This is a genomic window from Actinomadura sp. DC4, from assembly GCF_030406325.1.
Taxonomy (GTDB): Bacteria; Actinomycetota; Actinomycetes; order Streptosporangiales; family Streptosporangiaceae; genus Actinoallomurus.
Genome location: NZ_JAUEQY010000027.1, coordinates 57,672 through 112,951, shown reverse-complemented (window position 1 = coordinate 112,951; position 55,280 = coordinate 57,672). Strand labels below are relative to the sequence as shown.

Annotated in this window: 55 protein-coding genes (2 of these 55 cut by a window edge); 22 read left to right on the top strand and 33 right to left on the bottom strand. The window is 70.9% G+C overall.

Annotation, left to right across the window (positions count from 1 at the left end; all coding sequences use genetic code 11):
- The 5 genes from QWU11_RS35425 to QWU11_RS35405 all read right to left on the bottom strand — a co-directional run.
- Positions 1-531 carry the 5' portion of a cyclase family protein gene (locus QWU11_RS35425; protein ID WP_290118870.1) on the bottom strand. Its footprint begins 408 nt before the window's first position, so the window shows 531 of its 939 coding nt (coding positions 1-531); it begins with the start codon at positions 529-531; its stop codon lies off the left edge, out of view.
- Positions 532-624: 93 nt separating this feature from the next.
- Positions 625-2,055, bottom strand: coding sequence for a pyruvate, phosphate dikinase (locus QWU11_RS35420; RefSeq protein WP_290118869.1), 1,431 nt, complete (start codon positions 2,053-2,055; stop codon positions 625-627).
- A complete protein-coding gene (locus tag QWU11_RS35415) occupies positions 2,052-2,681 on the bottom strand; it encodes a transcriptional regulator (protein WP_290118868.1) in 630 nt (209 codons plus the stop codon). The genes QWU11_RS35420 and QWU11_RS35415 overlap by 4 nt, the downstream gene beginning before the upstream one ends.
- A gap of 87 nt (positions 2,682-2,768) precedes the next feature.
- Positions 2,769-3,227, bottom strand: coding sequence for a GNAT family N-acetyltransferase (locus tag QWU11_RS35410; RefSeq protein ID WP_290118867.1), 459 nt, complete (start codon positions 3,225-3,227; stop codon positions 2,769-2,771).
- Positions 3,228-3,272: 45 nt separating this feature from the next.
- Positions 3,273-3,842 (bottom strand): dihydrofolate reductase family protein, encoded by a 570-nt coding sequence (locus QWU11_RS35405; protein WP_290118866.1) that lies wholly within the window; start codon positions 3,840-3,842, stop codon positions 3,273-3,275.
- Positions 3,843-3,988: 146 nt separating this feature from the next.
- Here QWU11_RS35405 and QWU11_RS35400 point away from each other — a divergent pair, with 146 nt between their 5' ends.
- Positions 3,989-4,384, top strand: coding sequence for a VOC family protein (locus QWU11_RS35400; RefSeq protein WP_290118865.1), 396 nt, complete (start codon positions 3,989-3,991; stop codon positions 4,382-4,384).
- A 6-nt stretch (positions 4,385-4,390) separates the two neighbouring features.
- On the opposite strand, the gene QWU11_RS35395 is transcribed toward QWU11_RS35400, so the two are convergent.
- From QWU11_RS35395 to QWU11_RS35380, 3 genes are all read right to left on the bottom strand, one after another.
- The gene (locus QWU11_RS35395) at positions 4,391-4,762 is read right to left on the bottom strand and encodes a DUF6220 domain-containing protein (protein WP_290118864.1); all 372 of its coding nucleotides are present in this window, start codon (positions 4,760-4,762) and stop codon (positions 4,391-4,393) included.
- A gap of 84 nt (positions 4,763-4,846) precedes the next feature.
- On the bottom strand, positions 4,847-5,212 hold the full coding sequence (locus QWU11_RS47510) for a helix-turn-helix domain-containing protein (RefSeq protein ID WP_354670926.1): 366 nt from the start codon (positions 5,210-5,212) through the stop codon (positions 4,847-4,849).
- On the bottom strand, positions 5,209-5,589 hold the full coding sequence (locus tag QWU11_RS35380; RefSeq protein WP_290118898.1) for an ATP-binding protein: 381 nt from the start codon (positions 5,587-5,589) through the stop codon (positions 5,209-5,211). The genes QWU11_RS47510 and QWU11_RS35380 overlap by 4 nt, the downstream gene beginning before the upstream one ends.
- 160 nt (positions 5,590-5,749) lie before the next feature.
- Here QWU11_RS35380 and QWU11_RS35375 point away from each other — a divergent pair, with 160 nt between their 5' ends.
- Both QWU11_RS35375 and QWU11_RS35370 read left to right on the top strand, forming a co-directional pair.
- A complete protein-coding gene (locus QWU11_RS35375) occupies positions 5,750-6,529 on the top strand; it encodes a helix-turn-helix transcriptional regulator (protein WP_290118863.1) in 780 nt (259 codons plus the stop codon).
- Complete coding sequence (locus tag QWU11_RS35370) at positions 6,520-6,672, top strand: DUF397 domain-containing protein (protein WP_290118862.1); 153 nt, start codon at positions 6,520-6,522, stop codon at positions 6,670-6,672. The genes QWU11_RS35375 and QWU11_RS35370 overlap by 10 nt, the downstream gene beginning before the upstream one ends.
- 114 nt (positions 6,673-6,786) lie before the next feature.
- Here the strand turns inward: QWU11_RS35370 and QWU11_RS35365 are convergent, their stop codons facing one another.
- Positions 6,787-9,816 (bottom strand): S8 family peptidase, encoded by a 3,030-nt coding sequence (locus QWU11_RS35365; protein ID WP_290118861.1) that lies wholly within the window; start codon positions 9,814-9,816, stop codon positions 6,787-6,789.
- 108 nt (positions 9,817-9,924) lie between these two features.
- Here QWU11_RS35365 and QWU11_RS35360 point away from each other — a divergent pair, with 108 nt between their 5' ends.
- Positions 9,925-10,911, top strand: coding sequence for a helix-turn-helix domain-containing protein (locus QWU11_RS35360; protein WP_290118860.1), 987 nt, complete (start codon positions 9,925-9,927; stop codon positions 10,909-10,911).
- A gap of 35 nt (positions 10,912-10,946) precedes the next feature.
- On the opposite strand, the gene QWU11_RS35355 is transcribed toward QWU11_RS35360, so the two are convergent.
- From QWU11_RS35355 to QWU11_RS35335, 5 genes are all read right to left on the bottom strand, one after another.
- Positions 10,947-11,303 carry a GntR family transcriptional regulator gene (locus QWU11_RS35355; protein ID WP_290118859.1) on the bottom strand — a complete coding sequence of 119 codons (357 nt, stop codon included), beginning with the start codon at positions 11,301-11,303 and terminating at the stop codon, positions 10,947-10,949.
- Positions 11,290-12,153 (bottom strand): hypothetical protein, encoded by an 864-nt coding sequence (locus tag QWU11_RS35350; protein WP_290118858.1) that lies wholly within the window; start codon positions 12,151-12,153, stop codon positions 11,290-11,292. Before QWU11_RS35350 ends, QWU11_RS35355 begins: the two co-directional genes overlap by 14 nt.
- Positions 12,154-12,583: 430 nt before the next feature.
- Positions 12,584-14,116, bottom strand: a complete 1,533-nt coding sequence (locus QWU11_RS35345; RefSeq protein ID WP_290118857.1) for a tryptophan halogenase family protein — start codon at positions 14,114-14,116, stop codon at positions 12,584-12,586.
- Positions 14,117-14,134: 18 nt separating this feature from the next.
- Entirely contained in the window at positions 14,135-15,211 is a 1,077-nt protein-coding gene (locus tag QWU11_RS35340; RefSeq protein ID WP_290118856.1) for a tryptophan dimethylallyltransferase family protein, read from the bottom strand.
- Positions 15,212-15,369: 158 nt separating this feature from the next.
- Positions 15,370-16,341: a winged helix-turn-helix domain-containing protein gene (locus QWU11_RS35335; protein ID WP_290118855.1), complete on the bottom strand. Its 972-nt coding sequence runs from the start codon at positions 16,339-16,341 to the stop codon at positions 15,370-15,372.
- Positions 16,342-16,561: 220 nt separating this feature from the next.
- On the opposite strand from QWU11_RS35335, the gene QWU11_RS35330 reads away from it, so the two are divergent.
- Positions 16,562-16,927 carry a hypothetical protein gene (locus QWU11_RS35330; protein WP_290118854.1) on the top strand — a complete coding sequence of 122 codons (366 nt, stop codon included), beginning with the start codon at positions 16,562-16,564 and terminating at the stop codon, positions 16,925-16,927.
- Positions 16,928-17,082: 155 nt separating this feature from the next.
- Positions 17,083-18,387, top strand: a complete 1,305-nt coding sequence (locus QWU11_RS35325; RefSeq protein ID WP_290118853.1) for a PP2C family protein-serine/threonine phosphatase — start codon at positions 17,083-17,085, stop codon at positions 18,385-18,387.
- A gap of 15 nt (positions 18,388-18,402) precedes the next feature.
- On the opposite strand, the gene QWU11_RS35320 is transcribed toward QWU11_RS35325, so the two are convergent.
- Together QWU11_RS35320 and QWU11_RS35315 are read right to left on the bottom strand one after the other, a co-directional pair.
- Complete coding sequence (locus tag QWU11_RS35320; RefSeq protein WP_290118852.1) at positions 18,403-18,873, bottom strand: hypothetical protein; 471 nt, start codon at positions 18,871-18,873, stop codon at positions 18,403-18,405.
- 50 nt (positions 18,874-18,923) lie between these two features.
- Positions 18,924-19,943: an oxygenase MpaB family protein gene (locus QWU11_RS35315; RefSeq protein ID WP_290118851.1), complete on the bottom strand. Its 1,020-nt coding sequence runs from the start codon at positions 19,941-19,943 to the stop codon at positions 18,924-18,926.
- Between the two features lie 81 nt (positions 19,944-20,024).
- Here QWU11_RS35315 and QWU11_RS35310 point away from each other — a divergent pair, with 81 nt between their 5' ends.
- The 5 genes from QWU11_RS35310 (at position 20,025) to QWU11_RS35290 (ending at position 24,778) form a co-directional block, all read left to right on the top strand.
- Entirely contained in the window at positions 20,025-20,678 is a 654-nt protein-coding gene (locus QWU11_RS35310; RefSeq protein ID WP_290118850.1) for a hypothetical protein, read from the top strand.
- 136 nt (positions 20,679-20,814) lie between these two features.
- Positions 20,815-21,867: an iron-siderophore ABC transporter substrate-binding protein gene (locus QWU11_RS35305; protein WP_290118849.1), complete on the top strand. Its 1,053-nt coding sequence runs from the start codon at positions 20,815-20,817 to the stop codon at positions 21,865-21,867.
- A gap of 1 nt (position 21,868) precedes the next feature.
- On the top strand, positions 21,869-22,897 hold the full coding sequence (locus tag QWU11_RS35300) for an iron chelate uptake ABC transporter family permease subunit (RefSeq protein WP_290118848.1): 1,029 nt from the start codon (positions 21,869-21,871) through the stop codon (positions 22,895-22,897).
- A 3-nt stretch (positions 22,898-22,900) separates the two neighbouring features.
- Positions 22,901-23,953 carry an iron chelate uptake ABC transporter family permease subunit gene (locus QWU11_RS35295; protein WP_290118847.1) on the top strand — a complete coding sequence of 351 codons (1,053 nt, stop codon included), beginning with the start codon at positions 22,901-22,903 and terminating at the stop codon, positions 23,951-23,953.
- 6 nt (positions 23,954-23,959) lie between these two features.
- A complete protein-coding gene (locus QWU11_RS35290; RefSeq protein ID WP_290118846.1) occupies positions 23,960-24,778 on the top strand; it encodes an ABC transporter ATP-binding protein in 819 nt (272 codons plus the stop codon).
- Here the strand turns inward: QWU11_RS35290 and QWU11_RS35285 are convergent.
- A complete protein-coding gene (locus tag QWU11_RS35285; protein WP_290118845.1) occupies positions 24,764-26,509 on the bottom strand; it encodes an ABC transporter ATP-binding protein in 1,746 nt (581 codons plus the stop codon). The genes QWU11_RS35290 and QWU11_RS35285 overlap by 15 nt on opposite strands.
- Positions 26,506-28,179, bottom strand: coding sequence for an ABC transporter ATP-binding protein (locus QWU11_RS35280; protein ID WP_290118844.1), 1,674 nt, complete (start codon positions 28,177-28,179; stop codon positions 26,506-26,508). Before QWU11_RS35280 ends, QWU11_RS35285 begins: the two co-directional genes overlap by 4 nt.
- 321 nt (positions 28,180-28,500) lie before the next feature.
- Between QWU11_RS35280 and QWU11_RS35275 the strand changes: the two genes are divergently transcribed.
- The 4 genes from QWU11_RS35275 to fumC all read left to right on the top strand — a co-directional run bounded on the left by QWU11_RS35275 (position 28,501) and on the right by fumC (position 33,727).
- Positions 28,501-29,574, top strand: coding sequence for an NAD(P)-dependent alcohol dehydrogenase (locus tag QWU11_RS35275; RefSeq protein ID WP_290118843.1), 1,074 nt, complete (start codon positions 28,501-28,503; stop codon positions 29,572-29,574).
- A 169-nt stretch (positions 29,575-29,743) separates the two neighbouring features.
- On the top strand, positions 29,744-30,592 hold the full coding sequence (locus tag QWU11_RS35270; RefSeq protein WP_290118842.1) for an SDR family oxidoreductase: 849 nt from the start codon (positions 29,744-29,746) through the stop codon (positions 30,590-30,592).
- Between the two features lie 25 nt (positions 30,593-30,617).
- The gene (locus QWU11_RS35265; RefSeq protein ID WP_290118841.1) at positions 30,618-32,279 is read left to right on the top strand and encodes an NAD-dependent malic enzyme; all 1,662 of its coding nucleotides are present in this window, start codon (positions 30,618-30,620) and stop codon (positions 32,277-32,279) included.
- A 17-nt stretch (positions 32,280-32,296) separates the two neighbouring features.
- Positions 32,297-33,727: a class II fumarate hydratase gene (fumC, locus tag QWU11_RS35260; protein ID WP_290118840.1), complete on the top strand. Its 1,431-nt coding sequence runs from the start codon at positions 32,297-32,299 to the stop codon at positions 33,725-33,727.
- A gap of 21 nt (positions 33,728-33,748) precedes the next feature.
- Here fumC and QWU11_RS35255 read toward each other — a convergent pair whose 3' ends face one another.
- From QWU11_RS35255 to QWU11_RS35240, 4 genes are all read right to left on the bottom strand, one after another.
- A complete protein-coding gene (locus QWU11_RS35255) occupies positions 33,749-34,732 on the bottom strand; it encodes a tetratricopeptide repeat protein (RefSeq protein WP_290118839.1) in 984 nt (327 codons plus the stop codon).
- A 68-nt stretch (positions 34,733-34,800) separates the two neighbouring features.
- Positions 34,801-37,731 (bottom strand): M48 family metalloprotease, encoded by a 2,931-nt coding sequence (locus tag QWU11_RS35250; protein WP_290118897.1) that lies wholly within the window; start codon positions 37,729-37,731, stop codon positions 34,801-34,803.
- Positions 37,732-37,736: 5 nt separating this feature from the next.
- Complete coding sequence (locus QWU11_RS35245) at positions 37,737-38,204, bottom strand: hypothetical protein (protein WP_290118838.1); 468 nt, start codon at positions 38,202-38,204, stop codon at positions 37,737-37,739.
- Between the two features lie 192 nt (positions 38,205-38,396).
- Positions 38,397-39,290: a helix-turn-helix transcriptional regulator gene (locus QWU11_RS35240; protein WP_290118837.1), complete on the bottom strand. Its 894-nt coding sequence runs from the start codon at positions 39,288-39,290 to the stop codon at positions 38,397-38,399.
- Positions 39,291-39,477: 187 nt separating this feature from the next.
- On the opposite strand from QWU11_RS35240, the gene QWU11_RS35235 reads away from it, so the two are divergent.
- Positions 39,478-40,455, top strand: coding sequence for an aldo/keto reductase (locus QWU11_RS35235; protein ID WP_290118836.1), 978 nt, complete (start codon positions 39,478-39,480; stop codon positions 40,453-40,455).
- A gap of 4 nt (positions 40,456-40,459) precedes the next feature.
- Here the strand turns inward: QWU11_RS35235 and QWU11_RS35230 are convergent, their stop codons facing one another.
- Positions 40,460-41,974, bottom strand: coding sequence for an alpha/beta fold hydrolase (locus QWU11_RS35230; RefSeq protein WP_290118835.1), 1,515 nt, complete (start codon positions 41,972-41,974; stop codon positions 40,460-40,462).
- Positions 41,975-41,989: 15 nt separating this feature from the next.
- A complete protein-coding gene (locus tag QWU11_RS35225; RefSeq protein ID WP_290118834.1) occupies positions 41,990-43,123 on the bottom strand; it encodes a serine hydrolase domain-containing protein in 1,134 nt (377 codons plus the stop codon).
- Positions 43,124-43,236: 113 nt separating this feature from the next.
- On the opposite strand from QWU11_RS35225, the gene QWU11_RS35220 reads away from it, so the two are divergent.
- A complete protein-coding gene (locus QWU11_RS35220) occupies positions 43,237-44,487 on the top strand; it encodes a sensor histidine kinase (RefSeq protein WP_290118833.1) in 1,251 nt (416 codons plus the stop codon).
- On the opposite strand, the gene QWU11_RS35215 is transcribed toward QWU11_RS35220, so the two are convergent.
- Both QWU11_RS35215 and QWU11_RS35210 read right to left on the bottom strand, forming a co-directional pair.
- Positions 44,466-45,143, bottom strand: a complete 678-nt coding sequence (locus tag QWU11_RS35215) for a response regulator transcription factor (RefSeq protein ID WP_290118832.1) — start codon at positions 45,141-45,143, stop codon at positions 44,466-44,468. The genes QWU11_RS35220 and QWU11_RS35215 overlap by 22 nt on opposite strands.
- A gap of 63 nt (positions 45,144-45,206) precedes the next feature.
- Positions 45,207-45,725 carry a hypothetical protein gene (locus QWU11_RS35210; protein ID WP_290118831.1) on the bottom strand — a complete coding sequence of 173 codons (519 nt, stop codon included), beginning with the start codon at positions 45,723-45,725 and terminating at the stop codon, positions 45,207-45,209.
- Positions 45,726-46,165: 440 nt separating this feature from the next.
- Here QWU11_RS35210 and QWU11_RS35205 point away from each other — a divergent pair, with 440 nt between their 5' ends.
- A complete protein-coding gene (locus QWU11_RS35205) occupies positions 46,166-46,912 on the top strand; it encodes an aminoglycoside phosphotransferase family protein (RefSeq protein WP_290118830.1) in 747 nt (248 codons plus the stop codon).
- Positions 46,913-47,134: 222 nt separating this feature from the next.
- On the opposite strand, the gene QWU11_RS35200 is transcribed toward QWU11_RS35205, so the two are convergent.
- From QWU11_RS35200 to QWU11_RS35190, 3 genes are read right to left on the bottom strand one after another with little or no spacing between them, the layout of a single operon-like run.
- Positions 47,135-47,581, bottom strand: a complete 447-nt coding sequence (locus QWU11_RS35200; protein WP_290118829.1) for a helix-turn-helix transcriptional regulator — start codon at positions 47,579-47,581, stop codon at positions 47,135-47,137.
- A gap of 24 nt (positions 47,582-47,605) precedes the next feature.
- Positions 47,606-48,208 carry a glyoxalase gene (locus QWU11_RS35195; RefSeq protein WP_290118828.1) on the bottom strand — a complete coding sequence of 201 codons (603 nt, stop codon included), beginning with the start codon at positions 48,206-48,208 and terminating at the stop codon, positions 47,606-47,608.
- Between the two features lie 52 nt (positions 48,209-48,260).
- On the bottom strand, positions 48,261-49,247 hold the full coding sequence (locus QWU11_RS35190; RefSeq protein ID WP_290118827.1) for a sulfotransferase: 987 nt from the start codon (positions 49,245-49,247) through the stop codon (positions 48,261-48,263).
- Between the two features lie 151 nt (positions 49,248-49,398).
- Here QWU11_RS35190 and QWU11_RS35185 point away from each other — a divergent pair, with 151 nt between their 5' ends.
- The gene (locus QWU11_RS35185) at positions 49,399-50,178 is read left to right on the top strand and encodes a class I SAM-dependent methyltransferase (protein ID WP_290118826.1); all 780 of its coding nucleotides are present in this window, start codon (positions 49,399-49,401) and stop codon (positions 50,176-50,178) included.
- A 133-nt stretch (positions 50,179-50,311) separates the two neighbouring features.
- Here QWU11_RS35185 and QWU11_RS35180 read toward each other — a convergent pair whose 3' ends face one another.
- Positions 50,312-50,857, bottom strand: a complete 546-nt coding sequence (locus QWU11_RS35180) for a ricin-type beta-trefoil lectin domain protein (protein WP_290118825.1) — start codon at positions 50,855-50,857, stop codon at positions 50,312-50,314.
- A 157-nt stretch (positions 50,858-51,014) separates the two neighbouring features.
- On the opposite strand from QWU11_RS35180, the gene QWU11_RS35175 reads away from it, so the two are divergent.
- The gene (locus tag QWU11_RS35175) at positions 51,015-51,596 is read left to right on the top strand and encodes an isoprenylcysteine carboxylmethyltransferase family protein (protein WP_290118896.1); all 582 of its coding nucleotides are present in this window, start codon (positions 51,015-51,017) and stop codon (positions 51,594-51,596) included.
- Positions 51,597-51,650: 54 nt separating this feature from the next.
- On the opposite strand, the gene QWU11_RS35170 is transcribed toward QWU11_RS35175, so the two are convergent.
- Positions 51,651-52,748 (bottom strand): acyltransferase family protein, encoded by a 1,098-nt coding sequence (locus QWU11_RS35170; protein WP_290118824.1) that lies wholly within the window; start codon positions 52,746-52,748, stop codon positions 51,651-51,653.
- On the bottom strand, positions 52,732-52,998 hold the full coding sequence (locus tag QWU11_RS35165; protein WP_290118823.1) for a GlsB/YeaQ/YmgE family stress response membrane protein: 267 nt from the start codon (positions 52,996-52,998) through the stop codon (positions 52,732-52,734). The genes QWU11_RS35170 and QWU11_RS35165 overlap by 17 nt, the downstream gene beginning before the upstream one ends.
- A gap of 153 nt (positions 52,999-53,151) precedes the next feature.
- Between QWU11_RS35165 and QWU11_RS35160 the strand changes: the two genes are divergently transcribed.
- Positions 53,152-54,060 carry an NAD-dependent epimerase/dehydratase family protein gene (locus QWU11_RS35160; protein ID WP_290118822.1) on the top strand — a complete coding sequence of 303 codons (909 nt, stop codon included), beginning with the start codon at positions 53,152-53,154 and terminating at the stop codon, positions 54,058-54,060.
- Complete coding sequence (locus tag QWU11_RS35155) at positions 54,057-54,815, top strand: glycosyltransferase family 2 protein (protein ID WP_290118821.1); 759 nt, start codon at positions 54,057-54,059, stop codon at positions 54,813-54,815. The genes QWU11_RS35160 and QWU11_RS35155 overlap by 4 nt, the downstream gene beginning before the upstream one ends.
- Before the next feature lie 456 nt (positions 54,816-55,271).
- Here the strand turns inward: QWU11_RS35155 and QWU11_RS35150 are convergent, their stop codons facing one another.
- On the bottom strand, positions 55,272-55,280 hold the end of the coding sequence (locus QWU11_RS35150; RefSeq protein ID WP_290118820.1) for a helix-turn-helix transcriptional regulator. It continues 864 nt past the right edge of the window; 9 of the gene's 873 nt are visible here — the last part of the coding sequence; the start codon falls outside the window, past its right edge; it ends in the stop codon at positions 55,272-55,274.

Sequence of the window (55,280 nt, the reverse complement as noted above, 5' to 3'; positions counted from 1 at the left end):
GTCGGGAGTCACGCCCTGCCCAGGTTCCAGCCACGGCACGTCGCGGACCCTCGCGACGTCCAGCAGGACGCCGCGGGTGATGATCCCGTTCGCCGCCGCCGTGACGGCCGCCCACGCCGAGCCCGTCGCGGCGTCGACCAGCGAGTGCGACCGCCCGTTGTACATCGTGCCGTCCCAGAAGATGTGGCACGGCGAGTCGACGTGGGTGAGCGTGTTGCCGTGGAAGGTGATGCCGAGCCGCTCGGACGAGAACCCCCAGCGCCGGTCGTCGTGGAACGCCGGCACCGGCATGTTCTCGGCGCCCGGCATGTCGGCGGCGCACGGGCACGTCGTCGTCGACCGCTCCATGTCTCCCGGTACCGCGACCTCCCACGCGCACGACACGCTCCTGCCGTGGCGCACGGCCCGCGCCGCTGCCAGCCGGACGTCGTCGGTGATGAGGTTCAGAGTGCCGAGCTCGTCGTCGTCGCCCCAGCGTCCCCAGTTCGACAGCGTGTCGAAGTAACCGAGCACGTCGTCCTGTGCAGGCATCGGCCGCTCCGCCGTCATCTCGGCATCGACTCCTCCGGTCACGTGGTTCGAGGCACCGCGGGCAGGGTATCCCGCCCTCTCCGCGCGGTGCGGCTACAGGGCGTCGGCCCATTCGAGCAGGCGGCGCAGGTGCGGGCCTTCCGGGTCCGTGACGACGCGCGGGCGGCCGACGACGACCTCCCCGCCAGTGCCGTCGATCGTGATCAGGGCGCCTTCCGGCAGCACGCGCCCCGCGGCCCGTACGCCCCCGGCTTCGACGGTGAGGCCCGCGGCTCCCACGACGGCGGGTCTGCCCAGGGAACGCGCGACGACGGCGGCGTGGCTGGCCGGGCCGCCACGGGCGGTGACCACACCCGCGGCGGCGGCCAGCCCGTGCATGTCGAGCGGGGAGGTGTGCGGGCGCACGAGGATGACCGGCCCGCCGGCCGCCATCCGTACCGCCCGGTCGGCGGTGGTCGCCACCCGGCCGGACGCCACTCCCGGGCAGGCGCCCGTGCCCCGGGTCAGGATGTCGAGCGGGCCGGCGGTCGCGATGCGGGGCGTACGGGCGCGGTGCCGGGCGGACGCCCGTTCCAGGGCCGAGCGGCGGCTGATCACGCCCTCGTCGGCCAGGTCGACCGCGACGCGTACGGCGGCGGGCCCGGCGAGGCCCCCGGGGCGTACCTGCAAGAGCCACAGCCTCCCCGACTCCACGGTGAACTCGACCTGGCACACGTCGCCGAAGTGCCGCTCGATCCGCCCCAGGGCCGCCCGGAGCGCCGCCCACGCCGCCGGCTCGCGTTCGCCCAGCTCGGCCAGCGGCCGGGTGTCCGACGTCCCGGAGACCACGTCCTCGCCCTGACGCCCGAACAGGACCTCGCCGTACGGCGTGTTCTCGCCGGTGTTCGGGTCGCGGCTGAAGGCCACGCCGGTGCCGCTGTGGTCGTCGCGGTTCCCGAAGACCATCGCCTGTACGGTGACGGCCGTGCCGAGGTCGTGCGGGATGCCGTGCAGCTCGCGGTACGTACGGGCGCGCGGGGTGTCCCATGAGGAGAACACGGCCCTGACGGCCGCTTCGAGCTGGCCCGCGGCGTCGTCCGGGACCGGCTCTCCGGTACGTACCGCGGCCGCGAAACCGGACAGGAACCGCCGCCGGGAGTCCGACGCGAACGACGGGTCGCCCGTCTCGGCGGCGAGTCCCGCCGTGGTCTCGGCGGTGAGCCCGAGGTTGAGGATCGTGTTCATCATGCCGGGCATGGACACGCCGGCCCCCGAGCGGACGGACACGGTCAACGGCCGTCCGGGGTCGCCGAGCCGCCGTCCCGTGGCGGCCTCGAGAGCGCGTACGGCATCGGCCGTCTCTGCCGCGAGGCCGCCGGGCGGCCGCCCGTCGCGGAGGTGGGCGCGGCACGCGCGGGTGCCGATGACGAACCCGGGGGGCACCGGAAGCCCGAGACGCCGCAGCGCGACGAGGCCGTGTCCCTTGGCGCCGAGGACGCTCGCCGGCTCCGTGACCTCGGCCGAGAGCGGGTGGACCCAGGTCATCGATGCCGTGGCAGGCCGAGCGTGACCAGCAGATCCTCGTGGAGCTGGAACCACACGCCGTGGTAGGACTCGAGCCCGTCCGCCACACAGTCCAGCTCGCCGGCCCTGGCCCGCGTGAGCGCGCCGGTGAGCCGGTCCCGGTACCTCCGGAACCGCAGCAGCGCCGCGCCCAGAGCGGCGCAGACGCCGTCGGCGCGCCGGTCGAAGTCGGTGAACAGCTCCAGGACCCGGGCGTCGTAGGTGGGGTCGGCGTGGTCGTTCGGCGTCGGAACGCCGTCGCCGGGGCGGAGCTGCCAGGCCGTACAGAGGTCGAGGAGCTCGGGGTTGAGCACGAGGAAGTCCTCGTACGCGCGGGTGACGGCGGCCCGCGCGCCGGCCGCGTCGAGCTCGGCGCCGATCCGCTCGGCGTCCGCGGCGCGACCGGCCTCGGTGAGCCCCCATCCGCCGAACTCCCCCGGCACGCGCGTGACGAGCCCCGCCACCGCGAGGTCGATCAGCTCCGATTCGACGTCGGGCGCGGTGAGCCCCGCGGCCCGGGACACGCGGGCGAGGTGGGCGAACCCGACGCAGCGGAGCGAGTGCAGGACCAGCAGATCGGTGCCGGTGCGATGGGGCGGGTTCGTCATGTGACGTCCCGTACGACCGTGGGACCCGGGCTCATCCCTGAAGGATACCCATGCCATCCGGATGCCGAGAACATCCGGATGGCTCGCTCATCCCAGGACCTTGGTCATGTACGTGCTGTGCGGGTCGAGCGTGTAGTCCGCGAAGGGATCGGTGTAGACGAAGCCGAACTTCTCGTACAGCCGGCGCGCGGGGAGGAACGGCTCGGCCGTGCCGGTCTCCAGGCTCAGGCGGGCGAACCCCATCCGCCGCGCCTCGGCGATCATGTGCTCCAGCAGGAGGGACGCGACTCCGCCGCGCTTGCGCGCCGACGCCGTGCGCATCGCCTTCACCTCGGCGTGGTCGGCGGACAGGCGCTTGATCGCACCGCAGCCGACCAGCGCGTCGTCGTCGTACACCGACCAGAACGTGATCTCCGGCCTGCGCAGCCCGTCGAGGTCCAGGGCGTGCTTGCTCTCCAGCGGAGTGAGCTCCCGCATGTCCCGCACGTGGTCGTCGATGAACGCGGCGATCTCCGGGCCGCTCAGGTCGTCGACGATGATCTTCATGGGCACATCCTACGATCGCGCCCCGGGAGGCGGACCCGTGACGGCTCAGGCCGGCCGCGAGTAGCGGAGGAGGACGGTCTTGGAGTCGAAGACGCGTGAGTCGACCAGTTCCAGGCCGATGCGGTCCTTCGGCTCCATGAACAGCTTCGGGCCGCCGCCGAGGACCACCGGGTGGATGACGACGCGGTAGTCGTCCAGCAGGCCGAGTTCGGTCAGCGACGCCGCGGCCTCCGCGCCGCCGGTCAGCAGGATGTCCCTGCCGGGGCCCGCCTTGAGCGCCGCGATCTCCTCGGCGACGTTCTCTCCGATCACGCGGGTGCCCCAGCCCGCCTCCGTCAGCGTACGGGAGAGGACGATCTTCGCGGTCTCGCGCCAGTACGGGGCGAACACGCGTGAGTGGTCATCGGTGGTGTCCGGATCCGCGTCGGCCGTCGGCCAGTACGCGGCCATGCCCTCCCACACCTTGCGGCCGTACAGCAGAGTGTCCACCCGCTCGTTCATCTTCTCCGAGTACGCGAACAGCTCCGGGCCCACGGACGGCCAGTCGAACTCCCCGTTCGGCCCCGCGACGTACCCGTCGACCGACGCGTGGACCCAGTAAATGATCTTTCGCATGGCGCGCTCCCCTGTGCCGGCGGCGCCCCTCTCGGGCGCCTTCGTGAGGGTAGTCGGAGCCGCGACCGCGGCCTCGACATGCGACGGGAGGATTCTTCCGACCGGCACGTATCCTCGTCGTCCCCGCCTGATCGAGGAGAATCATCATGTCCGTACGCGAGCTGCGCCTCGTCGTGACCACCGACGACTACGACGAGGCGGTGCGCTTCTACCGCGACGTGCTCGGCATGCCGCAGCGCGACGCGATCGCCGGTCCCGGAGGACGGGTCGCGATCCTGGAGGCCGGGCGGGCCACGCTGGAGATCGCCGACCCGGTCCAGGCGGAGTACATCGACGAGATGGAGGTCGGCCGCCGCGTGGCCGGGCACATCCGCGTCGCGCTGGAGGTCGACGACACCGAGAAGGTCACCGGCGAGCTGACCGGCGCCGGCGGGGAGCTGATCGCCGCGCCGAAACTCGGCCCGTTCAAGGCGGTGACCTCCCGGATGTCCGCGCCGGCCGGGCTCCAGCTCTCGCTCTGGTCACTCACCGACGAGGCGTGACCCCGGTCAGGTCCTGCGGCCCAGGCGGATCAGGGTGCCGGAGAAGCCGAGGATCAGGGCGCCGACCAGGCCGTGCAGTGCGCCGAACACCTCGCTGTGGTCCGTGCCCGCCTTGGCCAGCAGGACCTGGACGGGGCCGGCGAGGACGAACAGGAAGGCGACCATGCCGACCGCCCGGCCGCCGAGCCGGGCCAGGAGGGCGGCCACCAGCAGGACGATGCTCAGGCCCGCGATGACGTAGCCGACCGTCTCGTGCGCGCCGAAGCGGTTCGTCTCACCCGTGCGCACGTCGTGGAACGCGCCCAGGCCCGCGAGGAAGAACTGGACGACGATCACTAAGGTCGTCACGATCGCCAGGACCCGGTAGACGGTCGTCATTCCCGTTGCGGTTCCAGCGGCCTTGGGGGTCGTCGTCTCGACCGTTGAGCGCCCTTTCCGGGGGGAATTTCCAGGTGATCATTATTACGGCGCTCCGCCGCCGGCTGGAAGGCCTCGCGGGCTTCCGCCTCGGTTGCGCAGCCGGACCTGCGTTCGCAGGATTCTTCGCATGACGCCGTAACTACAGCCGAAGCGAGCGGCGACCTGGCGAATGGTCCAGCCCTGGTCGTACAGGCGGGCGGCGTCCCCGGCGATCCGCTGCTCGAAGGTGTCCGTCTCCGGCCCCTCGTCCAGCATCGCGCGGATGTGGCGGTGGAGGTAACGGCGGTGGCCGCCCGGCGTGTACAGCGGGGTGAGCCTGCCCTCGCGCGCCCACCGGGCGATCGTCGTCGGGCGGACGCCGAAGATCTCGGCGACCTCTCTCGGCCGCAGGAGCTCGTCGTCGTTCACCGCGCGACCTTCGCCCATACGGTCTTGCCGCCGTCGGCCTCCGCGCGTACGCCCCACTCCTTGCTGAGCGCGTCCACGAGGAACATGCCGCGCCCGTTGACGGCCAGCCCGTCCGGCAAGCCGACGTAGGGCATGCCGTCCGCGCCGTCCCACACCTCGATCAGGATCTGGTCCGGCCGTAGGTGCAGTGACAGCCGGAAGACCTCCAGTGAGTGGGTCAGCGCGTTCGTCACCATCTCCGAAAGCACCACGCGTGTGTTGTCGGCCGCCTCGCCGCCCACTCGCCAATCCCGCAGCGCCCATTCGAGGACCCGATGCGCCTGCCGCGACGCAATCTTGTGCGGGGGAAGTGGGAGCCGATAACTGCATGGCGGCATCGCCTCTGCTCGATCCATCGCCTCTCTCCAGACTATTTCGTTGACGTCTGACAAGGCTGACCGCACGGCGATACGCTCGCCAGCAGAGGCACCCCATTCGGAGAGATTTCCATGCGCCCCGCAACGCAACGAGAAATTTCAAGAATCTGACAGAAAGGACATGATGGGCAATCCCCCAAGTCCCGCGTTGAAGAAACTCGCGGCGGCCGTCCGCCGCTACCGCAAGCTTCGCGGACACACCCAGGCCCAGCTAGCCGCCTTGATCCCCTGCTCGGACAAGACCATCAGCGCCATCGAGACCGGGCGCGAACGCCCCTCCCGAGAAATGATCGTCGCGGTCGAGGCCGCACTGACACTCCCCCCGGAGGCATTAGTCGACATCTACGACCTACTCGACATCGAAAGCCTGCCAAGCTGGATGCGCGACTGGCTCATCGAAGAGCGCCGCGCGTCCTCTCTGCGGAATTTCGAGATGGCCATCATCCCCGGCCTGCTGCAGACTGAGGACTACGCCCGCTCACTCCTCAAGGGCGACGAAGCCGCCGTACAAGCGCGAATGGAACGTCAGGCCATCCTCACCGGCGAGACTCCACCCACATTGCGGTGCGTCCTGGACGAAGCAGTTCTGTACCGCAACAAGGGCGGACCGGAGGTCATGCACAATCAATTGAAGCGCCTAGTCGAGAGCGTGTCCGAAAGGCTCACCATCCAGATCATCCGATCAGACGTGAGCCCGCGATTGTCAGGTGCTTTCGCGATCGGTAACGTCGACGGCAGGGAGGTGGCATACGTCGAGACGGCCGTTCGCGGAATCGTCACGGGAAGCCACGACGATATCGCCAGACTCGAAGACGTCTGGGAAACCATCCGCACGTACGCCCTACCTCAACAAGAGTCGCTGGACTTCATCCAGAGAACAGCAGAGGAAAGATGGACCTGAAGAACGCCGAGTGGCGCAAGTCGAAGCGCAGCAGCGACAACGGCGGCAACTGCGTCGAGATCGCCGTCCAGTGGCGCAAGTCGCGGCGCAGCAGCAACAACGGCGGCGCCTGCGTCGAGATCGCCGTAGTCGACGTCAAGTAGTCCCCCCACGTGCCAGCCCCTCCGCCCGTTCGGGCAGAGGGGGCCGACGCCGTCCGGACGTACGGCGTGGTCCGCCGGCTCGTGCGAGCCGGCGGACCACGTCGCGGTGGCGGATCAGTTGACGCTGACCACCGTGCCGGTTCCGTGGGGGTATTCCACGTAACCGGTGGCGGGCACGTCCGCGTCCGCGCCGGTCCACTTGGCCGTGGCGGTGAACGCCTGGCCGCGCGGCGCGGTCGCGGTGGCAGGCGACACCGACAGCGTGTGGCCCGCGTCGGAGGCGTCGACGATGTTCGCCCGGTAGGTGAACGGCGTCGACGTGGTCCCCGGCGCGTTGCTCAGCGCGACGACGTACGCCGTGTAGTGGCCCGGTTCGAGACCACTCTCGGTGATCTGGGAACGGCTCGCGACGTCGCCGAACGCCAGGATGGAGCCGCCGGTGGCGTAGTCGCCCTGCACGAGGATGACCGCGGCGGCCGCGTTCGGGTCCTCGGTCTGCGACGTGACCTGGACCGCCTTCGTCGTGGCCGTGACGGTGAAGGGGTACGCGGCCTGGTTGTTCGGGTCGCTGCCGTCCACCGCGCCCTTCTGCGCCGGGCCGGAGACGAGCCCGTACGCCCTCAGCGACAGGCGGTCGCTGCCCGGCGTCACCTGGTAGGACACCGAGCCCGACTTACCAGAACCCGATACCTGGGCCGGCGCGTCCGCGCCGACCGGCGTGACCACGATCGGGCTGCGCGCCGCCGTCCCGGCCCCGCTCCAGGTCAGCGAGCCCGACGTCGCCCTCCCGGAGGGCGCGGTGGTCTGGGTGAGGGTGACGGTGAAGGTGTGAGTGTCGCCCGCCTGGCCGAAGTTCAGGATGCCGGGGCTGACCTTCGCCTGCATGCCGGGGACCGAGATCGTCGCGTGGTAGAGGCCCGGTGTCTCGGCCGTGAGCGTCCGGGTGAACGTCTCGGTGCCGAGCAGGTGACCCGAGGCGATCGACGGCGAGTTGAGCTGCGAGGTGCTGATGCCGGGGACGCCGGTGTTCACGCCGCGGCCGGTCAGGTACGCGAGCCAGTCGTTGTCGGAGGAGTCATAGACCACCCCGGGGTCGAGCATCGACCGCGGGGTGACCTCGCCCGCGCCCTGGGCGAAGACGTCCTCGTTGACGCTTCCGTCCGCGTTCTTCGTGGGCTTGGCCGTCGTCATCAGCGCGGACTTGATCGCCATCGGTGACATCGTCGGGTGCAGCCCCAGGTAGATGGCGGCCAGGCCGGCGATGTGCGGGGTGGCCATCGACGTCCCGGACTCGAAGGCGAAGCCGTCGCCGGAGTTGGTCGGGGGCGCGACGGCGGCCAGGATCGACACTCCGGGCGCCGCGATGTCGGGCTTGAGCAGGTCACCGCTGTTCGACCGCGACGGACCGCGCGAGGAGAACCCGGCGATCTGCGGGTACGGGACGGACGCGCCGCTCGTGTTGCCCGGCACCAGGGTCGCGGTGGCCCCGGACGTCGCCGCGTAGTCCCGTACGGCGGTCGCGTCCGGGGTGTTCAGGTGGACCGTGGGCACGCTGTGCGCGTCGGCGTCGGTGTCCAGGTCGGTGAGGTTCACCAGGACCATGCCGGCGCCGCCCGCCCGCTGGACCTCGGCGGACTTGGCCACGCGGTCGTTGACGCCGCGGTCACAGACCACGATCTTGTCCTTGGCCTTGTCCGGGTCGAGCGTGGACGGCTGGCACAGGGCGGCGTCGGAGGCCGCGGCACCGGGCGCGGCGATGTCGCCGGACCGTACGAGCGGCTTCGGCCCGACCGTCGCGGTCACGCTCACACTCGCGCCGGCGTAGGCGTGGCCGTTGCCCAGCTTCACCGTCGCGAGGTACGGCGCGATCGTGCTGGCGGCCACGGTGGTGGTCCAGGGCGCGGTGTTGTCCAGCGAGGAGGCGTCCGGGCCGGCGTTGCCGCCGGCGGTGGCCACGAAGATCCCGGCCGAGGCCGCGGACAGGAAGGCCAGCTGCACCGGGTCGTTCACGTCGGACTCGAAGATGCTGCCCACCGAGTAGTTGATGACGTCCACGCCGTCACTGACGGCCTGGTCGATGGCGGCCACGATGTCGGAGGTCGTACCGCCCGAGGTGGTCTTTCCGGTCCACAGCGCCTTGTAGACGGCGATGGACGCCGCCGGCGCCACTCCGGAGATGTCGCCGAAGTCGCGGCCGTGGATCGAGGCCTCGACGCCGGCGTCCCCGGCCGCGGTGGAGGCCGTGTGAGTACCGTGGCCCTCGCCGTCGCGCGCCGACTGGTAGTCGTTCAGCCCGGAGGCGCCGCCGACCACGTCGAGGAATCCGGCGTCGAAGTAGCGGGCGCTGATCAGCTTGGTGTTGCACGCGGTGGCGGTGAACTGCTCGCCGGTCTGGCAGGCGCCGGTGAACGTCGAGCCGTCGGCCTTGTGCTGGACGATGGCCGCTCCGTCGCGGTACGCGCGGAAGGGCGCGGACGCCACCGGCTCGGCCCCGAGAGCGGGCCCGGCGAACGACGTGGCCTCCGGCCAGATACCGGTGTCGATGTCGCCGACGACGATGCCCTTGCCGGCCTTCTTGGTCCCTCCTGCGGCCTTCCACAAGCCGGACTTGCCCGACAGGCCGAGGAAGTCGGTCGAGCGCTTGTCGTCCTGAATCGTGTGGATCTTGTCCGGGACGACGGAGGTGACGCCGGCACTGTGGGAAAGCGCCGTGGCCTGCGCGGCCGTCAGCTTCGCGGAGAACCCGTTGAGCGCGACGGTGAAGTGCTGGTCGGCGACCGCGTGCACGCTGCCGGCGGCGGAGTCCTGCTGGCGCCTGAGGTAGCCGCCGAGCGCGCGGGCGTCCGACGAGGCGGCGTTGACCTTCGCGCCCTTGGCAGGCCTGGTCCTGGCGATGCCCGCCACGCCGCCCTCGTAGGTGGCGACGGGCTTGGTCGCGAGCGTGACGATGTAGCGCCCGGGGGCGAACGCCGACCTGATCGGCGGCCTGGCCGTCGTGTCGGTCGTGTCACCGGATCGGGCGGGTGGAGCCGGCGTACGCGTCGTGGCCGCGGTGGCCGGGCCCACGATCGCGCACGAGGCGGCGACCACCGCCGCGGCCGTCAGGTACAGGCCGCGGATGGACGGGAGGGGCTTCGATCTCATGGTCACCTAACTCTCGGCACACGGCCACGGGGGCATCGGGCCGCCGAGCAGAGCCTTCCATTTGTCTGAAATATGGCGCAAGGTAGCCGTGTGACCAGAAATCGCCGAATGGCGGTAACACGCCACGACGCCTCATCGCTCGAGGCGCTCGGGATCGACCGGGTGCAGAGTGAGGTGTTCTTCGCGGTGCTCACCACGCCGGACAGCGACGTCGCCGACCTGTCCGTGCACAGCGGCCACGCCGAGAGCGTGGTCGGCTCCGCGGCCCACCAGCTCATGGCCGACGGGCTGATCGTGCGGATCGCCGGGGAACCGGCGAGGTTCCGCGCGGTCTCGCCGAAGGCCGCCCTCCGTTCTCGCCTGGCGCATGCCGAGAACGCCGTCTCCGAGGCACAGAGCGTGGTCGGCGACCTGGAGCGTCTCTTCGGCCGGATGGGCCACTCCGGTCACCCGGCGGGTCGCCTGGAGGTCATCGCCGGAACCGACAACGTCGCCTCGGCCGTACGACGGCTGCAGGACACCGCCGTACGGGAGATCCGGACCTTCGACACCCCGCCGTACGTCAGCGATCCGATCAGCTTCGTCGCCCCGACCGAGCAGGCGGCCCGTGCGGGCGTGACCGTCCGGGGTCTCTACGACCGTGCCGCCGTGGCGATCCCCGGGCGCCTGGAGGGGGACATCGCGGCGTGCCTGGCGGGCGGTGAGATCGCCCGCGTGGTGACGGCGCTGCCGCTCAAGATGGTCCTCATCGACGACCAGGCCGCGCTCCTACCGCAGACCATCAGTGGGGACATCGTCGACTCGGCCTACCTCGTGCACCCGTGCTCGCTGCTCGACGGTCTCATCGCGCTGTTCGAGGCCCTGTGGGCGACCGGCCTGCCGCTGGCCGCGCGTACGGGCGGCGACGTGCCGGATGAGGAGACCCGGCGCCTTCTCACTCTGCTGATGGCCGGCCACACGGACCTGACCATCGCGCGAGCGTTCGGGATCAGCCCTCGTACGGCCCAGCGCCGCGTCCAGTCCCTGATGCGGACGCTGAACGCCGAGACCCGCTTCCAGGCGGGTGTCACCGCCGCCAAGCGCGGCTGGCTGTGAGCGGCGAACCGGCCGCCGTCCGGTGGCTCAGGGCGTCAGGAGATGTCGAGGGCCCGTTCGACGAACCGCAGGGCGTCGCTGGAGGCGATCCGGAGCCGTTTGACCCGCTGGGCGTACTCCATCGCGGCCTCCTGGGCGAGCCGCGTCGCCCGGTCGAGGGACCCGGACACGAAGGTGCCCTGCCTGCCGCGGGTCTCGATGACGCCGTCGTGCTCCAGCTCGCGGTAGGCGCGCGCCACGGTGTTGGGCGCGAGCCCGAGGTCGTCGGCCAGCCGGCGGATCGTCGGAAGCTTGGTACCGGCCGGCAGCCGCTGGTCCTGCACCTGCTCGGCGATCTGCACCCGGACCTGCTCGTACGGCGGGACCGTCGAGCTCGCGTCAAGCGTGATCACGCTCGGCCCAGATCTTCCGGTGGAAGCGATACCCCAGACGATTCTGGAGCAACACCACCGAGCCGACGGAGACGACGAAGAAGACGAAGGGCACCGAACCCAGCCCGGCGGCGGCCGGCCGATCTCCTATCAGCGACCAGCCCGCGCACGAGGCCATGACGCCGAACGCCGCAGGGGCCGCGGCCATCGACTGCAACGTCTCCGCGCGCAGAGCATCCTCCAGGATCAGTTCTTCCTCCGTGCCGGCCCGCTGCGGCTGGATGGCCAGCCAGCGCTGGACCGTCTCCATCACGACCATATAGCCCGCCAGCAGTAAGGACACCACGAGAAGCGTCAGCAAGCCGGCCGACTGGCCGCGCCCCGGCAGAAACGTCGCCACTCCCACGAGCACGAGCGGAGACAGCGCGAGGCCACGCGTCAACGTCGCCATCACCGGACTGACGTAGTCGGCGACGCCGACCGACCGAGCGTGCGCGACCCGGACCGGCTCCTGGTTCCTCCGGACCCACCGGATGTCCCCGATGTTCGTACCGACCAACCACCCACACCACAGGATCGCGAACAGCAGGAAGGAGTACCGGCCGGGCAGGCCGAGATAGTGGGCGCACGCGTCGCCTTCAAAAAGCGCGAGCATGCCCAGACCCGTACCCCAGCCGCTGTAGAGGTTCCGCCGACGCACCCGCCGACGCGCTCGCGACTCCTGCTCGGCGTTGAGAACCACCCCGGTCCGCTTACGGAACGACTCCAGCCAACGGTCCGCCGCCGAGCGAAGAGTCCACAGCACGATCAGGGTGATGACGAGCACTCCGAGCGGGATGAACACGGCGTACAGCAGTAATGACGTACCCATCGCGACTCCAATGTCCCGAACTTTCGTAGCAATACATAACTTGCTACAAAATTTGCCGCCGCGCAAGTCATCTCGGTGATCATCCGGTTTGTCGGCTACCGGACCCCCGCGGCGGAAGAAGGGAACCTGACGCGACTCGCGTCGGCCGCCAAGGCGCCGGCACCGGCGTTCGCCCGGACGACGGCCGATCTCGCCGCGACCCTGAGGCGGCTGGTCATCCCGAAGCCCCGCGAAGCCCTTCCGGTTGAGATCCCCACCCCGGCACCGCGCGCTTACTTCGGGACCAGTGGACTAGCAGTGGTTCCCGTGTACGGGCCGACCGGGGTGGCGCTGTCGGCGGACGCGTCCCCGGTCGGATACCGGAACCCGACAGTGATCTCCGGGCCGCCGAAATGTCCGACCCCCGAGGAGAATCCGGCCGGCCGCCGGCTCAGTGCATATGGGCCAGGTACTCCCAATGGCCGGGCAACCGCTTGACCAGTTCCTGAGCCTCGTCCTTGATCGCCGCGAACTCCTTGACGGCCCGGGTGCCGTCCATCAGGCTCAGCGCGCCCGGGGGCTTGAGCGGGACTCCTCCCAGGCCCAGGAGCATGGCCAGGTAGGAGTAGGACTCGAAGCCGTGGTAGTGCGGGTAGGCGGTCTCCTCCGTGGGCGGCTTCGACTTCCAGCGTTCGATCCGCTCGGCCAGGCCGTCGGGCAGGGACCGCGTTTTCGCGTCCCGCCAGTACGCGTTGTCCGACCGGGCCGCCCCCCGGTAATGCAGGACCAGGAACTCGCGTACGCCGTCGATGGCGTTCGCCACCGTGCGGTTGTAGGACTCGCGCAGGCCCGGATCCCAGCCGGCGTCGGGGAAGTGCTTGACGAGTTCCTCGATGCCCTGCTGGATGAAGAAGATGCCGGTGGATTCGAGCGGTTCGACGAAACCGCTGGCCAGCCCGATCGCCACGCAGTTGCCGACCCAGGAGTTGCGGCTGCGCCCGATGCGCATGCGAATGTGGTTGGCCTCCAGGTCCGCCGCGCGCGGCCCGGCGAATTCACGCAGGGCGCGCTCGGCCTCTTCCGGGGTCGTGTAGTCGCTCGCGTACACGTATCCCGTCCCGACTCGGCCGTACAGCGGAATGGTCCAGATCCATCCGGCGTCCTGCGCGGTGGCCGTGGTGCACGGCCGTATCCCGCCTCGCTCCATGTCGGCGGGTACGCGCAGCGCGACCGCGCTGTCGTTGGGCAGGGTCTCCTGGAAGGAGACGAACGGCTCGCCGAGCGTCTTGTTCAGCAGCAGACCACGGAAACCCGTGCAGTCGACGAACAGGTCGCCGTCGATCGCGCCGTGCTCGCGCGTGACCAGGTGGTCGATCCACCCCCGGGCGTCCCGCGCGACGTCGACCACATCGTCTCGGACATGCCGGGCGCCGCGCCCCGTGGCGTACCGCGCCAGGAAGTCCGCGAGCAGGGAGGCGTCGAAGTGGTACGCGTACGGGAACTGGGTGTTCTGTTCCGAGAGCGTGGTGCGTTCTCCTCCTGCGGGCTCCCGCTCGAAGAGAGTGCCGTCCAGATGGCGGGGCGAGCGCTTGGCGTCGCAGATCGACGACATCAGGAACACGTCCTGGTCGAACCGGTCGCTGGGCCTTTGGTGCAGCCACCAGTCGGTCAGCGGGAATCCGTCGACCACGCGAAGCCGCTCGAACGGGTGGTAGAAGGTGTGTCCCTTCTCCCGCCAGTTCTCGAACCGGATGCCCAGTTTGTAGGTGGCGTTACAGGACGGCATCCACTCGTGCTCGGCGAGCCCCAGGTAGTCGAAGAAGTGCCGGATGGTGCTGAACGTCGCCTCTCCGACGCCGATCGTCGTTATCCGCCTGGATTCCACCACGGTCACGGAGATCCGGTCGCCGAAGGCGGCCCGCAGGTACGCGGCCGACATCCAGCCGGCGGTGCCACCGCCGACGATGACGATCTTCTTGAGCATTGGGCTCCTTGCCGTGTGTCAGGGGTACCTCGGGGGCTGGACTCCGTACGCCTCGCAGGAGAGGTAGGCGGTCACGCGCGGCGGCCGGGCCTTCTCGTGCACCAGCGCGAGGTAGGCGATGAGGCCGGATCCGTCCTCCGGCCGGCGTGCGGTGAGAGCGGCCAGCGACCTGGTGAGCGGTTCGGGGTCCATTCCGTGACGTTCGAGTACGGACACCGTCCGGGCGTACGCCTCCCCGTCGTGCCGGACACAGGTCCGGATCGGGAGGTGCAGGGTGAACCCGCTCGGCCGGGCCGTGGTCATCTCGGTGAAGGAGTGACAGCCCACGACCCCCAGTACGCCGGTGCCGTGCCCGGCCGCGACGCGGAGGAACTCCGTCAGCGTCTCGCGCGGAGGACCGGGTTCCATTCGCGGGAGACCGCCCGCCTCACCGGCGGTGAGGTCGTCGTGCTTGATGTAGACCTTCACCCGGGATGAGGGCCCGTGGCCCAGGTCGAGGGCGAGGAACGGGTAGGCGTCCCCCGCCGGCAGGGTGGCGAACGCCTCGTGACGGCCGAGCGCGCCGAGTGCCTCACGCACCGTCTCGGCGGCACGGTCCGCGCCGTTCGCCGACGGGTTCAGGTACACCTTCAGCTTGGGGGCGCCGCCCGGGCCCAGCTCCAGCGCGCACCACAGAGCGAAGGGGCCCCGCGGATCGGCGGGTAAGAACAGGTCCTCCAGGGCGTCGAGCCGGTCGCAGGCATGACCCCAGCGCCGGGCCATCGCGCGTACGGCACGCCATCCATGGCGCCCGTTCTCGGCCAGGTCGCCGAAGGCGGACCCCGGCTCCAGCAGCACCCGAAGCACCGGGTCCGCGCCGGACCTGAACGACAGCGAGAACTCCACCGGCGTGTGGTCGTCGGCCACGAAGCTGGGCGAGGCCGGCGGCAGGGAGAGCGGACGCCGAGCCGCAGAGCCCAGTGACCCGACCAGATCGTCCGCGTACCGGCCCGCGACGGCAGGGTCGAGACGGAGGACGTGGCAGAGCCGGAGTAGCTGACGGGCGGTGAATCCGCCGAGGGTCCCCTCGGCGATGTGGTCACTGGAGCAGTCCATAGGATCCCCTGGCCTGAGCAGGGACGACGTGTGGGGAGGCGAAAAGGACCACGAATCGGACCGTGAACGGTTAACCGCACATAAGAGGCATAGGCATTATCACATGACGATATTGCCGTGTGAATCACTGATCAGGCCGTCATCGGGCAGACGGACGGTCACATCGAGTTGCCGTGCAGCAGGGCCGCCCCGAGCGGAGTCAGCGTGTGCTCGACGACGAGGCCGCGTCTGATCGTGGAGATGAGTCCGGCGTTGCGAAGTGCCGTGGTGTGCTGGCTCGCGGAGGACACGGAGACGCCGGCGCGGCCGGCCAGCGACGTCGTGGTGGCCGGCATGCGGAGAGAGGCCAGGACGGCCGCCCGGGTACGGCCGAGCAGAGGGCCGAGGGCGTCCGTCCCGTCGTCCGGCCGGCCTCCCAGGTACATCGGGTAGACCAGGACCGGGGGCCAGTTCGGAGAGTCCATTCCCACCGACGCGATCGTGAAGTACGACGACAGCAACAGCAGCCCACGTCCCTCCAGGTGGATGTCGGCTGTGAACGGGGCTGGAATGTGCAGAGTCGGCGGCTCCCAGCGCACTCCGAAACCGAGCGTGCCGAACAGGGCGTCGATTCCGCCCTGTAAGAGAATCTCCGAGCGAAGCGCGCGGTCGGTGACCGTGGTGGCCCGGATCTGGGACCAGGAAGACGCCAGCGACGAGTCGAAGTAAGTGCACAGATCGTCGGCGAGGGCCTTCCTGGATCCGGCCGCACCGCTCGCCAGTGCCTGGACCCGCCGGCTGGACCTCTGGAACGGCGCCAACCGGCTCACGTCGGCGGCGACCTGGGCGGCAGGCGCCTGGCCGACCAGTTCGACGGCCTCGGCCAGATCGCTGATGCTCGGCTCGAAGAGAAAACACGGCATCCAGTCGCCTGGCCTGCGCGGTATCAGGTCGAAGAGGACGCCCGCGCGTTCTTCCAGGCTGCTTCCCAGCTCACGATGCCACCGCAGAGTCCCCCGGCGCGGCTGGGCCCCACCGGCGCGCCAGCGATGGAGCCGGTGAACACTCAACGCGATCTCCACCAGCGCGTTCAAGTCCGCCGCGAAGGTGATCTTCCTTAGGTCGGCGGCGGTGAAGTAGAGGCGAATCATGGATCCGATCTTCACCGCGGACTCCCGTATTTATCTATCGCCGTTTCGAGAGGCTTTTATTCACGGATACATGGCTTGAGGCCGAAAACCCCCATAGGGAGACTTCAGATGGCCCGACGCACAGCGAACAGGAATCTCCACGGAGGGGAAAGGCGAGAGACATCCGCAATTTCACAAGGGCCTCAGACCAGCGGTGACGGAGTGTAGAAAGGATCAGATCATGCGAGTAACACGCGGGGTGACGCTGGCGGTGGCGGCGCTCACCGCTTCGACCGGGCTGGTGGCCGGCACCGCGGGGACGGCGTCGGCGAGCGCCTCCTGCGGCCGTGCCGCCCCCGCTGACATCGACGCCAGCGGCTGGCCGAGGATGCCGGCGGGCGTCAGCGCGAACGAGCGTTCCGGCTCCAGTACGGGCTGCGGCGTCAGAGGCTGGGCCGACAACCAGGACGAGCTGGACTACCACTGCTTCACAAGCGGCGAGAACGGAACCTGGACCTACGTCCGGAACAACTCCGATGGTTCGGCCGGCTGGGTGAAGGACTCCCTGCTGCCCGGCTACGGCTCCAACCTCTATTGCGGCTTCTGACCCGCTCCGGCACAGTGAGGCCCGCGCCGACCGACGGCGCGGGCCTCACACGTGCGCGCAGCCTGCCGCAGCGGGTAGGCCTTACAACCAGCGACGTGCTTCCGCTGGGGAGGAAACACGCCAAGACACCCCAGAATGGGGAGGCCGAGTTAGCGGTGACCGGCGACACCTCTTCGGATGACGCCCTGCTCGGCAGATGCCTGACGGCTCTGCTCGCGCGGGCGCACCTCATGCGCCCGGACGACCTGACGACGGCGCTGGAGGAGGAGTCTCGCGCCCTGGGGATCGAGCAGGTCCGGATCTACCTGGCCGACCTGCAACAACGCCATCTCTACCCGGTACCCGGCGGCGGATCCGATCCCGGGCAGGCGCTGGCGATCGAGTCGACCCTGGCCGGACGCGCGTTCCAGACGGTCGCCGTTCACCAGGCGGACGGCACCGTCGGCGAAACGTCCTCCCACCGGCTGTGGGTGCCGTTGACGGACGGGACCGAGCGCCTCGGTGTGATGGAGCTCATCGTCGATGAGATCACCGAGGTGACGCTGGCCCGCTGCCGGGCGCTGGCCTCGCTCACCGGCGTACTGGTGATCAGCAAGAGCCGCTACAGCGACACCTTCGCGCAGGTACGGCGTGACCGGCCGTTGACGCTGCCGGCGGAGATGGTCTGGGCGTTCATGGGCCCCACCACGTTCGCCACGCCACAGGTCGTCATCTGCGCCGCTCTCGAACCGGCCTATGACGTCGGCGGCGACGCGTTCGACTACGCGCTGCTCGGCGATCACCTTCACCTGTCGCTCCTGGACGCGACCGGCCACGACCTCGCCGCCGGGCTGATCGCGAGCGTCGCCATCGCGGCCTGCCGCAACACCCGCCGCGCCGGCGGCGACCTGGCCGACATCGTCGCCGCCGCCGACAGCGCCGTCGCGGACCAGTTCGACGACTCGCGGTTCGCCACCGCGCTCGTGTGCGACCTGGACGTCGGCACCGGCGAGCTGCGCTGGATCACCTGCGGCCACCCGTCGCCGCTGCTGATCCGGGAGAACAAGGTGGTCAAGGAGCTGCCCCGTGACCCCTGCCTGCCGCTCGGCCTGGCCGGTCACGACCGCGCCGCCGTCCCCGGCACGCGGCCGCCCACCCACACCGAACAGCTCCAGCCCGGCGATCGGGTCCTCCTCTACACCGACGGCGTCGTCGAAGGCCGCTCCGCCGTCGGGGGCCCGTTCGGCCAGCGGCGTCTCAGCGACTTCATCATCCGCCACAGCTCCGCCGGCCTGTCCGCGTCCGAGACACTGCGCCGCCTCAACCGCGCCATCGTCGGCTTCCAGGACGACCGCCTGTCCGACGACGCCACCACCGTCCTGCTCGAATGGATGCCCGACGACCCACAGAACCGTTTCACCTGCTACAAGCCGTTCGACTCCGGGCGCCACGCGCCGCGCGGGCCCGATCAGCCCGGGTGAGCACCCGCCGGGCGGTCAGTACGGTCCCGGGCCGCGTGTCGCCGCGTGCGTCGCCGGCGCCCCGCCGCCGTTCGGCGCAGGGTGCCCGCGGCCGGCGTCCAGCGCGAGGTCGTGGGCCAGTTCCGCCCACGCCGCCATGGCCGCGTCGCGTCCGGGGAAGGCCGATGCCAGTGCGCCGAACCCGGCGCCACGTGCCGCCAGGTGCACGCGGTGAGCGTCGGGGACGACCGCGGCCTCGACGGCGGCGATGCGCAAGGTCGCCAGCCGCCCCTGCGCGGACAGGATCCGGGTGGCCAGGTGGTCGAAGTACCACTCTTCCGCCGCGTTCGGGTCCGCGTGGTCGCCGAGGAGGTCCACGCCGTGCGTGCTGATGCGCACCACCTCGACGCGCACGGCCTCCGCGCCCGGGATTCGCGTCTCCTCCGTCTGCCGCACCAGATAGCGGTCGCCCTGCCAGTCGTACTCCAGCCGGATTCCGTCGATCACCCTGTGCTCCCTGTTCTGTGTCCTGCGCTTCCGCGGCTGCGGCGCGCGGCTCAGGTCGTGGCCTCGACCTCGGCGCGCGTGCGGACGGGGTCGGAGCCGGGCCGGTAGGCGGGGGTGACGGGTGCCGTGGTGGTGCCGGCGGCGACCCTGGCCTGCGCCTGGCGGAACTCCTCGATCGGGCCGGTGATGGCGTGCGGGGTGCTCAGGGCCAGCCGGAGGGCGGCGCGGCGGGCCCGGCGGCGTACGGGGCCCGGCGGCCGGTACATGACCATGCGCGCGGCCCACTCGGGGAGGGTGTCGCGGATGGCCCAGTCCATGGAGCGCCCGGTCAGGAGGGTGGTGGGGGTGCCCCGGAGGTTCGGGCCGGTGCGGTCGGCCTTGCCGGGGGTGACGGCCAGGCGAGGCAGATAGGCGCGCAGGCAGTCGAGGGTCTCGGCCTTGGTGGTGGGCAGGTCGGTGCCGCCGAGGGCGTGGCCGACGCGGACGAACTCGCGGTAGTAGCCGTCCAGCGCCGCCCCGCGAAGCGGGCGGGGGTGATAGCGCTCGTGCGCGGTGGCCAGTCCCCAGACGACGGTGGCGTAGTTCCAGCGGAGCCAGCCGGGATCGTCGGCGTCGTAGGCCAGGCCGTCGGGGCGGGTGCCCTTGACGGTGTGGTGCATGGCGCGGACCGTACGGGCGAGGCGCTCGGCGGTCTCGGTGGAGCCATAGGCGGTGCCGATGAAGAACGACAGGGAGTGCCCGAAGCGTACGGCCGCTCCCTCCATGTCGAGCTCCCCCGTCGGGCGGCCGGCGGAATCCCTGGCGGTCAGCCGCGAGTGGTCGGCGGCCATCCAGTGGATGCTGGGGTCCAGGCCCTCCAGGTAGGCGGCGCAGGCCAGCCCGAACGACAGTGTCGGCAGGTGGGAGTGGACGTACCAGACCGCGCTGTCCGGGCCGAACCAGCCGGGGTCGCCCGCGGGACCGGCGAACTCCAGTCTCTTGAAGAAACGGGACCGCACCTCGATGTCGAAGTACCGGTCGATCCGGTCGGCGAGGGGACGGGTGAGCGTTCGGCGCGGCGGCAGGGACATGTCGGCTCCCTTTCTGGCTACGAGTGTAGCCAGACTACTTTGGCTACAGGCGTGACCACAACCCGCCGATAGGCTGAGCCGGTGGCCAACGACGCGCGAACGACGGCGACCGAGTGGGCGGGTGTGCCGCTGGCCGACCGCCGCAGCGAGCGCCGCAACCGGCTGGTCGAGGCGGCGTTCGTGCTGTTCGGGTCCGAGGGCGAGGCCGGAGTGTCGCTTCGCGCCGTGTGCCGGGCCGGCCGGCTGCACGCCCGTTACTTCCACGAGAGCTTCGCCGACACCGACGAGCTGCTCGGCGCGGTGTACGACAGGGTCGCGTCCGAACTGACCGAGCAGCTCCGGGTGGCACTGGACACCGCAGGCGACGACCTGGCCGTACGGCTCCGGGCCGGCATCCGCGGCGTGCTCTCCTTCAGCTCGGCCGACCCTCGCCGGGGGCGGGTGCTGTTCACCGAGGCGCGCGCCAACCGGGTGCTGGCCGAACGCCGCCTGGCCACCCAGGCGACGTTGACCGACGCGGTCCTGCAGCAGGAGGTCCAGGCCCGCCCGGCCGTCGATCCGTACCTGGCACGGGTGGGTGCCGCCATGTTCACGGGCGCCATGGTCGAACTGGCCCAGCAATGGCTGGCCGGCGCCCTGGGCGACGACCTGGACATGGTCGTCGAGCATGCCGCCGCCCTGCTGCTGTCGGAGGCTCGGCCACGAGGGAGCCGCCGCCAACCGGACACTCCGTGACAAGCGGCGCATATTTCCGGCTGAGCGATCATTAGGTTAGGCTTCCCTAAGTTAGGTAGACCTTCCTGGCTGCGGCACGCCTCGCGTCGGCTCGGCCGGAGGTCTCGTGCGAGGTACTGAACGAAGGAAGTCCCCCATGCCCGTAGTTCCCCGGGGCGCGCGTCTGGCCGCGGCGTTCGCTTCACTTCTGCTCGTCGTCGGCCTGGTGTCCGCGTGCGGATCCGGCAAGGACTCCGCGCCCGCCGCCAAGGCCGCCGCCGGTGCCGCGTTCCCCGTCACGATCGCGCACAAGTACGGCTCGACGACCATCAAGGCGGAGCCGAAGCGGATCGTGACGGTCGGGCTCACCGACCAGGACGCCGTTCTCGCGCTGGGCAAGGTGCCGGTCGGCACCACCGAGTGGTTCGGCGGCTACCCCGGCGCGATCGGCCCCTGGGCCCGGAGCGCTCTCCACGGCGCTCCGCTGCCGACCGTCCTCAAGGACACCGGGACCGGCCCCCAGGTCGAGAAGATCGCGGCGCTGCGGCCGGACCTGATCCTCTCGCTGTACGGAGGGCTGACGAAGAAGCAGTACGAGACACTGTCGAAGTTCGCGCCGGTCGTGGCACAGCCGAAGCAGTACAACGACTTCGGCATCCCGTGGGAGGACCAGACCAGGACGATCGGCAAGGCGCTCGGCCAGGAGGCCGCGGCGGAGAAGCTGGTCAGCGGCGTCGAGCAGCGGTTCGCCAAGATCAAGTCCGAGAACCCGGAGTTCACGGGCAAGAGCGCCGTCACCGCCACGCCGTACGAGGGCTACTTCGTCTACGGCAGCCAGGACCCGCGGTCGCGGACGCTGTCCTCGCTCGGGTTCGCGCTGCCCGCCGGCCTGGACAAGCTGATCGGCGACAAGTACGGCGCCAGCATCAGCAAGGAGCGTACGGACCTGCTCGACCAGCAGGTCATCGTCTGGACGGTCGCCAACCTGGCCAAGGACCTGCCCAAACTGCACGCCGACAAGCTCTACACCGACCTGAACGTGGTCAAGCAGGGCCGCGAGGTCGCCGTCGGCGAGGACACTCCGTACGGAACGGCGTACTCCTTCGTGACCGTGCTCAGCCTCCCGTACCTGCTCGACCGGCTGGTCCCCCAGCTCAAGGCGGCGGTCGACGGCGACGTCGGCACCAAGGTCGAGCAGACCGCCGGCTGAGATGAACACACCTCCGCGGGCCGGGCGCCCGGTCTTCCTGCTGGCCGGGCTCGTCGCCGGGCTGGCCGTCCTCTGCGTGCTCTCCCTCGCGCTCGGCGCGCGGAACGTGCCGTTCGGGCAGGTCGTGGGCGCGCTCGCCGGTCACCCGAAGAGCGCGGTCGTCGACAACGTGATCTGGTCGGTTCGGGTGCCGCGCACGGCGCTCGGCCTGGTGGCGGGTGTGGGTCTGGGGTTGTCGGGTGCGTTGATGCAGGCGCTCACTCGCAACCCGCTCGCCGATCCGGGCCTGCTCGGGGTCACGGCGGGTGGTGGGTTCGGTGTCGTGATCGCGGTCGGCGTCCTCGGGCTCGGCACGCTTTACGGGTACGTCTGGTTCGCCTTCGCGGGAGCGCTGGTGGCCAGCGTGGTGGTCTATCTGCTCGGGCGGCTGGGCCGCTCGGGGCTGACGCCGGTGAAGCTGGCGTTGGCCGGGGTCGCGGTAAGCGCTCTGCTGTCCTCACTCACCAGCGCGATCGTGCTCACCGACACCGACGCGCTCAACCGGTACCGGTTCTGGTCCGCCGGCTCGCTCGCGGACCAGAACGGCGCCGCCGTCCTGGGCGTCCTGCCTTTCATCGCCATCGGCACGATCCTGGCGCTGGCGTGCGGGCCGGCGTTGAACAGCCTGGCACTCGGCGAGGACGTCGCCGCCGCCCTCGGCCGCCGCCTCGGGCTCGTACGCGTCCAGGGAGTCGCGGCGGTGACGCTGCTGACCGGGGCGGCCGTGGCGGTGATCGGCCCCGTCGTCTTCCTCGGTCTCGTCGTCCCGCACGCCGCACGCGCACTCGCCCAGTGGGCGGGCCTGGGCCCGGACCACCGCTGGCTGCTTCCGTTGTCGGCACTCGTCGCGCCCGGTCTGCTGCTGGCCGCCGACATCCTCGGCCGGATGCTCGACCGCCCGATCGAGATCCAGGCCGGCGTACTCGTCGCGTTCCTCGGCGGCCCGTTCTTCATCGCACTGGTCCGCCGCCGGCGCCTCGCGGAGGTATGAGCCATGACCACACGCGAGGTACCACGCTATTTCCGCCTGGCGACGCCACCCGTGTCCGGGCTGCTCCATCCCCGTCTGATCGCCGTCTGCCTGGCCCTGCTGGCCGCGACGTTCGCCGTCGTGTGCGTGAGCCTGTCCATCGGTGACTTCTCGATCGGCCTGCCCGACGTCGTCAAGGCCCTCGCCGGCACCGGCGACCCGGGAAGCACCCTGATCGTCCGGGAACTGCGGCTGCCGCGCATCGCCACCGGGCTGCTCGTCGGCGTCGCCTTCGCGCTCTCCGGCGCGATCTTCCAGACCATGACCCGCAACCCCATGGCCAGCCCCGACGTCATCGGCCTGACCGAAGGCTCCAGTACCGCCGTCGTCGCCGCCATCATCCTCGGCTGGGACGGCGGCCTGGGCCTGCAGACCCTCGGCCTGCTCGGCGCCCTGGCCAGCGCCCTGGCCGTCTACGCGCTGGCCTGGCGCGGCGGCACCACCGGCTACCGCATCATCCTCATCGGCATCGGCGTCTCCTGGATGTGCACCAGCACCACCGACTGGCTCATCACCCGCGGCGGGGAGTTCCAAGCCCAGGCCGCACTCGGCTGGCTCGTCGGCAACCTCAACGGCCGCGACTGGACCCAGACCACCCCCCTCGCCATCGCCCTCGTCGCCCTGGTCCCGGTCGCCCTCGGGCTCGGCCGTCAGGTCCGTACGTTGCAGCTCGGCGACGACGTCGCCGCCGGACTCGGCATCCGCGTCCAGACCGTGCGCCTGAGCCTGATGCTCACCGGCGTCGGCCTGATCGCCTTCGGCACCGCCGCAGCCGGACCCATCGCCTTCGTCTCGCTCATGTCACCGCAGATCGCCCAACGACTGGCCCGCACCGCACATCCCCCGCCCATCACCTCCGCCGTCACCGGCGCACTCATCGTCACCGGCTCCGACCTCATCGCCCGCACCCTCATCCCCGGAACCGAGTTGCCCGTCGGGATCATCACCGGCGTACTCGGCGCACCCATCCTGCTGTGGCTGCTCATCCGCGCCAACCGCGCGGGCTCAGGAGGCTGAACCCCCATGAACACCCCCGACCTGCGCGCCACCGGCCTCACCCTCGCCTACGACCACAAAACCGTCGTCAACGACCTGAACCTGGCCATACCCCCCGGAAAGATCACCGCGATCGTCGGCGCCAACGCCTGCGGCAAATCCACCCTCCTCCGCGCACTCGCCCGCCTGCTCACCCCCCGCACCGGGACCGTCCACCTCGACGGACGAGCCCTGCGCTCGATCCCGACACGGGAGCTGGCCCAGCGCCTGGGCATCCTCCCCCAAGGCCCCGTCGCACCCGACGGCCTCACCGTCCTGGACCTGGTCAACCGCGGCCGTTCCCCCCACCAGACCTGGTGGCGGCAGTGGTCCAAGGCCGACCAGAACGCCGTCCACGCCGCACTGGCCGCGACCGACATCACCGACCTCGCCGACCGCTCCGTCGACGAACTCTCCGGCGGGCAGCGGCAACGCGCCTGGATCGCGATGGCCATGGCCCAGGGCACCCAGGTCCTGCTCCTGGACGAACCCACCACCTACCTCGACCTCGCCCACCAGATCGACGTCCTGGACCTGATCACCGACCTCAACCGCCGCGAAGGCCGCACCATCGTCATGGTCCTGCACGACCTCAACCAGGCCTGCCGCTACGCCGACCACATGATCGCCATGAAAACCGGCCACATCACCGCCCAAGGCCACCCCACCGACGTCATCACCACCGAAACCGTCCAGGACGTCTTCGACCTCCACTGCCAGATCACCACCGACCCCGTCAGCGGCACACCCCTGGTCATCCCCATCAGCCGCCACCACACCGGCGAGGCACGCTCAGCGCTGGCTTGACCAGGCCGACCAGAGTTCGGCGTAGCGGCCTCCGGCGGCCACCAGTTCGGCGTGGGTGCCGGACTCGACGACCCGGCCTCCGTCCAGGACGATGACGCGATCGGCGGCCGCGGCCTGGGTGAGCCGGTGCGCGACGACCAGTGCCGTACGCCCGGTCAGCGCGGCCTCCGCCGCCTTCTCCAGGACGCGCGCGCCCGCGCTGCCCGCCTCGGCGGTGGCCTCGTCGAGGATGACGACCGGCGGGTCGGCGAGTACGAGGCGCGCGAACGCCAGTTGCTGGGCCTGGGCGATGGTCAGGCCGTGCCCGCCGTCCCCGACCTCGGTGTCCAGCCCGTCCGGGAGCCGCTCGGCCCAGCCGAGCGCGCCCACCCGGTCGAGCGCCGCCCGCAACTCGCCGTCGGCCGCCTCCGGCGCGGCCAGGCGCAGGTCGTCGGCGAGCGTCCCGGCGAAGACGTGGACCTCCTGGGTGACCAGGGCGACGTCGGTGCCGGCCACCGGCTCGGCCCCGCCGACCCGTACGGAGCCGGTCTCCGGCCGGTGCACCCCGGCGACCAGCTTGGCCAGTGTCGTCTTGCCCGCCCCGCTCGCGCCCACGAGCGCGACCCGTTCTCCCGGTGCCACGTCGAGCGTGACGTCGTGCAGCACGGGCCGTCCCGGAACGTAGGCGTGCCCCAGCCCGCGCGCCGCGACCGACGCGTCCCGCGGGGTCTCGGCCGCGCCGCCGCCCGCCGCCGGTCCGGGCAGGTCGGCCACGCCGACCAGGCGGGTCAGCGAGGCGGCCGCCGCCTGGGCGTCGTCGACCAGGGCGAGGGCGACGTTGATCGGCCCGAAGAGCCCGTGGAAGTACAGCGCGGCGGCCGTCGCGGTGCCGACCGTCGTCGTACCGGTGCGGACCAGGACGAAGCCGACGACGAGGACCGCGGAGAGCCCGAGGTACTCCCCCACGTGCAGCCTGCTGTAGAAGCGCGTCTGGAGGGCGACGCCGCGCAGCAGGAGGTCGACGGCCGACCGCGACTTGCCCTCCACGCGGTCGAGGTGGCCTCCGGCCAGCCGGAACGCCCGGATGGTCGCCGCACCGTCGATGGTGCCGAGCAGCTCGTGCTGCATCGCGCCCACCGTGACCCGCTGCCGCGCGTAGAGGGGCCCGGCCCGCCTCGCGTACCAGCGGACCGTGTGCAGCTGCACCGGAACCGCGACCAGCGCCGCCAGCAGGAACCTCCAGTCGAGCACGGCCAGGCCGGCCAGGGTCAGCCCGATGGTCAGCAGGGAGGTCACCATGGCCGGCATCGCCTCGCGGATCGCCTCGGTGATGACCGTGATATCGCCGGTGACCCGCGACGTCAGGTCGCCCGATCCGGCGCGCTCGACCTGTTCGAGCGGCAGACGCAGCGCGTGGCCGAGGAATCGCTCCCGTAGCTCGGCCAGCGCGCTCTCCCCGGCCTTGGCCAGCCCGGCGATCCCGACGGCGGACAGGACACCCTGACCGAGGGCGGCCGGGAACAGCAGGAGCGCGGGCCAGGTGACCGAGCCCGGGCCCCGCCCGCCGGTGACGAGATCGACGATGTGCCCGATCAGAGGTGGTACGAGCAGGCCCGCCAGCGTGCCCGCGACGAGGGCCGCGAGCGCCGCGATCATCGTCCAGAGCCGGGGCCGGAGCAGCTCGGCGACCACGCGCAGCGCGCGTCGCCCGTCGGCGACCGGCAGGAGTTCGCGCTCGGCGGGCTCGCTCATGACAGGACCGCCGTTCGGTAGAGGGGATGCTCGGCGACGAGGGTGGCGTGGTCGCCGTGCGCGGTGACGATGCCGTCGTGGAGGAGCACCACCCGGTCGGTGACGGCGAGGAGAGCGGGACTCGTCGTGATCACGATCGTGGTGCGGTCGCGGCGCAGCGCTCGTACGCCCTCGGCGATGCGGGCCTCGGTGACGGTGTCGACGGCGGTGGTCGGATCGTGGACGACCAGGATCGGCGGGTCGGCGGCGAGGGCGCGCGCCAGCACGAGACGCTGGCGCTGACCGCCGGACAGGGACCGGCCCCGCTCGTCGAGGACGGTGTCCAGGCCGGCCGGCAGGGACGAGACGACCTCGTCGGCGCCGGCCGCGGCCAGTGCCGCCTCCAGGTCGGCGTCGTTCGCCGTCAGGTTGGCGCGGACGGTGCCGTCGAAGAGGCGCGCGTCGTGCTCGGCGACGAGGATCACGGCGCGCAGGTCGCCCGGGTCCAGGCCCGTGAGCGGCGTCCCGTCCAGTTCCACGGAGCCCTTCTCCGGGTCGGCCGTACGGCCGAGGTGGGCCAGGAGCGCGGTGGCGGCGGCCGGGTCGGTCGCCACGACACCGACGAACTCACCGGGCGCGACGTCCAGGTCGACCTCGCTCAGCCCCGTACCGGTGAGGCCGCGTACGGCGATCCGGCCGGTGGCCGGGTCCGGGAGTTCGTGCGGTCCCGGCGTCACGGCGGGCGGGCTCGCGAGTACCGCGGCGATGCGCCGGGCCGAGGCGCGGCCCTGCGCGAACTCGCTGTTCAGCCACGCGAAGTCCGAAAGCGGGCCGAGGAGATACTGGGCGAGCCCGGCCGTGGAGACGAGCTGCCCGATGGTCAGGTGGCCGCCGGCCGCGAGCCGGCCGCCGACCAGGGCGATGAGTGCGAGGAACGCTCCGTTGAGCGCGACCATGACGCCGTGGTGGCCGGCCTCGGCCCGTACGGCCCGCACCGTGGCCCGCAGCGACTCCTGGCTGGTCAGCCGGTAGCGGCGGAGCGCGTTGCGCTCGGCGCCGAGCCCCTTCAGCACGCGGAGGCCGGAGACGAGGTCGACGGCCACGCCGGACGCCTGCGCGGCGTGTTCCTGCTCGGTCTCGCTGCGGTGCTCCAGCGGCTTGCCGAGCCGGTGCGACAGCCAGAGCAGCGGGGGCGTGCCGAGCAGGATCAGCAGGCCGAGCGGCAGCGAGATCAGCAGCAGGATGACCGCGGTCAGCGCGATCCCGGCGAAGGCGGCGACGCCCGCCGGGATCACCAGGTCGACCATCCCGACGCGACCGGCGTCGCCGGTGGCGATGTTCACCAGGGCACCCGGCAGCCGCCCGGTCTCCGCGCCGCCCCGGTGGTCGAGGACCCGCCGGGTCAGCGTGAGCCGGAGTTCGTGCGCCGCCTGTTCGGCGGCCCGGTTCGCGGCGCGGTCGCCGACGCGGTAGCTGAGGCTGAGGCCGACGTAGACCAGGCCGAGGAGGCCGAGCCACAGCGCGAGCTCGCCGGTTCCGCCGTCCACGGCCTGGTCGATGACGACGCCGAGCGCGAACGGCACGAACGCCTCGCCCATGTGGTGGCCGGTGATCGTCAGCGAGCTGAGCAGGATGTGCCGGCGCTGCCCGGCGATGGCCTGACCCAGGACGGCCCGTCCTGTCTGCGACACATGAACCTCCGGGGGGGACCGGCCGGCCGCAGTGCCACGCGGCCGAACGGGCGGGCCGCGTCGTGGATCGTCGGACACCTGTCAGATGAGGTGAGCCTAACCTAAGCTCATTGACCACCGGACTTGTGGTGGCTCTCGTGCCGTATCGCCACGGCGGTCGCGACGACGCCGGCCTGTGGCGCGAGCACCGACCATCGCGGTGGCGGCGGCGCCGAAGAGCCGTGCGGTGCCGTTCGCCCAGGTCAGCGACCGGATGCCGACGCGGTGCCCGCTAACGTGGTGGTATTCACTCCGCTCCTCAGCGAAAACGAGGCACGCGTGATGAAGATGCGAGCAGCGCGGATGTACCGATACCACGAGCCCCTTCGCGTGGAAGAGGTGCCCGTCCCCGAGCCCGCGCCGGACCAGATTCTCCTGAAGGTCGCCGCGACGGGCATGTGCCGAAGCGACTACCAGCTCCTCGACGGCTACTTCCAGGGCCCGTTTCCCGTGGACCTGCCGTACATCCCCGGCCATGAGGTCACCGGCCGGGTGGCGGGCCTGGGCGGCGGCGTGCCCAGCACGGTGCGCTACGCGGAGGGCGACATGGTGGTGGTCAATCCCAGCTGGGGAGACGGCACCTGCCGGCAGTGCCGCGAAGGCAACGAGCAGCTGTGCAGCGGCGACGGCCGGTGGGTGGGCTTCGGCCCTCCCGGAGGTTTCGCCGAGTACATGGCCGTCGAGTACCGCCACGCGATCCCGGTCTCCGAGGACGCCGCGAAGGCGCCCGAGCTCCTCGCCCCCATGACCGACGCGGGCATGACCCCGTACCGGGGGATGAAGAAGCTCCGGGACGCGGGCAGGCTCGGCCCCGGCCGCACCGTCGCGATCACGGGCATCGGCGGGCTGGGAAGCTACGCGGTTCAGTACGCGAAGCTGCTCGGAGGCGGCGCGTCCGTACTCGCCTTCGCCCGTACGGACGGCAAGCTGGACGTGGCGCGGGCGAACGGCGCGGACGGCGGGATCAACGTCGGGGACAGATCCACCGAGGCCATCCAGGGCGAGGTGGAGAGGCTGACGGGCCGGCGGACGATCGATGCCATCCTGGACTGCGTCGGCAGCGAGGCGTCGATCTCGATGGGGTTCGACCTGCTGGGCCCCGAAGGGGTCCTGGCGGCCGTCGGCCTCATGAGCGATCGCGTCGAGCACCGCCAGTTCCCCTTCGTGGGCACCGAGCTGTCCTACCTCGGGTCCTTCTGGGGCAACCACCTGGATCTCGTCGAGGTGCTGTCCCTCGCCGAGGCCGGCCTCATCAAACACAACGTCACAAAGGTCGAGCTGGAGGACGTCAACGAGAACCTGGACGCCCTGGGCCGCGGCGACATCGTCGGACGCCAGGTCATCGTCTTCTCCTGACGTTCACCGCCGAGGCCGCGGCCCCACTGAGCGGGCAGGCCGCGCAGCGGCATAGATTGGCAGAAATCGGCGTGTCGGCCCTGGTAGTGAAGCAATGGCGCCGTATCCCCCAACGGCCGCCGACCACTGAGGCCGCACCGCTGCCGGACGTGGCAGAGGGGGGAGCACGGTGACAAAGGTTCTGATCACTGGTTCGGGTACGGGTTTCGGCCACGAGGCGGCGATGCGCCTCGCGGAGAAGGGCTTCGACGTCATCGCGTCGGTCGAGATCTGGGCGCAGGTGCAGACGCTCAAGCGCCAGGCGGCCGAGCGGGGAGTCGGCCTGCGGGTCGAGAAGCTCGACGTCACCGACGACGGAGACCGCCGGAAGGCCCTGGCGTGGGACGTCGAGGTCCTGGTGAACAACGCCGGCGTGGGTGAGGGCGGCTCGACCGTCGATGTTCCGGAAGAGAACATGCGCAGGCAGTTCGAGGTCAATGTCATCGGGCCGCTCCTGCTGACGCAGGGCATCGCCAAGCAGATGGTCGAGCGCGGCACGGGACGCATCGTGTGGGTCTCCTCCCGTGAGGGTCTGAACGTCAATCCGTTCACCGGCCTCTACTCCGCCTCCAAGCACGCCATCGAGGCCATCGCCGAGACGATGGCCTACGAGCTGCAGGAGTTCGGCATCGAGGTCGCCACCGTCAACCCCGGGCCGTTCCTGACCGGGTTCAACGACCGGATGTTCCAGACCTGGCAGAGCTGGCGCGACGACGCCTCCAAGAGGCTGTTCGACTACTCCGAGCTCGCGTTCTCCCGGTCGCAGTTCGATCCCGAGCCGGTGTACGCGACGCTGACGGCGGTCGCGGCGGGAGAGGTCGACACCTTCCGCAACCTCGAGCCCAAGTCGATGATCGAGGAGACCAAGAGCCTCCAGCGGGTTCCGTGGGACCGAAAGGTCACCGACGGTCTCAAGACCCGGGCAAAGCAGGTCCAGGCCTCCTACGACATGGAACCCGAGACCCCGGTCTCGGACTAGACGGGTCGATCCGAGGAGGAGGACCATGCCGGTCAGAACCGCTGTTCTGCAAGATCGCTCTCGTAACCGCGGCACCGCGTTCACACGGGAGCAGCGCGCCGAGCTGGGCATCACCGGCCGGCTGCCGGCGGCCGTGGAGACTCTCGGCGAGCAGGCCGCCCGCGCGTACGAGCAATTGCAGGACCAACCGTCGGATCTGCACAAATATCTCTACCTCAACCAGGTCCACGACCGGAACCAGGTGCTCTACTACAAGCTCCTGGGCGACCACCTCGCCGAACTGCTGCCGGTCGTGTACGACCCCACCGTGGGCGATGCCATACAGCAGTGGTCGGCCGACTTCCGCGACTCACGGGCGGTGTACCTCTCGATCGACCGGCCGGAGGACGTCGAGGCCTCGTTCGCGTCGCTCGGGCTCGGCGCCGACGATGCCGATCTCATCGTGGTCTCCGACGCGCAGGAGATCCTGGGCATCGGCGACTGGGGAGTGAACGGCACCGACATCTCGATCGGGAAGCTCGCCGTCTACACCGCCGCGGCGGGTATCGACCCCGACCGGGTCATCGCGGTCAACCTCGACGTCGGCACCGACAACGAGCAGCTGCTCAACGACCCGCGCTACCTCGGCAACCGTCACGCGCGAATCACCGGAAAGCGGTACGACGACTTCGTCGCCCGCTATCTGGAGACCGCCGCCCGGCTGTTCCCGCACGCCCTGCTGCACTTCGAGGACTTCGGGCCGTCGCACGCGCGCCGGATCCTGGTCGACAACGCCACCAGATACCGGATCTTCAACGACGACATGCAGGGCACCGGCGCCATCGTCATGGCCGCGGTGTTCGCCGCTCTACGGGTGACGGGAGGACGCTGGGCCGAGCAGCGGCTCGTCGTGTTCGGCGCCGGCACCGCGGGAACCGGCATGGCGGACCAGATCCACGCCGCGATGCTGCGCGACGGTGCCACGGACGGCGAGGCCAAGAGCAACATCTGGCTCATCGACGTCCATGGGCTCGTGACCGACGACATGGGCGACCTGCCGGACTACCAGCGCGTCTACGCCCGGCCGAAGAACGAGGTCGGTTCCTGGGCCGACGGCGATCTCCTCACCACCATCGAGCACGTCAGGCCGACGATCCTCATCGGCACCTCGACCGCGCACAACGCGTTCACCGAGGCCGTGGTCCGAGCACTGGCGAAGGGAACGGATCGTCCCATCCTGTTGCCTCTGTCCAACCCCACCAGCCGCATCGAGGTCATGCCGTCCGACGCGGTGCCGTGGTCCGGTGGCCGGGCGTTGATCGCCACCGGCATCCCGGTGCCGCCGGTCGAATACGACGGCGTCGCGTACGTCATCGGCCAGGCCAACAACGCGCTTCTCTACCCGGGACTGGGCCTGGGCACCATCGTCTCCGGAGCCCGGCACGTGACCGACGGCATGCTGCTGGCCGCGGCCGAGGCGGTGGCCGGCCAGGTCGACGTGTCCAAGCCGGGAGCCGGTCTGCTCCCCCCGGTCGACGACCTGCGAGCCTCGTCGGCCACGGTCGCGGTGGCGGTGGCGAAGACCGCGGTGGCAGACGGTGTGGCCACGAAGTCCTACGACGATCTCGCCTCGGCCGTACGAGACGCGATGTGGCAACCGGCCTACCCCGAGGATCTTCCAGCCGACGAGACGGGCGACCGCCGATGACGCGGGAGCATCCGGAGATGAGGGACGTCCCCGTCGGCATCGAGGCGTCGGGACGACGCCGGGAGTTCGACAGCATGGGCACGGTCGACGTGCCGGCGGACCGGTACTGGGGCGCGCAGACACAGCGTTCCCTGATCCACTTCTCGATCGGCGACGACCGCATGCCGCACGAGGTCTATCACGCGTACGGCCAGGTGAAGAAGGCGGCGGCGCTGGTCAACGGCGCCGCCGGACGGCTACCCGGCTGGAAGGTGCAGGCGATCGTACGGGCCGCCGAGGAGACGGTCGACGGCGCTCTCGACGATCACTTCCCGCTCTACGTATGGCAGACCGGATCCGGGACCCAGACCAACATGAACGTCAACGAGGTCATCGCCAACCGGGCGTCCCAGCTCCTGGGCGGCACGCTCGGTGAACAGGCGCCGGTGGCCCCGAACGACGACGTCAACATGGGACAGTCCAGCAACGACAGCTTCCCGACCGCCATGCACATCGCGTCGGTCAAGGAGATCGAGGACCACCTGCTGCCGCAGGCCAGGGAACTCGCGACCGCGATCGAGGCCAAGGCCGACCGGTGGCAGGACGTCGTCAAGATCGGGCGGACGCACCTCGAGGACGCCGTTCCCCTGACCGTCGGCCAGGAGTGGTCCGGCTACGCCGCCCAGCTTCGCGCCTGCGTCCGGGAGATCGACCATGCGCGGGAAGGCCTGCTGGAGCTCGCGCTCGGTGGCACCGCCGTCGGGACGGGACTGAACGCCCCGGAGGGGTTCAGCCGCGACGTCGCGGCGCGGATCGCCGCCCTGACCGGCGAACCCTTCGTCACGGCGCCGAACAAGTTCATGGCCCAGGGGTCACTCGACCCGATGGTACGGGCCCACGGCGCGCTACGAGGGCTGGCCGTCGCCCTGATGAAGATCGCCAATGACATGTGGTGGCTGGCGTCCGGGCCGCGGACCGGCCTCGCCGAACTCCTGCTGCCGCAGAACGAGCCCGGGTCTTCGATCATGCCGGGGAAGGTCAACCCGACCCAGTGCGAGGCCATCGTGATGATCGCCATTCAGGTGCTCGGCGACGACACCGCGGTCGCCTTCGCCGGAAGCCAGGGTAACTTCGAGCTCAACGCGATGCGCCCGGTGATCATCAACGACTTCCTGCACTCCGCGCGCATCCTCGCCGACGGGATGGAGAAGTTCCGTACCTTCTCCGTCAGCGGCACCGAGCTCAACCGCGAAAAGATCACACAGTACGTGAACGAGAGCCTGATGCTGGTCACCGCGCTGAGCCCCGCCATCGGCTACGAGAACGCCGCGCACATCGCCGAGTCCGCGCTCGCCCACGGTCATACCCTGAAAGAGGCCGCCCTGGCGAGCGGCCATGTCGACGAGAAGACCTTCGACTCGATCGTCGACCCGCTCACCATGATCGGCCACGGCGCCTCCGGCGCCTGAGACAACGCACTTACGGGCGGGCTACCTGTTCTTGAGCGCGCGGGCCGTGGTCACGAGGTCGGCCGGCAGGCCGGAGCCGTCGCACGCCTGGTCCAGGAGCCAGTTGCGGTAGCCGGGGTCGGGCAGCGACGGGGCCAGCGCGATGAGCTCGGTCAGGTCGGCCGCCGAACCGGCGTGGCGCGCGCGGAAGGCCGCGCGAGCGGCTCGCAGGGTGACCTCCTGCGGCTCTTGCCGCAGTCCTCGGTCGACGAGATCGACGGCTGCGGCGTAGTCGCCCTGCGCGACTCGTGTATCGGCGAGGTCCAGATAGAGCGACCAGTTGGCCGGTTCGAGTGCGAGCGCGCGCTCGAAGGCCGCCAGCGTTCGTTCCTGGTCGCCGAGAACGCGCCAGGTGCCGGCCCGGACGACTTCGGTCAGCATGGCCGGTTCGACCTCGTCGGCCCGATCGCAGAGCGCGAACGACTCATCCGTCCGGCCGCACGCACGGAGGAACATCGCCATGCGCGCCAGGACCTCCGGCCTCGGGTCACGGTCGGCCACGACCTCGATCAGCCGGAACCAAGGCTGGAACCGCTCCCCCACGCCCTCGGCGGTGAGATCGTGGCCGCCGTCCATGGTCCGTAGCGCGGCTTCGGCCACCGCGTCGGCGCCGACCGAGGCGAGGAACGCCGGCTCGCCGAACCACGGCGCGTCGGCCCATGCGACCTGGGGCTTGTGGCCGGTGACCGTTCCGACGCAGAGGACGGCGTCGTCGTACCTGCCCTCGATGAACCGGAGGAACGCCAGCGCGGCGATGTCACCGGCGTACGTGGCGGCCTCGCCGGCGGCCGCGGTCTCCGCCGGCGAATCCCGGCACAGATCGGCGAGCATGTCGTAGGGCCTGGCCAGGTGCGGTGCCATGGTGATCGCGCGCCCGATGTACCTCACCGCCTCGGCGGGGTTCTCCCCGCAGTGCCCCAGGACCTGGGCGATGGCGAGCTCTGTGGACGCTTCCGTACCCGACACTCCCGGTCCTCCCCGTAGACGCCGCCCGAGGGTACCGGCGGGCGGTATTCGGCATCAACGGACCCTTCTCACCCGGCCTGCTGGAGATCTCTGATGATCGTGGTCAGCGCCGTGGCCGCCAGTTGCACGGAGTAGGAACGTACGGCCTCAGAGGGCGGAACGTTGAAATAGCTGTAGGTGACCTGGGCCGAGGCGAGATTGTGCCCGACGAGGACGGTGTCGGTCAGCTGGGTCGTCACCACTCGCAGAGAACCGGCATGGCCGACGACGACGAGGTCGCTTCGATCGGTGGGGTACGGCAGGGCGGGCGGACTCTTCTCGGTGAGCGAGGCTCGCATCGCGCTCACGCCGGCGGCGAGCAGGGTGAGACGCGGGCATCGGGCGGCTTCGTTGCGCAGGAAACCCAGGTCGCCCATCGGCGTCCCGTACGAGGTGAGATCGACTTTCAGTTCGATCCCGTCGCTGGTGGTGCCTCGAGCGGGAAAGGTGTACGTACGGGTGACGTCGGCGTTACGCGGGCGGGCCTTCTCGGCGGCGTCATCGCGGTCGAAGAGATCCTGGCAGGTGGTGGGCCGTATCTTCTGCCGGCCGCCTTCGTCGTTCTTGACGAGCTTTCGTCCTGGGGGCAGGAGTCCCGCGATGTTCGCGACCGCTCTGGCGGCGGCGGTGCCGCTCAGCGCCCTGCCCGGGTCGGCGGTCCGGCCCGTGCCCGGCGTGGCCTGCGCGGGAAGGGTCGAGTCCGGTGGACCCGGTGGGCCCGGTGTCGCCTGGGCGGCCACCGAACTGCTGCGACTGTAGTCGTGCGGGGCGACCGTCAGCGGCGATACGGCTCCGCTGACGACGATGACGGCCACTGCTCCGGTGAAGACGGCGGTGCCGAGGATGGCGCTCACGTTTCCCAGCGGCGGGCGACGGCGATCGATGAGCGCCGCTGCGCCGAGCAGCCACGGCAGGGTCACGACGAGGGCGACGAGCAGCAGCCACACCGGCATGCGCAGTGACCTCTCGAACGTGGGGAGGTTGCGGCCGTACCTCAGGGCGGCCGTGTAACCGAACTGCACGAGGCCCGCGAGGATCGCGGTGACGAACCCGGCGGTCAGCGCGGCCGGCAGCCGCGACAGCGGCCGGGCACCGCCGGGGCTTTCCGTACCGGAGCGCCCGGTCAGCAACGCGGCGGCGACGACCGTCCATCCCGCCAGGGCACAGATCCAAAGCCGCTGGTAGAACAGCAGGTACAGAGTGTCCGGCGGCCGATCGGCGGCTATTCGTAACTGCCAGGACAGGCCGGCGGCCAGGCCGCCGACGACCGCGGCCGGTGCCATCAGCGGCCAGCAGGCCCGAGGGAGCATTCCGCTCACCCGCGTGCCGGGCGTACGGGCGGCGAGCAGGAAGCCGATGAGCAGGAGCAGCGGGACGAAGCGCCAGACGCGGACATCGCCCTGCCCCATGAGCAGCGTCCGGTCGAGGGCCCCGTTTCCCGACCGCGCATGGCCCTGCAGGACGTTGGTCGCCACGTTCAGCGCGGTGGCCAGGGCGATCGCGGCCGTGGCGACCACGGCGACGAGCGTCCGCGGCCGGCCGGTGCCGACCAGGTTCGAGACGAGTCCCGCGACGAGCGTTCCCACTCCGGCCATGACGACCGCCAGCAGCAGACACAGCACCAGAAGGGGGCCGGAGGATCGGTCCGCGCCCACCGCCGTCGACGCGCCGGGGATCTGGAGGCGGTATCCCAGCGGCAGGCCCAGGGCCATCCCGGCCACCGGCCCCCACCAGGTCGGCGGCGATCCGGTACGGGAGGCGGCCTCCGCCCGCCGGGTCCACGCCGGGACGACCACGCAGGCCCACAGCAGGCTCGCGGCGGCGAAGGCCAGCTCCCCGGGCAGCTGCGGGTCACCCCAGACGACGCCGAAGAAGTTGACCAGCGCCAGGTAGACGCCCTGGAAGGTGAACATGGCGATCACGCTGGTCGCGGCCGTGACGGCGAAGCCCCCCTCCCATCGGTCCAGCGAAGCGGGGTCGGCGCCGGCCCGGGTTCCGGCGGCCGGGTGCGACGCCGTCAGCCGCCGCACGTACCGCGTGAGGCGAGCGACGGGTGCGGCCTCGGGGCCGAGCGCGGCCCGCAGCGCGCCGGGGTCTCCCAGCACCTCGACGGCGTACCGGTCGGCGGCCAGTTCGCGGCGGCGCAGGAGCGCCGCCCGCAGGACCAGCACCGCCACCGACAACGCCGCGGACAGCCACAGCGACGCGCTGTAGTGCGACGGCAGCAACGGCCGGTCGAACGTCGAGCCGACCGCCAGGAGCAGCGCCGGGATGTTCAGCCAACCGGCCCACCACACCCATGAGGCCCACAGCAGGTCGCGGGACCGGACATGAGCCAACTCGTGGAGGACGGCCACGTCGAACATCGCCGGCTCGGTGTGGACGTAGCTGACCGGCACCACCACCAGCGGCCGCGCCAGCGGAAGCCCGGTCGTGAACGCCTGCCGGGTGCCGGACGCGGTCAGCAGCAGCCGGGGCCGCCGCCGGCCGTTCAGCCGCCAGACCGCGCACCAGGCGTTGAACCGGGTGACCGCCGCCTCGGCCCGGGCCTCGGTGGCGGGCGACGCGGTGAACCTGTCACGGCGAAGCGACCACCTGACGCCGAAACCGCCCCCGAGCATGAGCGCCCACGCCGCCACCAGCATCACACCGGCCCCGATGAGCATCGCCACGCCGTGCCGCCGGCCGAACGGATCGACGCACGCCGCGAACTGCGCTCCCACCTTCGCCGACACGTGGCTCGTACCGTCGAAGTTCGTCAGGCCGTGCCGGGCCAGGCAGGTCACCACGGTGGAGTTCTCACCGAGGTTGTGCGTGTCGAACAATGCCTGGGCCGCACCGGCTCCCATTCCGGCCAGCGCGAAGACGACCAGCAGGTACATCCACCACAGATTCCGGGACCGGGGCGTCGCCGACGCGTCGAAGGCCGGCAGACGATCCCATTCGGCGGAGCCGTCCATGTTCGTCACCGCTCCTGCCCGGACGCGGCCATCACCAGAACGCCGTGAACGGCGTCGGCCAAGAGAGTGGCCTCGGCCTCGGACAGGCCCAATGTCATGCCGTGAGAAATGCAGATTGACCGGAATGCAGCGATCTGGCCGGCGTCGAGCGCCACGCGCACCTGCGGGAGCGGAGGAACGTCGCGGCGCCGGCGTCGCCATCGACGGGTGGCCACCGCCGTCCCCAGCACCTGCGCGAGGGTTCCGCTCAGCAGCGGATAGATGACCTCGCTCGTGACGACGTGCTCGAACCCGGACCCGACCGACCCGCCCAGCCAGCCGTGGCGCCGGCGGCCGGGAACCCTGCCATCGGCCCACTGGGCGGTCACCTCTGCGAACAGATCCAGCTGTTCGGGAGCGGTCTTTTCAACGACCTTCCGGGCCAGATCCCCCAAAAGGATCACAACTCGCCCGGAATGAGAGCGTTCCACCATTTAATTCCACCCGTCCTACAAGCGATCACCGTCCAGCCGAAAAAGGCTTACGGAAATCGCTACCCCGTAAAAATCTCCCCGTAAGGATCGTTACAGGAAATACCTCAAGACGCACGGACACGGTGTGAATTGCTACTGTTACCGACCGCATTCGGACTCGCTCTGTGGCATCCGCCACTCACGGCACAGGCGTCAGAGTCGTTCGGACGTGGGTTGTTCCGCTCGTGCGGGTGCGCTGAGGTCGAGCAGGACCATCGCGTCGTGGTCGGGGGTGCCCGGCTGGGCGTGGTAGGCGCTGAGGCGGTGGCCCGGGGTGCCTTCGAGGAGCATGCCCTGGAAGCCGAGGGTCATGTCGCCGACGTCGGGATGGTGGAAGGCCTTGGTCGCCGACAGGTGCGGCCGTACGTCATAGCGTTCCCAGAGCTTGGCGAACTCGGGGCTCTTCACAAGGAGCTCGCCGGCGAGGGCCGCGAGGTCGGGAGCGTCGGGATCGGTGCCGGCGAGGGCTCGCAGCCGTGCGACGCAGCCGCGTACCTGGCTCGACCACGCCTTGCCGAACAGGGCGCCGGCGGCGGGGTGGAGGAACACGTACCGGGCGACGTTGCGCTGCCTGGCGGGCCAGTCCTCCATCCCGGCGTACAGGCGCAGGCCGGCGGGGTTGGCGGCCAAGACGTCCATGGTGCGGCTGAGGACCAGCGCGGGGTGCGGCCGCAGGCCCTCCAGCAGTAGTTTCACGCCCGGTTTGACCGTACGGCTCGGCGCGGCCGGCGGGTCGGGAAGGTGGCGGGCGGCGCGTACGGACAGCTCCAGCAGGTGCTCGTGTTCGGCCTGGTCGAGCCGCAGCGCGCGGGCGAGGGCGTCGACGACCGCCGGGCTCGGATGGTTCTCGCGTCCGCGTTCGAGCCGGGTGTAGTAGTCGACGCTGACTCCGGCGAGGGTGGCGAGCTCCTCGCGGCGCAGGCCCGGCGTACGACGCAGCCCGGGGCCGATCGTGAGGCCGACCTGGTCCGGGGTGACCTCCTCACGGCGGGCCCGCAGGAACCGCCCGAGCTCGGTCCCGCCGCCGGAGTTCTGTTCACCTGCCATGCCCCCCAGTCTTACACCGCGTCCGTACGGGCACGGCCGGCGTGAGGGGCCCTGTCACACCCTGGAACGACCCGGTCTGTCACCGGCCGTACCCGACGGGCAGTGTGGGTCTCAGTGGGACGACCGACGGGAAACGGGGACGTTCGATGCGTGCGACCTTGACCCACCCTACGAACGGAGAACAGCGATGAAGCACGCCAAGCTCGGCAGTCTGGACGTCGGCCGTATCGGCCTGGGCACGATGGGGATGAGCTTCGCCTACAGCGGCGCCGGCAGCGACGACGCCGAGTCGATCCGCACCATCCACCGGGCGCTCGATCTGGGCGTCACCCTGATCGACACCGCCGAGGTGTACGGCCCGTACACCAACGAGGAGCTGGTCGGACGCGCCCTCCAGGGACGCCGCGACCAGGTCGTGCTCGCCACGAAGTTCGGCATGATCTCCCACACCGGCCGCGGTCCCGGAAGCCTCGACGGCAGTCCCGCCAGTGTCCGGGCCGCCGTCGAGGGATCGCTGCGCCGCCTCGGCACCGACCATATCGACCTGTACTACCAGCACCGCGTCGACCCCGGCACCCCCGTCGAGGACACCGTCGGCGCCCTGGCGGACCTCGTCGCCGAGGGCAAGATCGGGCACATCGGCCTGTCGGAGGCCGGGGCGAGGACCATCCGGCGCGCGCACGCGGTGCATCCGGTCACCGCGCTGCAGTCGGAGTACTCCCTGTGGACCCGCGATTCCGAGCCCGAGGTGCTGCCGGTGCTGCGCGAGCTCGGCATCGGCTTCGTGGCCTACTCCCCGCTGGGCCGCGGCTTCCTCACCGGGACCATCAGCTCCACCGAGCAGTTCGACGCCGACGACTCCCGCCACAACAACCCTCGGTTCACCGGCGAGAACTTCCAGCACAACCTGCGCAGCGCCGAGGAGGTCACGGCGATCGCCGCCGAGATCGGCGCGACGCCCGCGCAGGTCGCCCTCGCCTGGCTGCTCACCCGCGGGGACGACATCGTCCCGATCCCCGGCACCAAGCGCGTCTCCCGCCTGGAGGAGAACGCCGCCGCCGACGCGGTCGAGCTCACCGCCGCCCAGGTCGCCCGGCTGGACGACCTGACACCGGCCGCGGGCGACCACCACAACGAGGCCCAGATGCGGATGATCGAGCGCTGACACGTCAGTGACAGACCGCGGCGCGGAGCGCGCCGGTGCGCAGGTACGCGTTGACGGCGTCGTTCACGCAGGCGTTGTCATAGCGCGGGTACACCGCGTGGATGCGCGCTCCGCTCAGGGTCAACAGCCGGGAGCCGGTCATCATCCGGTTCAGCGCCCGGGCGCCCGGATAGATCGTGCGGGTGTCGCCGGTCGAGGCCACGATCAGCGCCGGAACGTCGTTGTGCACCGTCGTCGGCCGTTCCCGCGGCACCGGCCAGAAGGCGCACGGGCTGATGTCGTTCAGCAGGGGGCCCATGACGGGCTCGTGCACGCGGCTGCGCTCGATCCGCCTCCAGTAGACCTCGGGGTCGCGGTCGACGGCGCGGTCGCCGCACAGCACGGCGGCCTGTGAGCCGCCCACCGCCGAGGACGCCGCGGTCGCCACGAAGTCCAGCGTGTCCCGGAGGGCGGGAGTGGGCGTGACCTCGGCGCCGCCGGCGGCCCGCGCGAGCACGCTCACGTCGGCGGCGAGGGACCCGGCGGCCTCGTCACGGTCGTCGTCGAGGCCGTTGAACAGCACGAACGGCACCACGTGCTCGTCGACCGTACGGGCGCCGACCCGCAGGGGGCGCTTCGCCGCGGTCCGTACGATGCCGTCCACGGTGGCCAGGACGGCGCGCCGCGTCGCGCCGAGGTGGTAGTCGGCGTCGCGGCGGGCGGTCCAGGCCGCCCAGTCGCGCAGCGCGGTCTCGTTCGCCGGCGCCGCGTTCGCGAGCATGTCCTCGGCACCGTACGTGCGCGGGTCCACGGCGCTGTCGAGTACGACCCGGTCCGCGGCGCGCGGGAAGAGCTGGGTGTAGACGGCACCGAGGTACGTGCCGTACGACCCTCCCCAGTACGACAGCCTGCGTTCGCCGAGCGCGCCGCGTACGACGTCCATGTCGCGCGCGGTGTTGCGCGTGCTGACGTACGGCAGCAGGCCGTGCCGGGTCCGCGCGCACCGCGTCGCCAGGTCGCGCTCGAGCGCGACCACCTTGTCGAACCCGGTCCGGTCGAGCCCGGCGGACCGGATGAAGGTGCCGGTCGGCCAGCCGCAGTCCACCGGGGTGCTGCGCCCGCTCGACCGCGGGTCCATGCCGATCAGGTCGTACCGCGGGCCGACGTCCTTCATGAGCGTGCGGAAGTCGGGCGGCAGGTCGATCGAGCCGCCGCCGGGACCGCCGCCGTTGAGGAGCATCGCGCCGATCCGGTGGGCGGTGTCGGTGGCCTTGAGGCGCGAGATCGTCAGCGTGATGGAGCGGCCGCCCGGCCGGGCGTAGTCCAGCGGCACGCGGACCTCCGCGCACCGTACGCCCGCCTTGTCGAGGCCCGTGCCCAGGTCGTCGCCCGGCCCCTGGGCGCACTGGTGCCAGGCGACGGTCTGGTGGTAGTAGCGGGAGAGGGCCGTACGGGAGGCCCCGGAGGTGGCCGCGAGACTGCCCGCGGCGGCCAGCACCACGGCCAGGACCGTCGTCGGGACGGGCCGGAACTTGATCATGAGTATCCCCACTCTTCAGCGGCCCTCGCACAGCGCGGTCCGGACCGCGTCGTGCAGGGCGAGGAACGCCTGCTCGGAGTCGATGTTCTGGTTGAGGACGAGCTGCACACGCCGCCCGCCGGGGGCGATCCCGCCGGCGGTGTCGAACCCGGGCACGGTCCCGCCGTGTCCCCAGTACCGGCCGCCGCACGTGAGCGGGGTGGAGATCAGTCCGAGGCCGTACCGCGCGCCCTCCCAGAGGCGGTCCGGGTCGGCGGGCACCGTCGTGGTCATCTGGGCGAGCCGGTCCGGCGGCAGTAGCCGGCCGCCCAGCAGCGCGGCGAAGAAGCGGTTCTCGTCGGTGAGGCTCGACACCAGCGCGCCGCCGGCGCCGCCGAAGGACATGTCGAAGTCGGTGACGTCGTTCCGGCCGTCGTCGCCCGCCTCGTATCCGCGCGGGTGCGGCCCCTCGATATGGGGCGAGTCGCCGGGCCAGTAGGTGTCGTGCAGGCCCAGCGGCACGATGATCCGCCGGGTGATCTCCGTCGTAGGATCGTGGCCGGTGACCTTCTTGATGATCATCCCGGCGATGACGAAGTTGGTCGTCGAATAGGTCCAGCGCCGGTCCGGACGCGGCAGGGCGAGGGCCATCGCGACCTCCTCACGCGCCGAGAAGTGCCGGAACCGCCAGCGGTCGACGTGGTCCCAGTCGAGCGCGGCGACGTGGTCGGGAAGGCCGCTGGTGTGCTGGAGGAGTTCGCGTACGGTGATCTTCCGGCCGTCGTAGCCGTTCGAGCGGACCAGGCCGGGCAGGTAGTGCGCGACGCTCGCGTCGAGTGCGAGCCGGTGTTCGGCCGCGAGCTGGAGGACCACCGTCGCGGTGAACGTCTTGGTGGTGCTGCCGATCCGGACGCGCTCGCCGGCGCGCATCGGCCGGCCGGTGCCGACGTCCGCGAGCCCGCTGGTCCCCGTCCACCGCCCGCAGGCCGGATCGTCGACCTCCGCGGCCGCTCCGGCCATGCCGTACGTGCCGGTCAGCCCGTCCAGGGCCCGTTGAAGCCCCGCGTGCCCGCACCGGTCCGGCGCCGCGCCGGCGCCGGCGGGCGTGACCGCCCCCAGTGCCACCGCCGCCGCGACCAGCGTCAGGCCGCGTCTTCCACGTTCTCTCATGGGACGAGAGCAGACCACGCACGTGCCGCTCCGGTCGCTGGCGCAGCCTCCAGAGTCGGGACTAGTGCCAGGGCTAGTTCGCGCGGCGCGCGGCGCGAGTAGTGTTCCGGGGCGTGTCATCCGTCGAACGACCCTCGTGGCCGGTCACGACGGGTAACCCGGTCCGTTTCCTCGCCTCGGCCCGGCCCTGGCGCTCACTCGCCTATCTGCTCAGCGGGTCGGTCGTCGGCCTGGCGTGCATGATCGCGATGGCGCTGGTCTGCCTGCCGATGCCGCCGGCCGTGGTCCTGCTCGCGGTCCCGGTCGCCGAGGTCGAGCGTTCGCGGCTGCGGTTGGTCGATCCGGTCCCGGTCCTCGGAGCGCATCGCGCGGTTCCCGCGGCCGGGCCCTCCGCGTGGGCGCGTACCCGGCTGGGCGAGCGGGCGACCTGGCGGGAGTTCGCCTACACCCTGCTGCTGTCGTTCGTGCTGTGGCCGCTCGGCCTTCTCGTGGCCGCCGGTGTCCCGATCCTGGCCGGCGGCCTGCTCTTCGCGGCGGGTGCCTCCCTCGTCTACCCCCGTACGACGGTCGCCCTGCTGGTGTTCTCCCTGTCCGGGCCGGCCGCGACCGTGGCCGCGGTGCTCCTCGCCCTGTTCATGACGGTCCTCGGCGCCTATCTGACGACGTTCGTCGCGATCGGGCACGCCGCACTGGCCCGTACGCTGATGGGCGGCCGGGAGGAGCAGCTGGAGGCCCAGGTCACCGAGATCGCGCGCTCACGCCGGCGGCTGGCCGACGCCTTCGAGGCCGAACGCCGGCGGATCGAACGTGACCTGCACGACGGCGCCCAGCAGCGCCTGACCTCCCTCGCCATCAAGCTCGGGACCGCCCGCCTGGAACTTCGCGGTACGGGCGCCGCCCTGATCGACGAGGCGTACGAGGACGCCCGGCAGGCACTCGCCGAGCTCCGCGAGATCGTGCACGGGATCCACCCACCGCTGCTCACCGACCGCGGCCTGCCGCCCGCGCTCGCCGAACTGGCCCGCCGGTCGGCGGCACCGGCGCGAGTCGACGTGGAGCTGCCCGGACGGCTGCCGCCGACCGTCGAGAGCACCGCCTACTTCGTCGTCAGCGAGGCGCTCACCAACGTGGTCAGGCACGCGCGCGCCGGCTCGGTGGCGATCCGCGGCCGCCTCGCGGACGGCGTGCTGACCATCGAGGTCACCGACAACGGTGTCGGCGGGGCGAGCGTACGGACCGGCGGCGGCCTCCAGGGCCTCATCGACCGCGCCGCCGTGGTGGACGGCGTGCTCGCCGTGACCAGCCCCCTCGGCGGACCGACCGTCCTCCGCCTGTCCGTCCCTCAGGTGGAGTGCCGCAGGTAGGCCAGGACCGCCATCACGCGGCGGTGCCCGTCCTGCTCCGGCGGTAGATCGAGCTTGACCAGGATGTTGGCGATGTGCTTGCTCACCGCGGCATCAGTGATCACGAGCAGCCGGCCGATCGCGGCGTTCGACCGCCCCTCCGCGATGAGCCCGAGCACCTGTTTCTCGCGCGGCGTCAGCCGCCGGACCGGGTCGGCCCGGTCCCGCAGCAACTGGCTGATGACCTCGGGATCGACGACCGTCTCGCCGCCGAGTATCCGGCGCAGCGCGTCGAGGAACTCCTCGACGTCGCCGATCCGGTCCTTGAGGAGGTAGCCGACGCCGGCCGTACCGCCTGAGTCGAGAAGCTCGGCCGCGTAGGTCCTCTCGACGTACTGGCTCAGCGCCAGCACGGCGAGCCCGGGGTGGCGTGCCCGCAGCGCGACGGCCGCCCGTAACCCCTCGTCCGTGAAGGTCGGCGGCATGCGGACGTCGGTGATCACGAGGTCCGGTGCGTGCCGGTCCACCGCCGCGACCAGGGCGTCCGCGTCGTCGACCGACGCGACGAGCCGGTAGCCGAAGCGTTCGAGAAGCCCGCCCAGCCCCTCGCGCAGCAGCGCGGCGTCCTCGGCGAGCACGGTCGTCACAGGACGCAAGCCTTCTCCCCACGTACTCATGGCGGGTTCCATCATGGCAGCGTGCCCGCCGCCGAGGTGCCGGCGGCGGGCACGGCCGGAACGTCAGTGGGTGCAGGAGATCTGGAAGACCTCCCAGGAGCCCACCGCCGTCGCGTCGGTGTGGAGGGCGTCGGTGGTACGGCCTCCTCCGCCCACGGCGGTCAGGAAGTGACCGTCGATCGTCTGGATGGTGTCCGGGTGGCTGAACGAACGGAACTCCTCCCACGTCGACAGGGTGGTCGCGTCCGCGTGAATCGCGTCCGTGTTACGCCCGCCCCCGCCCACGGCGGTGAGGAAATGCCCGTTGCTGGTCCGGAACCCAAAGTGGATGTTGTCCCCCGCCGGGACGAGCGTGAACTGCTCGAACGCCCCGGCGGTCGTCGCGGTCGTACGGACCCCGTCCGTCCCGTGGCCGCCGCCGTCGACCGCCGTCAGGAAGTTGCCGTTGGTGGTCCTGAACGTGCAGACCGCCGGGATACCGGCCGCGTGAGCCGGGCTCACCCAGATCACGGCCGGCGCGGTCAACGCGACGACTCCGACACCGGCGGCTGCGATCCGCTCGAGCCTGTTCTTGATGCCCATACTGCTTCTCCTCATCCCAGACGCCACGAAGGGCACTCACGCCCCTCGAGAAGTAAGGCGTTCCAGGCCGTTCCGCCCCGTTCCGCTCGTCTTCAGGCCGGGCTGTCGCGGGCCAGGCTCAGGTAGTCGGCCGGCTCCCGCCATTCGCCGGCCACGGCGGGAGGCTCCCCGGACATCGCGGACGGGTCGTCACGCCAGGCATCGCGACCCCGGGCGGCGATACCGTTTGGCCGGCGTCCGGGTGGCGGCGCAGGACGTGCTCGCTCTCCGGGCCGGTCCCGCCGATCGCCCGCAACGCCTCCAGCAGCAGCGCGGCCGTCGACTTCCGGTCGCTCGGCGCAACGATGCGTCCTCACGCCGCGTGAGGATCAAGCCCGGCGGCGTGCCGACATCCGCTAAATCCGGCGACATCGGCGGCCGTCCCCGCCAGGATGGCCGGTATGGAAGGGGTCGAGGTCGTCGTCGCCCACAGCCAGCGCGCGACGCTGCGCGTCGGCGACGTGTTCCTGAAGGTCGACGGCGATCCCGCGCACGCCGACGTCGAGGTGCGGGCCATGGCCATGGCGCCGATACCGACGCCGGCGATCCTCTGGCGCGAGCCGCCCGTGCTCGCGATCGCCGCCGTGCCCGGCAAGGCGCTCGGCCTCCTCGGCGAGCCGTCGGCCGCGTCGCCGGCGGCGTGGGCCGCGGCGGGCGCCGCCGTACGGAGGCTGCACGATGCGCCGTTGCCGCCGTGGCCGGGGCCCAGGCTCGCCGACGTGGCGGCGGAGCTCGACGGCGAGTGCGCGTGGCTGCTCGCCAACGCCGTCCTGCCCGCCGAGGTGATCCGGCGCAACCGCGAGCTCGCCGAGGCCGCGCTCCGGCCGTGGGAACCGGTGTTCACGCACGGCGATCTGCAGATCACCCATGTGTTCGTCGACGGCGACGAGGTCACCGGCGTCATCGACTGGTCCGAGGCCGCCCCCGGCGACGCCATGTTCGACCTCGCCACCTTGACGCTCGGGCACGAGGAACGCCTGGACGACCTGCTCGCCGGCTACGGCGCCGGCGCGGACCGGGAGGTGATCCGCGGCTGGTGGTCACTGCGCAGCCTGGTGGCGTCGCGCTGGCTGATCGAGCACGGCTTCGATCCGGACGCGCCGGGGTGCGAATTCGACGTGCTCAGATCCCGGATGCGGGAACCCTAGTGCGGGATCGGCCGCCGTTCGCGCCGTGACACTCCCGCGCGAACGGGCCGTACGCCGGTCCGCGGAAGGCGTAGACCGTCGAGTCCAGGCCCTGCGCGTCGAGCCGGCGTACGTTCGGGCAAGTACCCGTCGTGGCCCCTCGTCGACGGGGTGATCGCGGCCAGGGCCGCGAACAGAGGCGGCTCGTGCAACGACGTCACGCCGGACGACTCTGGACACCGGTCAGGCCGGCTGGGGCTCCCGGTTCCTGACCGGCCGGGTCACCTGCTTCGCCACGCACGGCGGCATCCCCTCCGTCGCGGCCGCCTCGCGCCGGTACACGCTCGGTGGCACGCCGACCAGTTCGGTGAACCGGGTGCTGAACGTGCCCAGCGACGAGCAGCCCACCGTGAAGCACACCTCCGTCACGGTCAGGTCGCCGCGGCGCAGCAGCGCCATCGCGCGCTCGATACGCCGCGTCATCAGATAACCGTACGGCGCCTCCCCGTACGCCAGCCGGAACTGGCGGCTGAGGTGCCCCGCCGACATGTGCGCGTCACGGGCCAGCGCCTCCACGTCGAGCGGCTGGGCGTACTCCCGGTCGATGCGGTCCCGTACGCGACGCAGCCGCGCGAGGTCGTCCCGGCGCTGCGCCGCGGTCAGCGCGCGTGCCCACGAGGGGTGACACATGACAGACGTCCTCTCGTCGGCGTTTCAAACTGATTCCCACGCGAACCCGTCCGGATCGGTGAACGACCCCGCGTCGCCGCCGATCGTCAGCCGGTGCGAACCGGTGCCCTCGGGAGGGACACCCGCGTCCTTGGCCAGGGCGCGGCGCCCGTACAGGCCCAGCTTGACCGGGCTCGACGGCATGGCGAAGTCGACGTACTTGCGTCCGAAGCTCTTCCCCACGGTGAGGCCGTGCTCCACGTAGAACCGCTTGCTCGCGGCCACGTCCTCGACCCCCAGCAGCAGCACGATCTGGTCGATCTCACGGGTGGCCGGGCCGGTGTCCTTCTTCGCCGAGGTCGCGACCTTCCAGATCGTCCCGTCCGGGGCCTGTACGACGCCGCCGTACCCCCAGAACGACTTCGTGGCCGGCTTCAGCGTCGACGCGCCGGCGTCCACGGCGGCGCCGACGAGCGCGTCGACGGTGGACGGCCGCGACACCGTGAGCGACAGCGTGAAACCGCGGAAACCGGTCGTGGGTACGTCCGACGCCCGCAGGCGCACCTCGGGACCGAGTCCGAAGGCGGAGGAGTGGAAACCGGTGCTGGGGTCGGTCACCTCAAGGGCGACGGATTCGATGGAAGCCATGGTCATGACGCTAATCGCGGGCCCGTGGCCCCGCTTCTCGATTCCTGACCGATCAGCCGGTGAGGCGCGCGGTCACGTCGGAGGGCTCGGTGCGGCGGCGTACGAGATCGAGGATCTCGCGCTTGCGGGTGGCGAGCCGGCGATGCGCGGCGACGCGCCGGTAGCGGGCGTGGTCGCCGCGTTCGGGCCGGCCGGTGCCGGAGATCTCATAGCCGTGCTCGCGCAGCAGGTCACCCGCGACCGACTCGCACAGCGCGATCTCGGCGGGCGTCAGCCGCGTGCGCCAGGTGCCGGAGCGGGCGGTCGTGATCTCGTCGTGGGTGCGCTGGTGCCAGACCTTGCGGCCGGGTACGGCTACGGCGGCGATCTGCTCGGGCTCGCACATGGCCGGGTCGAAGTCCTCGCCGAGGAACGCGCAGAGCGACTTCAGCTCGGTGCCCGGGTCGCCGATGAGCCGCTCGTAGTACATGCGGTGGTAGGCGCCGGGGCCGAGCGTCTTGGCCGCCCGCTCCCCCGCCTCGATCGACTCCACCCAGGTCGAGAGGGCATGAAAGGCGTCCTGTTTGTACCAGTCCATCTCCTTCAGCGACGCGACGCAGTCCCGCCCGTCGCGGACGAGCTGGACCACCTGGGCGTCGGGGAACATGCGCAGCAGGGCCGGAATCCGCTGGAAATAGCCGGGCCGCTTGTCTCCCCAGCGGGGCTTGCCGAACCTCGCGGCGTACGCGCGCAGCACGATCGCCAGGGCCGAGCCGAGTGTCGGCGGCCCGGCGACGATCTCCTGGACCACCTTTTCACCGTCGAGCCCGAGGTCGCCGAAGCGCGTCTTCTTCCGGTCGACGATCCAGCGGGCGAGCGCCAGGCGGTTGGCCTCCTCGGCGAGATCGCCGAAGTCGCACCGGGCGTCGTACGCGGCCATGAGAAAGCGCGTTTCGGGCGGAATCGCGATCCTCGGGTGGGCGTGCAGCATGAGCTGCAGCATGGTCGTACCAGACCGAGGACAGCCGACCACGAAGATGGGACGTTCCGGCGCATTCATTTGCTCTACGTTAAGGATCGGACCTGAAACTTGGATGAGAATTTACGAAGAATCTCTTGTTCAAGCCGCCTCGAATATGAAGGCTCGCTGAAATGGGCAATTTCCGACTAGGCATATCGGAAATAGCGTTTTTATAGGGAAATGGAGACATGTGAAACGCGAGATCCTGCGCGCGGGGTTCGACACGGCGGCGGAGGACTACGAGCGCACCAGGCCGGTCTGCCCGCCCTCTCTGTTCGACGACCTGGTCGAGCGGGCCGGGCTCCGGGCGGGTGACCGGGTGATCGAGATCGGCTGCGGTACCGGGCAGGCGACCGTGCCGCTCGCCGAGCGCGGGCTGGCCGTGACCGCCGTCGAGCTGGGCGCCGGCCTGGCGGCGATCGCCCGCGAACGGCTGGCCGCGTTCCCCGCCGCCGAGGTGGTGACCTGCGCGTTCGAGGACTGGTCACCGCCGGACACGCCGGCCGCCGCGGTGGTGGCGGTCAACTCCCTGCACTGGGTCGACCCGCGGCTCCGTTACTCCCGGCCCGCCGAGCTGCTGCGGCCCGGGGGCGCCATGGCCGTGGCCGGCTGCTTCTGGGCACGCCCCGCCGGCGCCGAACCCTTCTGGACGGACGTGCAGGAGGACTACCGGGCCGTGGGGTTCGAGGGCGACCCGCCGCCTCCTCCCGAGGGGATCGGCCCGTGGCACTTCCCGCCCGAGGCCGGGGGCCTCTTCGAGGAGGTGGCGAGCCTGCGCTACCCCTTTCAGGTGCCCTACAGCGCCGATGACTACCTCACCAACCTGGCGACGCAGTCGGGCACCCAGGCGCTCGGTGAGGAGCGGCGAACCGAGTTCCTCACCCGCGTACGGCACCGGCTGGAGTCCCTCGGCCACCCCCGCCTGACCGCGACCTTCGTCGGCTACCTGACCGTCGGACGCCGGAGATGACCAGGGCAGGGACAGGGCTCCATGTCGATGATGGGGGAGGCGCCGATGCCCGGCAACCGACGGCTACCGGGCATCGGCGGTGTCTCCGGTCACCGCTCCGTCCCAGGCGGGATCGACAGAGACGAGAGACCGGTCAAGCCAGGGTGTCGGCGACCTTGATCGCGCCTCGGTCGATGACGAACGTCTGATTGGGATGCCCGGCGGTCGCGCACTGCCAGATCTTGGCCGGCTCGCCGTTGGCGCGACGGTGGCCGACGTCCAGGCACATCTCTCTGTGAGTGCCGACGGTTTCGGCGACCTTGATCGCGCCCCGGTCGATGACGAACGTCTGATTGGGATGCCCGGCCGTGGCGCACTGCCAGATCTTGGCCCGCTCACCGTTGGCGCGGGCGTGACCGACGTCCAGGCACATCTCTCTGTGAGTGCCGACGGTTTCGGCGACCTTGATCGCGCCCCGGTCGATCACGAACGTCTGATTGGGATGCCCGGCGGTCGCGCACTGCCAGATCTTGGCCGGCTCACCGTTCGTGCGGCCGTGACCGACGTCCAGGCACATGGCCGGTCCGGCGGCGTGGGCGGTGTTGATCAGGGCCAGGGGTGCGGCGGCGGCGAGAAGGGTGCCCAGCGCCAGGCCGGTCACCTTGAGAATGAAACGACCGGCGTGTTCTTGCGTGGTCATGACCATCTCCAGGGGGTTGTGTCACTACAACATTCCAACACGGAATGTAGTCATTCGATTACACTACGTCAACAGTCTGGATCTGGTGCGATGCCCCGGCCATCAGGCGAACGGGTTGCCCGCGGTGGCACGCGTGGATGACACTGGCGTCGTGCCGATGCCGTACGAAGAGCTGTCGAGTCCGGCGCGCGTCGTCTTCCTCGTCAGTGTCGGCGCCTTCCTGGCCGGCGAACTCGTGCAGGCTGTCCGGTCACGTCACGGTGCGACGCGCGTCAATCTGCGGGCGGAGATCGTGTTCAGGGCGTTGTTCTTCGCCGGGATCCTGCTGCTGCCCCTCGGCCGGGCCGTCGCTCCGACCGCGGTCATCGGTGGTGGTGTATTCCTGTTCGGGCTCGGGGTGGCGGTCGGGTGGCTCGGCCTGCTGCTGCGCTGGTGGTCGTTCGCGAGCCTGGGGAAGTACTTCACCGTCGTACTCGAGACCAGTGAAGACCAGCCCGTCGTGACCCGCGGCCCCTATCGGGTCCTGCGGCACCCGAGCTACACCGGTCTCCTACTCGCCTTCGCCGGCGCTGGCCTGATGGTGGGAAACTGGCTCAGCGCCGCCGGCGCGGTCGTCCTGGTACTGATCGCCCTGATCCACCGTCTGCGGATCGAGGAGCACGCACTGACCGCCGCCCTTGGCGACCGATACCGCGAGTTCGCAGCAGGCCGCGCTCGGCTCCTCCCCCACGTTTGGTGAGCCGGACCCGAAGCGAACAGGGCAGGGGCAGGAATGCCGCTTTCCGGCGGAGGCTCAGGGCTTGAACAGCCAGCCGAGGCGGGGCTCCACCGCCCAGTGGAACGCCAAGCGTACCGGGGTGGTCATCAGGGCCACCGCGAGCGCGACGCAGCCGAGCGTCAGCGCCGGCACCTCCCAGCCGGAGATCCGGTAGTACCAGTCCTGGTAGGACAGGAACAGCGTCACGAAGCCGTGCAGCAGGTAGGCGTACATCGAGGCCGCGCCGAGCCCGCTGAACCACGTGCGCCGGGCGGGGACCACCGCCAGGAAGGCCGTGGTCAGCACCACCGCCGCGGCCAGGGCCAGGACGCGGAAGCCGACCCCGGACGGCGCGCCGACGCCGAGCTGGGCGAAGCTGCGCCGCCAGTGCACCCATTCCGGGTCGACGAAGGTCTCCAGCCCGTACGCGGCGATCAGCCCGGCCACCAGGACGACGGCGCCCGCGACACGGGCGGCCGGCCTCCGCAGCAGCGCGAAGTGGCGCGGACTCAGGACCAGGCCGGCGACGAAGAACGGCAGGAACGACAGCACCTGGACCACGTCCAGCATGCGCGGAAGCGTGACGAAACCGGCGAAGAGCCAGATGAGGACGGCCAGCGCCGCCGCCGCCGGCAGGCGCAGTTGCTGCCACAGCGGCACCGACAGCCGCCAGGCCAGCAGCGCCGGCAGGAACCAGGTCAGGTAGTACGGCTCCAGCGGGTCCCAGGTCATGTGACGGCCCGCGAGCAGTTCGGTGTAGACGACGTAGGTGACGCTGAAGATCACGTATGGGACCACGATCGCGGCCACGAGCTTGCGGGTCCGGTCTCGCGAGCGGCTGAAACCGCGGGAGAAATATCCGCACATGACGATGAAGACCGGCAGGTGGAACGCGTAGATGAACGACTGCGCCGCCCCCAGCGCCCGTCCGCCGACGGCGGCGCTCCGCAGCGGCTCCCAGGCGTGGCCGACCACCACGAGCGCGACGGCCAGGAACTTCGCGTTGTCGAAGTAGGGGTCGCGCTCCGGAACCGAGCGAGCGCCGGGCTCCGACGTGGAGTCGGCGCCCGGCGCGGGCCCGGAGCCGGGATCGGGCTCCGGGCCGTCAGCGGCCTGTTTACCTTCTTCTGCCATAGAGGCCCGCCGCGAGCGAGACTCCGACTCCGGCGACGACCACCTGGATGAGCAGTTCGATCCAGTCGATGCCCTTGGTGTCGGCCACGTCGAGGGCGCCCGCGATGGCGGTACCGATGAGCGCGGCGACGATACCGATGACGATCGTCAGCCAGATCGGAATGCTCTGGCGGCCCGGCACGACGAGGCGGCCAAGTACGCCGATGATGAGACCAATGATGATCGCCATGACGATCCCGGTGACATGCATATCGCGAACTCCTGTTCGTTTGTACCGATGCGCCCCTCTCTTGCCCTCCAGATCCGTTGTTAAGCCAAACGAATGTCTCGATCAGGTCGCGGCGAGCGGTTCGGATACCGTTGCTGCGATCCGGGGGTGGAGCGAGTGACGGAGGAGGACCGCGTGCGGGGAACACGGACGCTGGTGACCGGGGGCTCGGGGTTCATCGGCAGCCGCCTGGTGCGTGCGTTGCTGGATGAGGGCGCGACGGTCACCGTGGCCGACCACCGGGAGTTTCCGGACCCGCGGGTGCGGACCGTGGCCGGTGACCTCACCGATCCCACCGTACGTGACGCCGCCGTCACCGGCGAGACCGAGGTGATCGTTCATCTCGCCGCGGTGACCTCGGTGCTGCGGTCCATGGACGATCCGGTCGGTACACACCGGATGAACGTCGAGGTCACGGCCGGCCTCCTCGAACTCGCCCGCCGCCACGGCACCGGGCGTTTCCTCCTCGCCTCCACCAACGCGGTGACCGGTGACGTCGACGCGCGGCCCATCGGCGAGGACGTCCCGCTGCGGCCGCTGACGCCGTACGGCTCGACCAAGGCGGCGGCGGAGATGCTGCTCAGCGGCTACTCCGCGAGCTACGGGCTGACCGGGGCGGCACTGCGGTTCGCCAACGTGTACGGGCCCGGCATGGCGCACAAGGACAGCTTCGTCCCGCGGCTGATGCGGGCCGCCGCCGAGGGCCGCGGCGTGCAGATCTACGGCGACGGCACCCAGCTGCGCGACTACGTGCACGTGGACGACGTGGTGCAGGCGATCCTGCTCGCGCTGCGCACCGGGCACGGCGGCCCGCTGGTCGTCGGCTCCGGCCGGTCGAAGTCGGTGAACGACCTGGTGGAGGCGGCCCGTACGGTCACCGGCGCGCCGATCCCGGTCTCCCACGTGCCCGCCGAACCGGGCGAGATGCCGGCCGTCGTCCTGGACATCTCCGCCGCCCGCGCGCTCGGCTACTCCCCCCGGCACACGCTCGCCTCGGGGCTCGCCACCGCGTGGCCGGAGTTCGCGCCGGGGACGGTCCGATGAACGTGGACGAGCGGGCGCGGCAGGAGTTCACCGCCGAGTACGGCACGTCGCTGGCCCCGGTCGCCGTGATCATGGCGGCCTACCGTGAGGAGGGCAGCATCGGCGACGTCGTCGGCGCGATCCCGGCCACGCTGTGCGGGCTCCCGGCGTGCACGATCGTGGTCGTGGACGGTTCGGACGACGACACGGCGGCCGTCGCGCGCAAGCACGGCGCCCTGGTCTGCGACGTGCCGGTCAACCGGGGGCAGGGCGCGGCACTACGGCTCGGCTACTCCCTGGCGCGCGCGACGGGCGCGTCCTACATCGTCACCATCGACGCCGACGGGCAGTACGACCCGGCCGAGATCCCGGCGGTCCTCTCCCCCGTCGTACGGGGCGAGGCCGACTTCGTCACCGGTTCGCGGCGGCTCGGGCACCAGGAGACCGACGACCTCGTCCGCCATCTGGGTGTCCGTGTGTTCGCGTGGGTGATGAGCCGGCTGAGCGGGCAGCGGGTCACCGACACGTCCTTCGGCCTGCGCGCGATGCGCGCCGGGATCACCGGCGAGGTCCGGCTGCGCCAGCCGCAGTACCAGTCGGCCGAACTCCTCATCGGCGTCATCGCCCGCGGTCACCGGGTGCTGGAGGTGCCGGGCTCGATGCTGCGCCGTACGGCCGGGGAGAGCAAGAAGGGCCACAACGTGCTGTACGGCTGGCGCTACACCCGCGTGGTCGCGGGCACCTGGTGGCGCGAGCGCCCCCACCGAGCGTCCTGACCTATCTGGTCAAGAAACATTATGCGTTGACTGACAGAACGCTACCGATCCTCCGTTCAGAGAAACGCACTAACTCTCAGGCGACTGAGCCTCCGGCCCGAAGTCCTCACGCGGGGAACCGGCCGGGGCAGGTCGTTCGTACCGCGCGACCTGCACACAGTCGGCACTTTCCCCGGAGAAAGTGCTCTTACGCCAGGTGATCGCGAGATACCAGTTCGACTGAACAGCCATCCGACGAGCCTCCATTCGCCGCAGCCACCACGCGAGGTCTTCGGCGAAGAACTACGCGGTTGCCCGGGGAAACACCTCAGTCGGGATATTTCCCCGAACATGAGTGTAACGGCTGGGCTTTAGCCGACCCACAGATGATCACAAGATCACGTTGATCACCGGGCCGGCCTGGGCCGTCGGAGGTTTTCGATCAGCCGGAAAATGCAAATGACGACAGGCGATAAATCATGACAT

Bases quoted from the DNA above. Each gene is read 5' to 3' on its own strand.
- QWU11_RS35420 (WP_290118869.1), bottom strand. From the start codon at position 2,055: ATGACCTGGGTCCACCCGCTCTCGGCCGAGGTCACGGAGCCGGCGAGC.
- QWU11_RS35415 (WP_290118868.1), bottom strand. From the start codon at position 2,681: ATGACGAACCCGCCCCATCGCACCGGCACCGATCTGCTGGTCCTGCAC.
- QWU11_RS35410 (WP_290118867.1), bottom strand. From the start codon at position 3,227: ATGAAGATCATCGTCGACGACCTGAGCGGCCCGGAGATCGCCGCGTTC.
- QWU11_RS35405 (WP_290118866.1), bottom strand. From the start codon at position 3,842: ATGCGAAAGATCATTTACTGGGTCCACGCGTCGGTCGACGGGTACGTC.
- QWU11_RS35400 (WP_290118865.1), top strand. From the start codon at position 3,989: ATGTCCGTACGCGAGCTGCGCCTCGTCGTGACCACCGACGACTACGAC.
- QWU11_RS35395 (WP_290118864.1), bottom strand. From the start codon at position 4,762: ATGACGACCGTCTACCGGGTCCTGGCGATCGTGACGACCTTAGTGATC.
- QWU11_RS35380 (WP_290118898.1), bottom strand. From the start codon at position 5,589: ATGCCGCCATGCAGTTATCGGCTCCCACTTCCCCCGCACAAGATTGCG.
- QWU11_RS35375 (WP_290118863.1), top strand. From the start codon at position 5,750: ATGATGGGCAATCCCCCAAGTCCCGCGTTGAAGAAACTCGCGGCGGCC.
- QWU11_RS35370 (WP_290118862.1), top strand. From the start codon at position 6,520: ATGGACCTGAAGAACGCCGAGTGGCGCAAGTCGAAGCGCAGCAGCGAC.
- QWU11_RS35365 (WP_290118861.1), bottom strand. From the start codon at position 9,816: ATGAGATCGAAGCCCCTCCCGTCCATCCGCGGCCTGTACCTGACGGCC.
- QWU11_RS35360 (WP_290118860.1), top strand. From the start codon at position 9,925: ATGGCGGTAACACGCCACGACGCCTCATCGCTCGAGGCGCTCGGGATC.
- QWU11_RS35350 (WP_290118858.1), bottom strand. From the start codon at position 12,153: ATGGGTACGTCATTACTGCTGTACGCCGTGTTCATCCCGCTCGGAGTG.
- QWU11_RS35345 (WP_290118857.1), bottom strand. From the start codon at position 14,116: ATGCTCAAGAAGATCGTCATCGTCGGCGGTGGCACCGCCGGCTGGATG.
- QWU11_RS35340 (WP_290118856.1), bottom strand. From the start codon at position 15,211: ATGGACTGCTCCAGTGACCACATCGCCGAGGGGACCCTCGGCGGATTC.
- QWU11_RS35335 (WP_290118855.1), bottom strand. From the start codon at position 16,341: ATGATTCGCCTCTACTTCACCGCCGCCGACCTAAGGAAGATCACCTTC.
- QWU11_RS35330 (WP_290118854.1), top strand. From the start codon at position 16,562: ATGCGAGTAACACGCGGGGTGACGCTGGCGGTGGCGGCGCTCACCGCT.
- QWU11_RS35315 (WP_290118851.1), bottom strand. From the start codon at position 19,943: ATGTCCCTGCCGCCGCGCCGAACGCTCACCCGTCCCCTCGCCGACCGG.
- QWU11_RS35305 (WP_290118849.1), top strand. From the start codon at position 20,815: ATGCCCGTAGTTCCCCGGGGCGCGCGTCTGGCCGCGGCGTTCGCTTCA.
- QWU11_RS35300 (WP_290118848.1), top strand. From the start codon at position 21,869: ATGAACACACCTCCGCGGGCCGGGCGCCCGGTCTTCCTGCTGGCCGGG.
- QWU11_RS35295 (WP_290118847.1), top strand. From the start codon at position 22,901: ATGACCACACGCGAGGTACCACGCTATTTCCGCCTGGCGACGCCACCC.
- QWU11_RS35290 (WP_290118846.1), top strand. From the start codon at position 23,960: ATGAACACCCCCGACCTGCGCGCCACCGGCCTCACCCTCGCCTACGAC.
- QWU11_RS35285 (WP_290118845.1), bottom strand. From the start codon at position 26,509: ATGAGCGAGCCCGCCGAGCGCGAACTCCTGCCGGTCGCCGACGGGCGA.
- QWU11_RS35275 (WP_290118843.1), top strand. From the start codon at position 28,501: ATGAAGATGCGAGCAGCGCGGATGTACCGATACCACGAGCCCCTTCGC.
- QWU11_RS35265 (WP_290118841.1), top strand. From the start codon at position 30,618: ATGCCGGTCAGAACCGCTGTTCTGCAAGATCGCTCTCGTAACCGCGGC.
- fumC (WP_290118840.1), top strand. From the start codon at position 32,297: ATGAGGGACGTCCCCGTCGGCATCGAGGCGTCGGGACGACGCCGGGAG.
- QWU11_RS35250 (WP_290118897.1), bottom strand. From the start codon at position 37,731: ATGGACGGCTCCGCCGAATGGGATCGTCTGCCGGCCTTCGACGCGTCG.
- QWU11_RS35245 (WP_290118838.1), bottom strand. From the start codon at position 38,204: ATGGTGGAACGCTCTCATTCCGGGCGAGTTGTGATCCTTTTGGGGGAT.
- QWU11_RS35240 (WP_290118837.1), bottom strand. From the start codon at position 39,290: ATGGCAGGTGAACAGAACTCCGGCGGCGGGACCGAGCTCGGGCGGTTC.
- QWU11_RS35235 (WP_290118836.1), top strand. From the start codon at position 39,478: ATGAAGCACGCCAAGCTCGGCAGTCTGGACGTCGGCCGTATCGGCCTG.
- QWU11_RS35230 (WP_290118835.1), bottom strand. From the start codon at position 41,974: ATGATCAAGTTCCGGCCCGTCCCGACGACGGTCCTGGCCGTGGTGCTG.
- QWU11_RS35225 (WP_290118834.1), bottom strand. From the start codon at position 43,123: ATGAGAGAACGTGGAAGACGCGGCCTGACGCTGGTCGCGGCGGCGGTG.
- QWU11_RS35215 (WP_290118832.1), bottom strand. From the start codon at position 45,143: ATGAGTACGTGGGGAGAAGGCTTGCGTCCTGTGACGACCGTGCTCGCC.
- QWU11_RS35210 (WP_290118831.1), bottom strand. From the start codon at position 45,725: ATGGGCATCAAGAACAGGCTCGAGCGGATCGCAGCCGCCGGTGTCGGA.
- QWU11_RS35205 (WP_290118830.1), top strand. From the start codon at position 46,166: ATGGAAGGGGTCGAGGTCGTCGTCGCCCACAGCCAGCGCGCGACGCTG.
- QWU11_RS35200 (WP_290118829.1), bottom strand. From the start codon at position 47,581: ATGTGTCACCCCTCGTGGGCACGCGCGCTGACCGCGGCGCAGCGCCGG.
- QWU11_RS35195 (WP_290118828.1), bottom strand. From the start codon at position 48,208: ATGGCTTCCATCGAATCCGTCGCCCTTGAGGTGACCGACCCCAGCACC.
- QWU11_RS35190 (WP_290118827.1), bottom strand. From the start codon at position 49,247: ATGAATGCGCCGGAACGTCCCATCTTCGTGGTCGGCTGTCCTCGGTCT.
- QWU11_RS35180 (WP_290118825.1), bottom strand. From the start codon at position 50,857: ATGACCACGCAAGAACACGCCGGTCGTTTCATTCTCAAGGTGACCGGC.
- QWU11_RS35175 (WP_290118896.1), top strand. From the start codon at position 51,015: ATGCCGTACGAAGAGCTGTCGAGTCCGGCGCGCGTCGTCTTCCTCGTC.
- QWU11_RS35170 (WP_290118824.1), bottom strand. From the start codon at position 52,748: ATGGCAGAAGAAGGTAAACAGGCCGCTGACGGCCCGGAGCCCGATCCC.
- QWU11_RS35165 (WP_290118823.1), bottom strand. From the start codon at position 52,998: ATGCATGTCACCGGGATCGTCATGGCGATCATCATTGGTCTCATCATC.
- QWU11_RS35155 (WP_290118821.1), top strand. From the start codon at position 54,057: ATGAACGTGGACGAGCGGGCGCGGCAGGAGTTCACCGCCGAGTACGGC.